The 54598-nt window shown below is 58.1% G+C and carries 48 protein-coding genes; 21 read left to right on the top strand and 27 right to left on the bottom strand.

Annotated features, from left to right (window positions below):
- Together EGI20_RS02665 and EGI20_RS02660 are read right to left on the bottom strand one after the other, a co-directional pair.
- On the bottom strand, window positions 1-1825 hold a 1825-nt coding region (locus EGI20_RS02665; protein ID WP_498629407.1), incomplete at its 3' end, for an AMP-dependent synthetase/ligase.
- A gap of 77 nt (window positions 1826-1902) precedes the next feature.
- Window positions 1903-2751: a 3-hydroxybutyryl-CoA dehydrogenase gene (locus EGI20_RS02660; RefSeq protein ID WP_498629405.1), complete on the bottom strand. Its 849-nt coding sequence runs from the start codon at window positions 2749-2751 to the stop codon at window positions 1903-1905.
- A gap of 142 nt (window positions 2752-2893) precedes the next feature.
- Between EGI20_RS02660 and EGI20_RS02655 the strand changes: the two genes are divergently transcribed.
- Together EGI20_RS02655 and EGI20_RS02650 are read left to right on the top strand one after the other, a co-directional pair.
- Window positions 2894-3301, top strand: a complete 408-nt coding sequence (locus EGI20_RS02655) for a MerR family transcriptional regulator (protein WP_498629404.1) — start codon at window positions 2894-2896, stop codon at window positions 3299-3301.
- Window positions 3302-3391: 90 nt separating this feature from the next.
- Complete coding sequence (locus tag EGI20_RS02650) at window positions 3392-4576, top strand: acetyl-CoA C-acyltransferase (RefSeq protein WP_498629402.1); 1185 nt, start codon at window positions 3392-3394, stop codon at window positions 4574-4576.
- Window positions 4577-4963: 387 nt separating this feature from the next.
- On the opposite strand, the gene EGI20_RS02645 is transcribed toward EGI20_RS02650, so the two are convergent.
- From EGI20_RS02645 to siaA, 6 genes are all read right to left on the bottom strand, one after another.
- Window positions 4964-6013: an AI-2E family transporter gene (locus EGI20_RS02645; RefSeq protein WP_498629401.1), complete on the bottom strand. Its 1050-nt coding sequence runs from the start codon at window positions 6011-6013 to the stop codon at window positions 4964-4966.
- A gap of 98 nt (window positions 6014-6111) precedes the next feature.
- Window positions 6112-7881, bottom strand: coding sequence for a protein-disulfide reductase DsbD (gene dsbD, locus EGI20_RS02640; protein WP_498629399.1), 1770 nt, complete (start codon window positions 7879-7881; stop codon window positions 6112-6114).
- 40 nt (window positions 7882-7921) lie between these two features.
- Window positions 7922-8713, bottom strand: a complete 792-nt coding sequence (gene siaD / locus EGI20_RS02635; RefSeq protein ID WP_498629397.1) for a biofilm regulation diguanylate cyclase SiaD — start codon at window positions 8711-8713, stop codon at window positions 7922-7924.
- 5 nt (window positions 8714-8718) lie between these two features.
- On the bottom strand, window positions 8719-9099 hold the full coding sequence (gene siaC, locus EGI20_RS02630) for a biofilm regulation phosphoprotein SiaC (protein WP_160796960.1): 381 nt from the start codon (window positions 9097-9099) through the stop codon (window positions 8719-8721).
- An 18-nt stretch (window positions 9100-9117) separates the two neighbouring features.
- Window positions 9118-9660 carry a biofilm regulation protein kinase SiaB gene (siaB, locus tag EGI20_RS02625; protein ID WP_498629395.1) on the bottom strand — a complete coding sequence of 181 codons (543 nt, stop codon included), beginning with the start codon at window positions 9658-9660 and terminating at the stop codon, window positions 9118-9120.
- A 2-nt stretch (window positions 9661-9662) separates the two neighbouring features.
- Window positions 9663-11711, bottom strand: a complete 2049-nt coding sequence (gene siaA / locus EGI20_RS02620; protein WP_498629393.1) for a biofilm regulation protein phosphatase SiaA — start codon at window positions 11709-11711, stop codon at window positions 9663-9665.
- 79 nt (window positions 11712-11790) lie between these two features.
- Between siaA and EGI20_RS02615 the strand changes: the two genes are divergently transcribed.
- A complete protein-coding gene (locus EGI20_RS02615) occupies window positions 11791-12636 on the top strand; it encodes an alpha/beta fold hydrolase (protein ID WP_498629392.1) in 846 nt (281 codons plus the stop codon).
- A 54-nt stretch (window positions 12637-12690) separates the two neighbouring features.
- Here the strand turns inward: EGI20_RS02615 and EGI20_RS02610 are convergent, their stop codons facing one another.
- The 6 genes from EGI20_RS02610 to EGI20_RS02585 form a co-directional block, all read right to left on the bottom strand.
- A complete protein-coding gene (locus EGI20_RS02610; RefSeq protein ID WP_498629391.1) occupies window positions 12691-13887 on the bottom strand; it encodes a branched-chain amino acid ABC transporter substrate-binding protein in 1197 nt (398 codons plus the stop codon).
- A gap of 324 nt (window positions 13888-14211) precedes the next feature.
- Entirely contained in the window at window positions 14212-15432 is a 1221-nt protein-coding gene (locus tag EGI20_RS02605; RefSeq protein WP_160796966.1) for a branched-chain amino acid ABC transporter substrate-binding protein, read from the bottom strand.
- A gap of 143 nt (window positions 15433-15575) precedes the next feature.
- Window positions 15576-16703 (bottom strand): ferrochelatase, encoded by a 1128-nt coding sequence (hemH, locus tag EGI20_RS02600; protein WP_498629390.1) that lies wholly within the window; start codon window positions 16701-16703, stop codon window positions 15576-15578.
- Window positions 16704-16748: 45 nt separating this feature from the next.
- A complete protein-coding gene (locus EGI20_RS02595) occupies window positions 16749-19148 on the bottom strand; it encodes a DNA translocase FtsK (RefSeq protein WP_498629388.1) in 2400 nt (799 codons plus the stop codon).
- A 53-nt stretch (window positions 19149-19201) separates the two neighbouring features.
- Window positions 19202-20299 (bottom strand): anhydro-N-acetylmuramic acid kinase, encoded by a 1098-nt coding sequence (locus tag EGI20_RS02590; protein WP_498629386.1) that lies wholly within the window; start codon window positions 20297-20299, stop codon window positions 19202-19204.
- Between the two features lie 26 nt (window positions 20300-20325).
- On the bottom strand, window positions 20326-21663 hold the full coding sequence (locus EGI20_RS02585) for a M23 family metallopeptidase (RefSeq protein ID WP_498629384.1): 1338 nt from the start codon (window positions 21661-21663) through the stop codon (window positions 20326-20328).
- Window positions 21664-21895: 232 nt separating this feature from the next.
- Here EGI20_RS02585 and EGI20_RS02580 point away from each other — a divergent pair, with 232 nt between their 5' ends.
- Window positions 21896-22915, top strand: coding sequence for a hypothetical protein (locus EGI20_RS02580; protein ID WP_498629382.1), 1020 nt, complete (start codon window positions 21896-21898; stop codon window positions 22913-22915).
- 19 nt (window positions 22916-22934) lie between these two features.
- Window positions 22935-24617, top strand: coding sequence for a single-stranded-DNA-specific exonuclease RecJ (gene recJ / locus EGI20_RS02575; RefSeq protein ID WP_498629380.1), 1683 nt, complete (start codon window positions 22935-22937; stop codon window positions 24615-24617).
- 3 nt (window positions 24618-24620) lie between these two features.
- Here recJ and EGI20_RS02570 read toward each other — a convergent pair whose 3' ends face one another.
- Entirely contained in the window at window positions 24621-25313 is a 693-nt protein-coding gene (locus tag EGI20_RS02570; protein WP_498629378.1) for a Clp protease ClpP, read from the bottom strand.
- A 263-nt stretch (window positions 25314-25576) separates the two neighbouring features.
- On the opposite strand from EGI20_RS02570, the gene EGI20_RS02565 reads away from it, so the two are divergent.
- The 4 genes from EGI20_RS02565 (at window position 25577) to EGI20_RS02550 (ending at window position 27813) form a co-directional block, all read left to right on the top strand.
- Window positions 25577-25780: a cold-shock protein gene (locus tag EGI20_RS02565; protein ID WP_124733979.1), complete on the top strand. Its 204-nt coding sequence runs from the start codon at window positions 25577-25579 to the stop codon at window positions 25778-25780.
- Window positions 25781-26021: 241 nt separating this feature from the next.
- Complete coding sequence (locus EGI20_RS02560; protein ID WP_498629376.1) at window positions 26022-26531, top strand: metal-dependent hydrolase; 510 nt, start codon at window positions 26022-26024, stop codon at window positions 26529-26531.
- A gap of 9 nt (window positions 26532-26540) precedes the next feature.
- Window positions 26541-27455: a pseudouridine synthase gene (locus EGI20_RS02555; protein WP_498629374.1), complete on the top strand. Its 915-nt coding sequence runs from the start codon at window positions 26541-26543 to the stop codon at window positions 27453-27455.
- Between the two features lie 19 nt (window positions 27456-27474).
- Complete coding sequence (locus EGI20_RS02550; RefSeq protein ID WP_498629373.1) at window positions 27475-27813, top strand: 2Fe-2S iron-sulfur cluster-binding protein; 339 nt, start codon at window positions 27475-27477, stop codon at window positions 27811-27813.
- Window positions 27814-28181: 368 nt separating this feature from the next.
- On the opposite strand, the gene hdeA is transcribed toward EGI20_RS02550, so the two are convergent.
- A complete protein-coding gene (hdeA, locus tag EGI20_RS02545; protein WP_498629371.1) occupies window positions 28182-28493 on the bottom strand; it encodes an acid-activated periplasmic chaperone HdeA in 312 nt (103 codons plus the stop codon).
- Window positions 28494-28788: 295 nt separating this feature from the next.
- On the opposite strand from hdeA, the gene EGI20_RS02540 reads away from it, so the two are divergent.
- The 6 genes from EGI20_RS02540 (at window position 28789) to EGI20_RS02515 (ending at window position 34051) form a co-directional block, all read left to right on the top strand.
- Window positions 28789-30132 carry a ClC family H(+)/Cl(-) exchange transporter gene (locus EGI20_RS02540; RefSeq protein WP_498629369.1) on the top strand — a complete coding sequence of 448 codons (1344 nt, stop codon included), beginning with the start codon at window positions 28789-28791 and terminating at the stop codon, window positions 30130-30132.
- A gap of 32 nt (window positions 30133-30164) precedes the next feature.
- Complete coding sequence (locus EGI20_RS02535; RefSeq protein ID WP_498629367.1) at window positions 30165-30557, top strand: fluoride efflux transporter FluC; 393 nt, start codon at window positions 30165-30167, stop codon at window positions 30555-30557.
- Window positions 30558-30565: 8 nt separating this feature from the next.
- The gene (crcB, locus tag EGI20_RS02530) at window positions 30566-30946 is read left to right on the top strand and encodes a fluoride efflux transporter CrcB (protein ID WP_498629366.1); all 381 of its coding nucleotides are present in this window, start codon (window positions 30566-30568) and stop codon (window positions 30944-30946) included.
- 140 nt (window positions 30947-31086) lie between these two features.
- On the top strand, window positions 31087-31641 hold the full coding sequence (locus tag EGI20_RS02525) for a thymidine kinase (RefSeq protein ID WP_498629364.1): 555 nt from the start codon (window positions 31087-31089) through the stop codon (window positions 31639-31641).
- 124 nt (window positions 31642-31765) lie between these two features.
- Window positions 31766-32929 (top strand): methyltransferase, encoded by a 1164-nt coding sequence (locus EGI20_RS02520; protein ID WP_498629362.1) that lies wholly within the window; start codon window positions 31766-31768, stop codon window positions 32927-32929.
- A gap of 87 nt (window positions 32930-33016) precedes the next feature.
- Window positions 33017-34051 (top strand): aminopeptidase, encoded by a 1035-nt coding sequence (locus EGI20_RS02515; protein WP_498629360.1) that lies wholly within the window; start codon window positions 33017-33019, stop codon window positions 34049-34051.
- A 126-nt stretch (window positions 34052-34177) separates the two neighbouring features.
- Here the strand turns inward: EGI20_RS02515 and EGI20_RS02510 are convergent, their stop codons facing one another.
- On the bottom strand, window positions 34178-34828 hold the full coding sequence (locus tag EGI20_RS02510) for a GntR family transcriptional regulator (protein WP_498629359.1): 651 nt from the start codon (window positions 34826-34828) through the stop codon (window positions 34178-34180).
- A 171-nt stretch (window positions 34829-34999) separates the two neighbouring features.
- Here EGI20_RS02510 and EGI20_RS02505 point away from each other — a divergent pair, with 171 nt between their 5' ends.
- Window positions 35000-36337, top strand: a complete 1338-nt coding sequence (locus tag EGI20_RS02505; RefSeq protein ID WP_498629358.1) for a glutamine synthetase family protein — start codon at window positions 35000-35002, stop codon at window positions 36335-36337.
- Window positions 36338-36366: 29 nt separating this feature from the next.
- Window positions 36367-37731, top strand: coding sequence for an aspartate aminotransferase family protein (locus tag EGI20_RS02500; protein WP_498629357.1), 1365 nt, complete (start codon window positions 36367-36369; stop codon window positions 37729-37731).
- A 1-nt stretch (window position 37732) separates the two neighbouring features.
- On the opposite strand, the gene EGI20_RS02495 is transcribed toward EGI20_RS02500, so the two are convergent.
- The 4 genes from EGI20_RS02495 to glnE form a co-directional block, all read right to left on the bottom strand.
- Window positions 37733-38302, bottom strand: a complete 570-nt coding sequence (locus EGI20_RS02495) for a TetR/AcrR family transcriptional regulator (RefSeq protein ID WP_160797000.1) — start codon at window positions 38300-38302, stop codon at window positions 37733-37735.
- The gene (gene waaF, locus EGI20_RS02490) at window positions 38292-39332 is read right to left on the bottom strand and encodes a lipopolysaccharide heptosyltransferase II (protein WP_498629356.1); all 1041 of its coding nucleotides are present in this window, start codon (window positions 39330-39332) and stop codon (window positions 38292-38294) included. The genes EGI20_RS02495 and waaF overlap by 11 nt, the downstream gene beginning before the upstream one ends.
- A 60-nt stretch (window positions 39333-39392) precedes the next feature.
- Window positions 39393-39593: a zinc-finger domain-containing protein gene (locus tag EGI20_RS02485; RefSeq protein WP_124733964.1), complete on the bottom strand. Its 201-nt coding sequence runs from the start codon at window positions 39591-39593 to the stop codon at window positions 39393-39395.
- A 99-nt stretch (window positions 39594-39692) separates the two neighbouring features.
- Entirely contained in the window at window positions 39693-42365 is a 2673-nt protein-coding gene (glnE, locus tag EGI20_RS02480; RefSeq protein WP_498629355.1) for a bifunctional [glutamate--ammonia ligase]-adenylyl-L-tyrosine phosphorylase/[glutamate--ammonia-ligase] adenylyltransferase, read from the bottom strand.
- Between the two features lie 28 nt (window positions 42366-42393).
- On the opposite strand from glnE, the gene EGI20_RS02475 reads away from it, so the two are divergent.
- From EGI20_RS02475 to tldD, 3 genes are read left to right on the top strand one after another with little or no spacing between them, the layout of a single operon-like run.
- Complete coding sequence (locus tag EGI20_RS02475; RefSeq protein ID WP_498629354.1) at window positions 42394-46287, top strand: YhdP family protein; 3894 nt, start codon at window positions 42394-42396, stop codon at window positions 46285-46287.
- Between the two features lie 14 nt (window positions 46288-46301).
- Window positions 46302-47108, top strand: a complete 807-nt coding sequence (locus tag EGI20_RS02470; protein WP_498629353.1) for a carbon-nitrogen hydrolase family protein — start codon at window positions 46302-46304, stop codon at window positions 47106-47108.
- Window positions 47109-47119: 11 nt separating this feature from the next.
- Window positions 47120-48571, top strand: a complete 1452-nt coding sequence (gene tldD, locus EGI20_RS02465) for a metalloprotease TldD (RefSeq protein ID WP_498629351.1) — start codon at window positions 47120-47122, stop codon at window positions 48569-48571.
- Window positions 48572-48638: 67 nt separating this feature from the next.
- Here the strand turns inward: tldD and blaOXA are convergent, their stop codons facing one another.
- The 3 genes from blaOXA to EGI20_RS02450 form a co-directional block, all read right to left on the bottom strand.
- Complete coding sequence (blaOXA, locus tag EGI20_RS02460; protein ID WP_498629350.1) at window positions 48639-49427, bottom strand: class D beta-lactamase; 789 nt, start codon at window positions 49425-49427, stop codon at window positions 48639-48641.
- Window positions 49428-49559: 132 nt separating this feature from the next.
- Entirely contained in the window at window positions 49560-49949 is a 390-nt protein-coding gene (locus EGI20_RS02455) for a glutaredoxin family protein (RefSeq protein ID WP_498629349.1), read from the bottom strand.
- Between the two features lie 50 nt (window positions 49950-49999).
- Window positions 50000-51496 (bottom strand): carboxypeptidase M32, encoded by a 1497-nt coding sequence (locus EGI20_RS02450; RefSeq protein WP_498629348.1) that lies wholly within the window; start codon window positions 51494-51496, stop codon window positions 50000-50002.
- 254 nt (window positions 51497-51750) lie between these two features.
- Between EGI20_RS02450 and EGI20_RS02445 the strand changes: the two genes are divergently transcribed.
- On the top strand, window positions 51751-52806 hold the full coding sequence (locus EGI20_RS02445) for a DNA-binding protein (protein WP_498629347.1): 1056 nt from the start codon (window positions 51751-51753) through the stop codon (window positions 52804-52806).
- Between the two features lie 7 nt (window positions 52807-52813).
- Here EGI20_RS02445 and EGI20_RS02440 read toward each other — a convergent pair whose 3' ends face one another.
- The 3 genes from EGI20_RS02440 to EGI20_RS02430 form a co-directional block, all read right to left on the bottom strand.
- Window positions 52814-53299, bottom strand: a complete 486-nt coding sequence (locus EGI20_RS02440) for a GAF domain-containing protein (protein ID WP_498629346.1) — start codon at window positions 53297-53299, stop codon at window positions 52814-52816.
- Window positions 53300-53404: 105 nt separating this feature from the next.
- The gene (phbB, locus tag EGI20_RS02435) at window positions 53405-54142 is read right to left on the bottom strand and encodes an acetoacetyl-CoA reductase (RefSeq protein WP_124733954.1); all 738 of its coding nucleotides are present in this window, start codon (window positions 54140-54142) and stop codon (window positions 53405-53407) included.
- 212 nt (window positions 54143-54354) lie between these two features.
- Window positions 54355-54598 (bottom strand): hypothetical protein (locus EGI20_RS02430; RefSeq protein ID WP_498629344.1); only part of this gene is annotated, 244 nt, incomplete at its 5' end.

Genomic DNA, 54598 nt, shown 5'->3' with positions numbered 1-54598 from the left:
TCAGGCTGCTGTAACGCTCGGCAATAAACTTGCGCTTGACCTTTCGGGTGCGCGTCAGCTCGCCATCGTCGGCATCCAGTTCTTTATGCAGTACCAAAAAGCGCTTGATCTGCGAGCCGGCCAGGCGCGGATCGTTTGCCAAAGAGCGGTTCATCTTTTCTATGCACTCGCGCAGCAGCGCATAAACCGGCGCTTGCGCCGCCAGATCGGTGTAGCCGGTGTAGGCCATGCCGCGCTTTTCGGCCCAGCTTCCCACCGCGCTCAGGTCGATATTGATAAAGGCGGTGGCAAAATCACGGCCATCGCCAAAAGCCACCACTTCCTTGATGTGCTGGAAGAATTTGAGCTTGTTTTCCAGCAGCTTGGGCACGAACAGGCTGCCATCGGACAGGCGGCCGACATCCTTGGCGCGGTCTATGATTTTGAGCTGGCCGTCGTCGTCGAAATAGCCGGCATCCCCGGTATGTACCCAGCCGTCAGCCGTGCGCGTGTCTGCCGTGGCATCATCACGTTTCCAGTAGCTGTGAAAGGTGCCGGGGCCACGAAACAGGACTTCGCCGCTGTCGGAAATTTTGACTTCGACGCCGGGCGCAGGGACGCCGACCGTATCCGGCCTGACCTTGTCGTTGGCCTGCACGCAGACCATGACATAAGCCTCGGTCTGGCCGTACAGCTGCTTGATATTGATGCCGATGGCGCGAAAGAAGTCGAACAGCTCGGGGCCGATAGCTTCACCGGCGGTATAGGCAAGCTTCAGGCGGGAAAAGCCCAGCACATTTTTGACCGGGCCGTAGATGAGCGCCTCGCCCAGGCGGTAGCCGACGCGGTCCCAGAAACCCACCGGCCGGCCCTCCAGAATATCGGTGCCGACGCGGCGTGCATGCTCCATAAAATAGTGGAACAGGCTGTGCTTGATGGGGCTGGCGTCCTCCATGCGTATCATAATCTGGGTCAGCAGATTCTCGAACACGCGCGGCGGCGCAAAATAATAGGTCGGGCCGATTTCTCTCAGATCGGTCATGACCGTGTCGGACGACTCGGGACAGGCGACACAAAAGCCGGTAACCAGCGACTGGGCGTAGGAAAACAGGTTGTCGCCCACCCAGGCCATGGGCAGATAGGCCAGCACCTCTTCGTCTTCGGTCAGCCCCTCAAGTTCTGCCGCATTGCGTGCGGTGGTCACCATGCTGCCATGGGTGTGCACCACGCCCTTGGGGGTGCCTGTGGTGCCCGAGGTGTACAACATGATGGCCATATCCGCGGCCTGGCTTTGCGCGACAAGCTCGGTAAACAGTTGCGGCTTGCTATCGTTCAATACCCGGCCACTGCCCAGCACTTCGGCGATGTCGTGCAGCTTGTCGTTCAGGTAGTGGCGCAGGCCTCGGGCATCGTCATAGACGATGTTTTCCAGTTGCGGGCACTGTGCTTCGACTTCCAGCAGCTTATCCACCTGTTCCTGATCTTCCACCACGGCAATTTTTGCGCCGGCATCGGCCAGCACAAAGGCCATTTCACTGGCAATGGCATCCTGATACAGGGGAACGGGAATGGCGCCAAGGCACTGGGCTGCCAGCATGCTCATATACAGGCGCGGGCGGTTATCCCCGATGATGGCGAGGCGGTCGCCACGGCCAAGGCCCAGCGATTGCAAGCCCAGCGCCAGCGCGCGCACCTCCTGCTCGACATCATGCCAGCTCAGCGTTTGCCAGATGCCCAGATCCTTTTCCCTTAAGGCCGGACGCGTCGGGCGGACCCGGGCGTGATGCAACAGATACTTGGGGAAGGTGTCCGGCAGCGCCTGCTGCGGGGTGGACGCGATTTCCATGTCTTTGTCTCCTCATGCCCACTCGCATGCGTGGCGGCGCGGGTCTGGGTGGTGGAAGGTTGCGGGAAAAACAGCGCTTAATAAGGATAAAAGCCGTGTCCGCTCTTGCGCCCCAGCTGGCCGGCGGCGACCAGTTGCACAAGCAAGGGGCAGGCGCGGTATTTACTGTCGCGAAACTCGGTGTGCAGGATGTCCATGATGGCAAGGCAGGTGTCCAGCCCGATCAGGTCGGCCAGCGCCAGGGGGCCGATCGGGTGGTTCATGCCCAGCTTCATCACCGTATCCACATCAGCTGCACTGGCAATGCCTTCATACACGGTGAACGCCGCCTCATTAATCATCGGCATCAGGATGCGGTTGGAGACAAAGCCCACGCCGTCCTTCACTTCGACCGGCGTTTTGCCCAGCGTCCTTGATAGCGCCATCACGGCGGCGCAACTGGCGTCGCTGCTTTGCCGTGCACGGATGACTTCAACCAGCTGCATCAGCGGCACCGGGTTCATGAAATGCATGCCGATGACCCGTCCGGGCTGGGTGACCCAGGATGCGATGCGGGTCAGCGAAATGGACGAGGTGTTGGAGGCCAGCAAGGTCTGAGGCGACACGATGGCATCAAGCTGGCGAAAGATCTGCTCTTTTACAGCCAGGTCTTCGCTGGCCGCTTCGATCACGATCTGGACCGAACGCAGGCTGTCCAGATCGGTGCTGCCATGGATGCGGGCCAGGATCGCATCGATGGCTGATTCGGCCAGCAGCCCTTTTTGCGCCATGCGCGACAGGCTGTGGCGTATCGTTGTCAGGGCGCGGGTGAGGGCGTCTTCGCTGATATCGCAAAGCCTGACTTCAATGCCGTGCATGGCCAGCGTCTGGGCGATGCCGTTACCCATGGTGCCGGCGCCGATTACGCCTGCCGTGCTGATGTTCATAAGGAGTCCTCTGGTCGCTTGCCTTTTTGCCATTTCAAATTAATTGCCGCTTACGTTAACGTCAACATGCTTTTGTGTTATCTTGACGTTAACGTAAAGCACTGTTGTTTTAGATACACACTTGGGTAAAAGGAAAGCACCTATGAAACAAGTGGCACGCAAGACCACATTCAGCATCAGCGAGCTGGCCGAAGAATTTGATATCACCACCCGTGCGCTGCGTTTTTACGAGGATCAGGGCCTGCTCAGCCCCGAGCGCGACGGGCAGCGGCGCATCTATACCCGGCGCGACCGCGTGCGCCTGTTGCTGACGCTGCGCGGCAAGCGCATTGGCTTGTCGCTACAGGAAATCCACGAATTGTTCAGCCTGTATGACGCGGCCAGCGACGACGAGCCGCAACTGATGGAATTCGTGAAAAAGCTGGAAAAACGCGAGCAACAACTGCGCACGCAAATGGATGATATCCGCCTGGTGCTGGGTGAAATCGGCCAGCTCAAGGCGCAGTGCGAACACTTTATGGCGCGGCGTACCGGCGATGTGCCGGCCTGATGCCCCGCAAACAGACGATGAGCGCCAGCATTACTTATGGTTTATGACCATCACGCGCGGCATGGGCCGCAAGACAACAAGGAGAAAGCAATGCAGCAAGACCCTATCGTAATTGTCGGCATGGCGCGCACCGCCATGGGCGGTTTTCAGGGCATGTTTGCTGGCCTTAGTGCCAGCGAACTGGGGGCGGTGGCCATTCGTGCGGCTGTTGCGCGCGCCGGCCTTGCGCCGGAGTCTGTCGAGGAAGTCATCATGGGCAATGTGCTGGGCGCAGGGCAGGGCCAGGCACCGGCACGTCAGGCCTCGCGTGGCGCCGGCTTACCGGATGCGGTCAATTGCACCACGCTGAACAAGATGTGCGGCTCGGGCATGAAGGCGGTGATGCTGGCGCACGATATGCTCAAGGCCGGTTCGGCGGATGTGATGGTCGCCGGCGGCATGGAGAGCATGAGCAATGCACCCTATGTGGTGCCCAAGGCGCGCACCGGCTTCAGGCTTGGCCATGGCGAAATCAAGGATCATATGTTTCTTGACGGGCTGGAGGATGCTTACGACAAGGGTACGCTGATGGGCGTATTTGCCGAATTGTGTGCCGAAAAATACGGCTTTAGCCGGCAGGCACAGGACGCCTATGCCATAGCATCGCTGATGCGCGCCCAGGCCGCAGTCGAAGCCGGCGTCTTTGGCGCTGAAATCGCGCCGGTCACCGTAGCCAGCCGCAAGGGCGAGCAGGTGCAAAGTGTGGACGAGCAACCGCTCAAAGCCAGTGCCGACAAAATCGCCACGCTTAAGCCAGCATTCAAAAAAGACGGTACCGTGACTGCAGCGAACGCCAGCTCCATCTCGGACGGGGCGGCAGCCGTGGTGCTGATGCGCCAAAGCGAAGCCATGGCGCGCGGCCTAACCCCGCTGGCACGCATCGTGGCGCATGCCACGCATGCGCAGGAGCCGGCCTGGTTTACCACGGCACCGGTCGGTGCAATACAAAAACTGCTGGCCAAGACCGGCTGGAGCGTGGCAGACGTGGACCTGTTTGAAGTGAATGAAGCTTTTGCCGTGGTCGCCATGGCGGCCATGCTGGAACTTGATCTGCCGCACGACAAGGTCAATATCCGTGGCGGCGCTTGCGCGCTGGGCCATCCGATCGGTGCCTCCGGCGCACGCATTCTGGTGACGCTGGTGTCGGCGCTGCAACAAACGGGAGGCAAACGCGGCGTGGCCAGCCTGTGCATAGGCGGGGGTGAGGCCACTGCACTTGCATTGGAGCTTGTTTGATGGGCATGTCCAATGGCTAGAAATGCCAGATTTCTCCGGGATGCGGCCGCAGGGCCCAGCAGAGATGGTGAAGACCGGGCCTGATGAACTGTGTCCGGATAATACCGTCGTAAGAAGAGCAATGGCTGGGGCATGGCCGGCTTCTGCCCAGCCGCCAGCTGAGCTTTATAGCAGTGGCGTATAGTCATAAAACAGCCCGGAGAACTCCGGGCTGTTCTGCATCAGGCAAGAGGAACTTAGAGGCTGTCTTGAAAAGCCAACGGCAAGAGAATCAAGCCCCTGAGCATGGCATGTGATTTAGATTGACTTGCCTGACGGATCTGAGTGAACAACAATGGCGTCGCATTTAAAGGATGCAGGAACAGGATGCAGCTGCCACGAGGGACATCAGTCGCTCTCACCCAACCAGTGGCGGTAGATAGTTAGCGCAACGGCCAGCAAGGTCGGCCCGATAAAGAGCCCGATCACGCCCCAGGCCAGAAGGCCGCCCATCACCCCCATAAAAATCACGAACAGGGGCATTTGTGCGCCCTGGCTTATCAGTAAAGGGCGCAAGACATTGTCGACGGTGTTGACCAGCAAGAAGCCCCACAGCAACAGGAAGATGCCGTAATTGTTGTCGCCCACGTAAAACAGCCAGCCGGCTGCCGGCAGCCATACCAGAAGCGTTGGCAACTGGGCAACGGCAAACACAAAGCACAAAAAACCCAACGCCAGTGCACCGGGTATCCCGGCGATCAACAGGCCGATGACGCACAAGATGGTTTGCGCCAATGCCGTACCCACCACGCCGTTGGACACGCCACGCACGGTGCGTGCAATCACTTCAGCCAGACCGTCGGCCGGTGCGCCGCCCAGTTTGCGCAAGGTAAGATTGGCGCCGTCCCATAGCTTGTCACCATTAATCAGCAAAAGACCGGAAATCAGGATGGCAAGAATGATTTCCAGCAGGCTAAAGCCGATGCTGGCCCCTTGCTCCAGTATCCACAAAGCGGCCTTATTGGCGGTTGGTCGCAGCTTTTCAATAAAACCGGGCACATCGGCTTGCACCGAGAGCCAGAACGCATTGAGCTTGTGGCCGATCAACGGAATGGTTTCCAGCCAGGCTGGAGCATGCGGCATCGGGGTGTGCCCCAAGGTTTCCAGTGTCTGGGTGTCTGGCAGACTGTGCGCCAGTTTGACGGCCATCACGCTGATAGGCGCGGCAATGGCAATCATCAGTATCAGCACAATGGCGATGGCGGCCAGTTTGTCACGGTTGCCCATATGCTTGGCCAGCCAGCGGTAGTAGGGCCAGGTCGCAATGGAAATGATCGATGCCCAGATCAGTGCGCCAAGAAAAGGCTGGATCACCTTAAGGCAGGCGGCCAGCAGTAGCAGTACGGCGGCAATACGGATGGCCGCCATCACATTGAAGCTTTGTTTGTCGGTGTTCATGGCAGTCAAGTTCAGATCAGGAATGAATTTATCATGGCATGCGGGCAAGAAAAAAACCGGACACTTGAAGTCCGGTTCTCGCTATGCAGGTATGCCGCTCAGGGCAGGCGTTGCAACAGGGCGGGGCCATCCACAAAACCGACGATAACCGGCTGTTGCTGGCCCTTGGTATCAAACACGATCAGCCCGGGCGGGCCGAACAAGCCAAAGCGCTTAAGCAGTGCCTGATGGTCGGCATTATTGGCCGTGACATCGGCGCGCAGGCGCATAAAACCAGCTAGCTTTGCCACGACGGCAGGGTCTTTAAAAGTGACTTCTTCCAGCTCTTTGCAACTGACACACCAGTCGGCGTAAAAGTCGACAATCACAGGTTTGCCGGCAAGCCTGGCTTCTGCCAGCGCCTGATCCAGCGCGTCCACGCTGGCAATGTCTTGCCAGGGCTGGGCGGCTGTTGCGGCATCTGCTTTTTGTCCGGCCAGAAAGCCCAGTGGCTGGCGCGGATTGCTGGCGCCGGCCAGCATGCCGACAAGCTGGGCTGCACCTAAGAGAAACAGCACGATACCGAGCGCCTTGCCCAGCTTGTTACGGTAGCCGGCATTGGGCGGCAAACTCTCGAAAGTCTTGAGAAAGACCGCGCAAGCTATGGCCAGCGCACCCCAGAGACCCAGCACCAGAAATGCCGGCAAAAAAGGCGTCGCCAGATAAAGCGCCAAGGCAAGCATCAGCACGCCAAAACCAGCCTTGACGACTTTCATCCACGCGCCGGCGCGCGGCAGAATATGGCCGCCAAAAGTACCGATCAGCACCAAGGGCAGGCCCAGCCCCAGCGCCATCATATAGAGTGCGGCTCCACCCAGTACCGCATCCCCGCTTGCTCCGATATAACCCAGCGCCAGTGCCAGTGGCGGTGCGACACAAGGTCCGATCAACAAGGCCGACAACATTCCCATCAGCGTGACGGTGGCCAGCTGGCCGCCGCTAAGCTGGTTGGAGGTGCTGGCTAGCCGGCTTTGCCAGGCGGCAGGTAGCTGGATGGAGTAAAGATCGAACATGGACAAGGCAAAAGCCACCAGCAACAAGCTGGCGCTCAAAATCACCGCCGGTTGTTGCAGCCAGACCGTCAACAGCGAACCGGTCAGCCCCGCAATCACCCCGATAACGGTGTAGGTCAGGGCCAGACCCTGGACATAAGCGAATGACAGGACAAAGCCGCGCTGTCGGGTAAGCGTGTGCCCTTGGCCGGCAATCAGCGACGAGATAATCGGTAGCAGGGGATACATGCAGGCGGTCAGCGCCATTCCCAGCCCCGCGATAAAAAACATGGACAGCGTCGCCAGCCAGCCTTGTGCAGACAGATCATTATCCGTCATGCCTGCCGGGGGTGGAGTCTGGGGCTTGGCGAGCCAGTCGGGCAGCCAAGATTGCCCCAGCTTGATGGTGCGGGTGTCCGGCGGGTAACACACACCGACATCGGCGCAACCTTGCAGTTTGACTTTGAGTGTCAGTGCCTCGGGTGCATGAGCCAAAACAGGCACGGTGACCGCAACTTTGCCGGTATAGATGCGCTGCAAGCCAAAATAAGGATCATCCTTAAGCTTGCCATCGGGAAATACGGCCGCGCCTATCATGCCGGGCGGTTCGCTGGTGACAGAAATGCGCTCGCGGTATAGGTAGTAGCCGGGTGCCACATTGAAATTAAGCGTCACCACGCCGCCCTGACGTTCAGCCTTAAGCGCAAAGGCCTTTTCCTGGCTGAGCAGATCATCCTGGCTTAGCGCATGAGCGGGCAGGCTGAACAGGCTGCCAAGCAAGACAATCAGGGCAAAGAAAAATGTTTGCCAACGGCTGAAAAAAAGAGAGATATGCATGCGCGCATTGTCCCGTCGAGGGGACTAACTTGCAAGCGCATTAATCGGCATGGGATAACTGGTTGCGTCCTGCATGCTTAGCGGCATACATGGCAGCATCAGCTTGGGCAATCAATGCCTCAATACTTACAAGGGCCGGCAAGCCGGACTGGGCAATGCCGAAGCTCATCGATAAAACTGTGCCGTCCGGCATGCCTGTAATGTGCATCCCCGCCATTTTTTGCATGACATCGCGCACCAGCATCTCTGCTTCCACCGCCTCGGTCATAGGCAATAGCAACAGAAACTCCTCGCCGCCCCAGCGGGCGCAGTAGTCGGTTTGACGCAGGCGTGACAGCAATAAATCGGCAACCCGCTGCAGTACAAAATCGCCCGTTTCATGGCCTGCAGCATCATTGATGCGCTTGAAATGGTCGACATCCCCCAGTACCACGCAAAATGGCCGGCCACCACGCTGCTGGCGAGCCAGTTCTTCGCGTAGCCGGGCCTGCATATAGCGACGATTATAAAGCCCCGTCAGCTCGTCTTGTTCTGATTGCTGGCGTAACTCTTCATTCAGTTGCTGTAGCGATTGCTGGTAGCGGTCCGAAATGCGCAGCAAACGTTCCAGTCGCTTCATTTGCTGCTCATGGCGCCCGGCGTAGCTCATGCCCCGGTCGTGCTCGGCTTTCTGGTAGCGGTCGGAAATGCGTGTCATCCGCTCTAGCTGTTCGGTATGAGCGCAATAAAGGCTATACAAGCCATCCAGCGCCTGATAGAGCGGATGCCCCTGCCATTGCGGGTCTGCAAGCAAAGCGCGGATGGTGTCATCCAGATCGGCAGGCTTGGCCATGATGGTTATCCTGTGTACGCCATGATTTCAAAAGGGAAGCTGCAATCTTCGCTAAACTCCTCCGCCAGTTCGGCCACCCGCTCGTTCTCTGGCTGGTAATGCCAGACCAGGCGGATATCGCGCCCCGCAACAAATGCCTCTTCGGCACTATCGAAAATATCCATCATGATGCGAATGCTGCTGGTATTGAGGTAGAGCAAGCCGATATCCAGTTGCAAAGGCAGGCTGCTATCGCCGAGATAGGCTTGGACCCAGTCAAGAACTGGCTGAAAAAATTCGAATGCATTTTCCGGGTAAGAGTCCCCCGACATATGCAGCACGCCGCGGGCGGTGTCTGTACGGATGCACGGCGTCGATGTCGTTGCAGGGATATTAAGGTCGAGCATATGAATCACCGTCCTGTTTCAAATAACGATCTGCAGGCTGAAAAAACCGTATTGCTCATCCAGTACTTGCAAGGCCGCTGCCGGCGGCTGGCTGGATTTGCGCGCCATATCGATCAGGCCTAGCCCTGCGCCAGTCGTCGCACCAGCTTCGCGTGGTGCACGCAGTTGCAGCTTGTAGGCGGCTTTCAGTTCTGCTTTATCCATCCCGGCCAGTTGCTCGACATGGCGGCACAGCGCTTCACCATCGGCAAGATGGAGCACATTGCCGGCACAGACTTCATAATGGCCGTCGCTGCGATGCGAAATCACAACCGTGCCGCTGGCCATGGCATCGGGCAAACCTTTTTGCCGCGAATAATGGCGTATATTCTGCGTCAGCTCAATGTAAATGCTGAATACATCGGCAATGGAAGAGGATGAGGCCTCCAGCGCCTCAAGATGGCGGCGCAACGCCTGACCGATTTCTTCGATCAATGTGGCAGAAAACAGCCCGTTAAAACTGAGCAAGATAGCGTTGCTATCGAATGTCTCGCGTAGCGCAAGCAGGTCTTGTGGTTTCATTTTTAGTCCTCACAGGGCAGGGGCAGGCTCGCATCAACGCCAAAAACGGCAATATCATCCATTTGTGGCAAGGCTTGTTGATAATCAGTCAATACCTTTTGCAAATAAGCACTTCGCTCAGTCCAGGGCAGGGCCTGCAACTGGGCCAGCACAGCCTCGAAGCGACGGCGGCCAAAACCATAGCCTGCTTCGCCGCCATTCTGGTCAAGCAGGCCGTCGCTGCTCAGATAAAGAGAGAGCTCAGTGCTAAGCGGCAGGGTATGGTTGATCGCCTCTACCACGCGCTTTTCACCCAGCGCCCGGCGAGCGCCGCGTACGACATGAACGCCTGAGGCATCGACGCAATAAAGATCCATATGGGCACCGGCAAAGGTCAAGCTGCCGGCCTGCCGGTCTATATGGCAAAAAGCAGCATCCATAGTGCTGCTGATGCGCGTGGCAACCGCATCGCTACTGAAGCGCGTACGCGCTAAGGCATCCATGCGCATCAGCAGGCCGGCCGGATCGTCGGCCGAACCGTCGACCAGCGCATTCTGAAAAGCGGCATGCGCCAGCATGGTCATTAAGGCGGCGGAGACGCCATGACCGGCACAATCGATCAGGCCGAACAGATAACCGCTTCGGGTCGGCACAAAGATATATAAATCGCCGCTGACGACATCGCGCGGCAACCATAGCAGGGCATGCTGCTGTGCCAGCGTCTGTTGCAGCGCGCGATCCGGCAAGATGCCATGCTGAATCAGGCTGGCGTAACGGATATTGTCGCTAATTTTTTTATGTGCCTCGGCCATTTCGCTATTGGCACGACTGAGCAACAAGGTGCGCTCGCTGACTTTGTCCTCCAACTCCAGCGTATGGGTGCGGACTTGCTGGGCCATCTCGTCAAAAACATGCGCCAGCTCGCCAATCTCGTCATTGCGCGCCATGGCAGATTTGACATCATAATTGCCGGCAGCCAATTGCCTGACATTGCCCGTCAACCGGGCTATCGGCTTGAGTACCAGATGATCCACGCCCAGCATCAATAGCAGCAATGTCAGCAAAACCAGCAGCAGGATGGCAGTAGCCATACCCCATAGCAGCTTGCTATCGATCAGGTGGCCAGCCATCGGGTCGATCGCGGACACAGTGAACCATTCCAGCTCCGGCAACATGGCCAATGCCAGAATTTGCGGCTTGCCATCCAGTGTGACCGGCAGGGATTCCAGACTGGAGCTGCCAGCCTGCAAGCGTCGCAATGCCTCGCTCAGCGCCGCCGCATCGCCATCCCCCGTGAGGTAATACGCAAGCATCTGCCTGTCCAGTGCCTTTTTGCCTGCCAGATTGTAGGCAATGCGTGCGGGGTTGGCGTGAGCCAGAATCGCGCCCTGACGGTCGATTATCAAGCTACTGACGCCAGGCAAGCTATTGCGGACATAGTCATGCAAGAACCGGGTCAGATCGAGTCCGGTACCTACTATACCCAGATGGCGCCCGCCCTCGGTGACCATGACATTGATCCAGACCTTGGTCACCTTCATATGCTCATCATGATTCACATTCAGATTGAGCGCATCAGCCCGTTTGAGGCTGGAAAAAAACCATGAGTCGGCAGGTGTCGTCGATGACAGCTTATAGCGTGGCTGCGCGCTAAAAGGCTTGATGTCATCATTGAAAAAGAAGTGCTTGGATTGTGCGCTGCTGACAAAGTAAGAGTGGTCGGTAAACAGCTTGCGAAAGGATTCCGCATCGGCAAAAAAAGGCTTCTGAAGCGAGGGGTTGGCATCATCGCGCATAAATGCACGGGTGGCTGGCGAGTCAGCCATTTTTTGAGCCAGAACAAGCTCGCGCTGGACGGGAATGAACAGGTTTAGCCGCTTCAACTCAACGTGGCTGCTGATATAGGACGTGGCAAAATGTACGCGCACCCGCTCCATCAACATCGCGCCAGCACCTAGCATCAGCGCCATAATGCCCAGCGCAAGCAAAATGGCAACGGCAAGCATCTTGCCGCGTACGCCATGAAATCTTGACCGGGTAGTCGGAGGCGTTTTGGCTGAGGCTTGAAGCATGAGTTTTCCGAGTTTGGGTGGCTAGCTATGCATTGTAAATTTAATTATATTGCTATGCATCATCTGTGCATAGATTAATATGCACGCCAATAGCATCATCAAAACAAAGGACACGATTCTGCCCGCCATACACTTTGCTCATGCCAACAGTTTCCCGGCCAGTATTTACCGCAAAATGCTGGCCGTACTCGAGCAACACCATACCGTCGGCTACCTGGATACGATAGGCCATAACCCGCTGTTTCCGGTTAGTGACTGCTGGCCGCATCTGGTACGTGAAACCGTTGCCTATATAGAGGAGCACTATCCGGCGGCAGTCTATGGCGTGGGGCATTCATTGGGTGGATTTTTGCTGTTTTATGCCGCCATTGCCCGGCCGGATTTATTCAAGGGCATTGTGATTCTGGATTCTCCGCTGATGGGGCCTTTGCGCTCGCGCGGCATTTGGCTAGCCAAGAAGCTGGGCTTTATCCATAAGCTGACGCCGGGAAAAAACACCTTGCAGCGGCGTGATAACTGGGCCGAGACCGACATGATGCACGACTACTTCGCGCGCAAGGCCTTGTTTGCCCGCTGGGATTCGGAATGTTTGGCCGATTATGCGCGCCACGGCAGTGAAAGCAATGAAAAGGGCGGGGTGAGGCTGAAGTTTCGCCCCGCCATAGAACACGCTATTTATACCACCTTGCCACATGATCACCCTCGCTATCGCGGTCAGCTTAAAGTGCCAGGCGTGTTTGTGGCCGGCACCCAGTCCGGGGTATTAAAGCGCGGCGACTTGCGCTGGATGCAACGCCACTTCGGTCTGAGTGTTGAGCACCAGGCCGGTTCACACCTGTTTCCACTGGAGCATCCGCTGGAAACAGGACGCCATATTCTGGAGATTGTTGCCGCTATGGAAAGCCGGCAGCTGAGAGAAAAATGAAAAAAGCCCTGCCTTGAAACAGGCAGGGCCGGCTTGCGCGTTAGTGCATCGTCCTTACTGGGCGGCAGAGGCTGCGGGCTTGGCGGGTGCGCCCACCGTCTGCCACTTGCCATCTTTCAACTGGTACAGGGTCACCAAGCCTTGCTTGATATCACCCTTGGCATCAAAGGCGATCGTGCCGGTGACACCGTCAAGCTGGGTTTTAGGCAGTTCTGGCAAATACTTGGCAGGCTCGGCCGAGTCCGCACGCTTCATCGCGCTGATCAGCACACGGGTTGCATCGTAGGTGTACGGTGCATAGGCTTGAACATCGCCTTTGAAACGGGTGTTAAAGCGTTCATTAAAGCTGGCATAGCCTGGCATCACATCTTTGGATGCTCCGGCACTGGAAGAATAAACCCCCTCGGCGGCAGTACCGGCCAGCTTGATAAACTCGGCGGTATTCACGCCGTCAGCCCCCATAAATGCGGCCTTGATGCCGATTTTCTGCATCTGTTTGACCATGGGGCCGGCTTGCGCATCCATGCCGCCATAGAACACCAGATCAGGATTGGCACCTTTGATAGCGGTCAGAATTGCCATGAAATCGCTGGCGCTATTGGTGGTGTATTCGCGCTTAACCACCTTGCCACCTGCAGCTTGCACGGCCTTGGCAAAGTCGTCGGCCAGACCTTGGCCATAAGTCGTACGGTCGTCGATGATGGCAATATTCTTGGCTTTAAGGTCGGCGACAGCGAATTTGGCCAGCGCATCACCTTGCTGGGTATCGTTGGCGATAATGCGGAAGGTGTTGCTATAACCTTGCTGGGTGAACTTGGGGCTGGTTACCGAGGCTGCCACCATGGGCAAGCCGGCATCCGAATAAATGCGCGATGCCGGGATGGTCGCACCGGAAGTCAGGTGACCAACAATGCCGTTTACGCCTGCATCAAGAAAACGCTGGGCAACTTGGGTGGCGGTTTTCGGGTCAGCCTGGTCATCTTCTGACATAACTTCGAAGCGGACTTTTTTTCCGCCTAAAGTCACGCCTTCGGCATTGGCTTCTTCAACGGCCAGAATCACGCCATTGTCGCTATCGCGTCCCCAGTGTGCAAATGGGCCAGTCAGCGGGTTGGCCGAACCAATCTTGACGATCAGTTCGCTTTCAGCAGCAGGCGCCGAGGCGTCCGCACTTTGGGTTTCGCCCCCCTTGCCACAAGCGGCGAGGGTCATGATGGAGGCTGCGATCAGGCTAAGACGGAAGAACTGCATGGGATGCCCTTTATTATGATTTAAAAATACTTTTCCAGGGTCATGCACCAAAAATGCCTTTTGGTCATTCAGGTCGGCAACATACGGATGAGTGTGCTGCCTGTGTACGGTCGACTGGATACAATCGAGATACAGACAATGTCATATTATCGCAGTCAAGCATCCCGTCAAGACCCTATTGGCATTTTATTGTGGGCGTTTTATTTTTTTGCAATGAAAACATCTTGTTGCCGGCTGATACGGGATGCTTTTTGCTCTCGCAAATCCGCGCGGCAATAAAAAAGCGACCCGTGCGGGTCGCTTCTGTTGGATATTTAGCCTTGCTTACTGGGCCGCGCTGGCAGTTGGTGCAGCAGCAGGGGCACCGCCTACCGTGGTCAGTACATCCCATTTGCCGTTCTTGACCTGATACACGGTGACCGAACCGTTGTTAACATCGCCTTGCGGGTCGAACGATACATCGCCGGTCACGCCCTTATGCTGGGTTTTGCCCACTTCCGGCAGGTAGACTTTAGGATCTGTCGAACCGGCGCGTTTCATCGCATCCACCAGCACCATTACAGCATCGTATTCATACGGTGCGTAAATCTGGATTTCCTGACCATTGAAGCGCTTCTTGAACTTTTCGTTGAAAGAAGCAAAACCTGGCAGCTTCTCCTTAGGCTGGCCCGGGCTTGCGGCATACTGGCCTTCCGCCGATTCGCCAGCCAGTTTGACAAACTCTGGGGTCTGCCAGCCGTCACCACCCATCAGCTTGGCTTTGATGCCCAGACGCTGCATCTGCTTGGCCAGCGGGCCGGCTTGTGCATCCATGCCGCCATAGAAGATCACATCAGGCTGCGCGCCCTTGATCGAAGTCAGAATAGCGTTGAAGTCGGTCGCGGTGTTGGTGGTGAATTCGCGCTTGACCACCTGGCCGCCTTTGGCCTTGACCGCGCCTTCGAACTGGTCAGCCAGACCCTGACCGTAAGCGGTACGGTCGTCGATGATCGCGACTTTCTTCGCCTTCAGGCCATCCACGGCAAACTCGCCCAAGGCCTTGCCTTGCTGTACGTCATTGGCAATGACGCGGAAGGTGGTTTTGAAACCCTGTTTGGTGTAGTCGGGGTTGGTCGCAGACGGGGAAATCTGCGGAATACCGGCGTCGGAATAGATCTTGGACGCAGGAATCGTCGTACCCGAGTTCAGGTGACCGACAACACCAACCACACCGGCGTCAACCAGACGCTGGGCAACCTGGGTGCCGATTTTCGGGTCGGCCTGGTCATCTTCGGAGACCAGTTCGAATTTAACCTTCTGACCGCCAATTTCGGTGCCCTGTGCATTCAGGTCTTCGATCGCCAGAATGGCGCCGGCTTCATTATCCTTGCCCAAGTGGGCAATCGGACCGGTCATCGGTGAAACCTGGCCGATCTTGACGACAACTTCACCACTGGCAACCGCTGGAGCCGAAGCATCGGCCGGCGCTTTTTCTTCTTGTTTGCCACATGCAGCCAAGGACATTACGGCTGCTGCAATCAGGCTAAGGCGAGCTACATGGTTCATATTGGTGTTTCCCCTGAGTTAGACTTTTGATCACTGCCGCCACACATGTATGCGCCTGCAGATACCAAATGATTATGATAACGACCTATGGTGCTGTCAATGCCGTTTATCTTTGCTTTTCAAGGGGATAGCACATAAATATATTATTGCGTAGCACCTAATTTTTTTGCCATATTAATGCGCGTTTTTCCTGCTAAATCGTCGTTTCTTTCCCATCCAGGCAGGTTGTGGCAAATAATGTCTGCCAGTGCATCTATCCAGACCGGACTTTCGTTCAGGCATTCGATATAGCGGTACTCGCCACCGCCGGCCATCAGGAAGTCTTCCTTGCCTTCCATGGCGATTTCTTCCAGCGTTTCCAGACAGTCACCGACAAAACCCGGGCATACCACATCGACGCGGCGGGTTGCGGCCTTGCCCAGAGCCTTAAGGGTAGGGGCGGTATAGGGCTGCAGCCATTCGGCACGGCCGAAACGGCTCTGGAAGGTGACGATATAGTCGTCTGCGCCAAGTTCGAGCGCTTCGGCTAGCAGGCGGCCGGTTTTCAGACATTCACAATGATAAGGATCGCCCTTGATCAGCGTAGACTTGGGCACGCCATGAAAACTCATGACCAGCTTGTCCGGCCGGCCATTCTGGCGCCAGTATGAAGATACGCGTTGCGCCAGTGCGGCGATATAGCCGGGGTGGTCATGAAAATGACGCACCGTGCGCACTTCCAGCATATTCCTTTGCTTGAGCAGGGTCGTGAATACGGCATCCAGCGCTGTACCGCTGGATGAGGCCGCATACTGCGGATACAGCGGCACCACCAGCAGGCGGTCGACACCACGCTCGCGCATCTGGCAGATCACGCTTTCAACCGAAGGATTGCCATAGCGCATGGCGTAGTCGACCACCAGATTCTGCTGTCCGCGCTCTCCCAGCAAACCCTTGACCAGCTTGCATTGCTTTTGCGTATGCACCAGTAACGGAGAACCTTCCTGAGTCCAGATGGAGGCGTATTTTTCTGCCGACTTTTTTGGCCGGGTGTTGAGGATGATGCCGTTCAGAATCGGCCACCACAGCAGGCGCGGAATCTCGACCACGCGCGGATCGGACAAAAACTGCTTGAGGTAGGGGCGAACGGCCTTGGTGGTCGGCGCATCAGGCGTGCCCAGATTGATCAGCAGCACACCGGTTTTGGCGCTCTGGTCGTGACGATATGCAGGTTCTGACAGGGAGTGGGTAATCATGGCGATGGCAGTATCAGATGTGAAAAAAGAGGGCATGCCGTGCCTGCCCTTTTGCCGGACAGCGCCACGCCCCGCCGGCCTTTAGTCTTCGCGTGCCGGTACCAGTACCGAACGGTTGCCGTTGGTTTCCATGGCTGATACCAGGCCTGCGGCTTCCATCTGCTCGATCAGGCGCGCCGCGCGGTTGTAACCTATGCGCAAATGGCGCTGCACCGAAGAAATGGAGGCTTTACGGGTCTTGAGCACAATGGCGACGGCGTCGTCGTACAAGGCATCCTGTTCACTGTCGCCGCTGCCGGTGCTGCCGAACTCGCCTCCGTCAGCCCCGGCCTCGCTTTCGCCGGTCAACATGCCTTCAACGTAATCAGGCTCGCCGGTGGTCTTGAGGAATTCGACGACATGATGCACCTCATCATCGGCGACAAAAGCGCCATGCACGCGATTGGGGTAGCCGGTGCCTGGCGGCAAAAACAGCATATCGCCCATACCCAGCAGGCTTTCTGCCCCCATCTGGTCGAGAATGGTGCGGCTATCTATCTTGCTGGAAACCTGAAAAGCCACCCGGGTCGGAATGTTGGCCTTGATTAGGCCGGTAATCACATCCACCGACGGGCGCTGTGTGGCCAGAATCAGGTGGATGCCGGCGGCCCGCGCTTTTTGTGCCAGACGGGCAATCAACTCTTCAATTTTTTTGCCGGCCACCATCATCAGGTCTGCCAGTTCGTCTATCACCACCACGATATGCGGCAGATGTTCCAGCTGCTCGGGGGTTTCCGGCGTCAGCGAAAAGGGGTTGCTTAACTTGGTGCCAGATTTTTCCGCATCCTTTATCTTCTGGTTGTAACCGGCAAGGTTACGCACACCCAGCTTGGACATCAGGCGGTAACGTTTCTCCATCTCGCCCACGCACCAGTTCAAGGCATTGGCCGCATGTTTCATATCGGTGACCACGGGTGCCAGCAGATGTGGGATGTCTTCGTAGATGGACAATTCCAGCATTTTGGGGTCGACCATGATCAGGCGGACTTCCTGCGGTGTCGCCTTATAGAGCAGCGACAAAATCATCGCGTTAATCGCCACCGACTTGCCCGAGCCGGTCGTGCCGGCTACCAGCATATGCGGCATTTTGGCCAGATCCGCCACCACTGGCTGGCCGGAAATATCCTTGCCCATGGCCATGATCAGCTTGGAGGAGGTGTTCTGGTAGACATCGGCTCCGATAATCTCGGACAGGCGCACAATCTGGCGTTTAGGGTTGGGCAGTTCCAGCCCCATATAGGTCTTGCCCGGAATGGTTTCGACCACGCGTATCGACACCAGCGACAAGGCACGTGCCAGATCCTTCATCAGATTGACGATTTGCGCGCCTTTTACACCAACGGCCGGTTCGATCTCGTAACGGGTAATGACCGGCCCCGGATAGGCAGCAATGACTTTGACTTCGACACCAAAGTCAGCCAGTTTGCGCTCGATCAGGCGCGAGTTGAACTCCACCGTCTCGGCCGAAACCGGTTCCTGCCGACTCTTGGGTGCTTCCAGCAAGGCAAGCCCGGGCAACTCCCCGTGTGCACCCGCTGAAAACAGCGAAGGCTGTAGCGGCCGGGCTTGAGGGGGGGCGGGGACGGGGGGCGGTGTTTCGCTCTGCGCCATCTCCAGCACGGGTGGCTCGGTGACCAACGTAGGGACGGCGGGTGCACGTGGCGCAGGCGAGGGTGAAGCAGCACTGACCGGCGATGGCGCACGGGCAGGTTGAGGCGCACTGTGATCCACGCCAGTCAACTGGGTGGCCAATTGGGGCTCGGCTTTGCGGGAGGCTTGACGGCGACTTAAGCTTGCTTGTTGCGCCAATAGCCATTGCCATAGCCGTAAAGCCGCTTTTTCCAAGCCAGTGCCGACCTTTTCGGATAGTTCCAGCCAGGACAAACCAGTCGAGAGGGAAACGCCCGCGGCAAACAACACCACCAGCAGCAAACCGCCGCCGGTCAGGCCCAGTGCATGACTGAGCCCACCGCCTATCAGCTTGCCGAACAGGCCGCCACCGGCCAGCGGCAATGCAAGCTCCTTGCCTTCCAATAGCATGGCCTCAAGGCCGGCACTACCCAGCATCAGCAGGCTAAAGCCGCCGATAGCCGCGCCCGCAACCGGTGTCGCCACCGCCTTGCTGGCGGAGAGCTTACGATAGCCCCAGACGATGCCGCATAAACAAAACGGTACCAGCCACCACGCGCTATAGCCCCAGAGGTAGAGCAGAATATCGGATAGCCAGGCACCAAAGGCACCGCCATAGTTTTGCAGTGTGTTTGATTCGGTGCTGTGCGACCAGGAAGGGTCCGCCGGCGAGTAGCTCGCCAGCGCTATCACCAGATACACGGCGGCGGCGGCCATCAGCAGCCACCACGCTTCGCGTAGCAAGCCGGTCAGATGGGGAGGTAAGGGGGTATTCTGGTTTTTAACAGCTGCTTTACGCTTGAGGAGACGCATCTTCCAATAATCATGTTTCGTTTATGGAAGCAATTATAACGGCAAGTTGCATCTCAGCGAGGATAGAGTGCACCTAGCACCCGTGCACCGCTTGCGCCGGTCACTTCGGGCAGGCTGCCGTTTTGCCGGCATATCAGCTGCCTGGCTAGCCAGGCAAAGGCTGCAGCCTCCACCTGATGCACAGGCAAGCCTAGAGTAGCGGTGTCGCTAACTGACACAGCAGGCAACAAAGCAACCAGTCGCTGACGTAAAACCCGGTTGAACGCACCGCCACCACACAGATAAAGTTCGCGGCTGGCCGGCGCATGCTTTAAACAGGCCTCTGCAATCGTAACAGCAGTCAGTTCCAGCAAGGTCGCTTGCACATCAACCGCAAGGGTGGGGTGTTTGGCCAGCAGCGCATCCAGCCAGTCAAGATCAAACAGATCACGTCCGGTGCTTTTCGGAATAGGCGCCGCGAAATAGGGTTCTGCCAGCATCGCCGCCAGCAAGGCAGGACTCACCTTGCCCTGCGCCGCCCAAGCGCCATCCTGATCGTAAGTAAGATCCTGATGGCGGCGTATCCAGGCATCCATCAGCATATTGCCGGGGCCGCAGTCAAAACCGACGACCGCTTCGCCCGGCGTCAGGCGTGTCAAGTTGCTGATGCCGCCAATATTGACAATGGCGCGTGCCTTATCTGGGTCGGCAAACAGTTGCTGGTGAAAAGCGGGAACCAGAGGCGCCCCCTGGCCACCAGCCGCAATATCGCGGCTGCGAAAATCACCGGCCACATCAATCCCGGTGAGCTCGGCCAGAAGGGCCAGATTGCCGATTTGCAGGGTATAGCCGGCTTGCGGGGCATGACGTATGGTCTGGCCATGGCAACCAATGGCACAAATAGCATCCGGCGTCAGTTGCAGGGCCTTTAGCAAGCCATTCACAGCCTCGGCATAGTAGCCAGCCAATACGCAACCCAGCCGCGCAGCGCGATCCAGCTCGTTTGCACCAGCAGGCTGCAAAGACAGGACTTGCGCCCTCACTTCAAGCGGATAAGGCAGGAAAAAATCCGCCTGTACCGCAAGCCCGCCTTGGGCATCGAAGGCCACCAGCACCGCATCGACGCCATCCAGGCTGGTACCCGACATCAGACCGATAAAGCGTTCATTCATATACAGGCTTGTCCTTGACCCGGGGCTTAATCAAGCTGGGCGACATTGACCGGCAAGCTGCGCAGCAGCTTGAGGTTCGCCGCCAGTTGGCTGCTGTCGCGCTTAAATGTCTGGCGCTGGGCCGCATTCAGGCCGCGGGCAGGCAAGGTGGTGGTGGACGGATTGACGGTCTGCCCGGCGATCATTACTTCCATATGCAGGTGCGGGCCAGTCGAACGGCCGGTGCTGCCCACATAGCCGATTACATCGCCCGCCTTGATCTGCTGGCCTGCGCGCAAGCCTTGGGCAAAGCGGCTCATATGGGCATATAGCGTGGTAATTTTCTGGCTGTGAGACAGTTTGACTACATTGCCGTAGCCACTTTGCCGCTCGACGCTCAGTACACGTGCATCGGAAGGCGCATAGATAGGCGTGCCGCTGCCGGCTGCGTAATCGATTCCCTTATGCATGCGCATGCGCTTGAGTATGGGGTGAAAGCGGAAGCCGTAGCCCGAGCTGATGCGGGCATTCTTGACTGCCTGTACCGAAAAGCCTTTTTTCAGGGGCAAGCCCTGCGCATCAAAATAGGCACCGGATTCATTATCGAAAGCAAAGTAGAAGGCCTGATGGCTGACGCCGCCCTTGATGATCTCGACTGCCTCGATGTTGCCGGTGGAGATGGGCATGCCGTTAAACAGCAAAGTCTGGTACACCAGATTAATCTTGTCATCGCGGCTCAAGGCATCAAGGTCGAACTGGTCGGCAAAAATGTCGGCCAGTTGTGCCCGAACCTCGACCGGCACGCCAGCCTGAGCCAGTGCGCCGGTCGCGCTGGTCCTGACCGAGGCTGAGCGTATGGTCTGTATCGTCTCGGTTGGCAGCGGGTCAGCGCTGGCCTGCCACACACCATTGATCTGCTCCAATAGCACCAGCACCTGTTCGCCGTTTTCATCGTCATTCAAAAAGCGCAGGGTATAAAGATCGCCATTGTCGTTAGTCTGCACCGACAAGGTGGCGCCGGCTTTCAGCTTGAGCAAATCCTTGGACAGGGGGCTGGAGTAGAGGAACTTGCGCGCTTCGCCATCCTGAATGCCCAGGCGGCTCAGCACATGACCCAAGGTGTCACCGCGTTGCATCTGGGCTTCACGCCAGTAGGGCGTCTTATCTACGCTGGCGCGCTTGAACTCAGGCAGGCTTAAACGCTCGCTAACCTGCTCAACGGTAATACTCTGTTCGGTGCTATTGCCTGGGCCCGCCGCAACGGCAACGGTGGTAACGATGCCAAATAGCGGTAATGCAGCCGCAGCGCCCATCCATGCCAATTTGTGGCTGATGAAAAAACGGGTCAATTTTTGCGGTAAAGCGCGCAGTTTGTGATAATCCATGTTTTGCATTTCCGTGCGCCAAGCGCTGTCATCTCTGGCTGGCAGCCTGTCTTGCGGCAGCCTGCACGTATCAAAGCGGGTCATGCTATCAAAAAAATAATTTATTCGAAAGCCTAATACCTATTTAAAACAATGGGATGGCGATTTTTCCTGTCCGAAGCAGGTTTTATTTAGGTTCGAAACCCCCGCGTTTGTTAACTTATCAATCTCCGCCTGAATAGCTGATGACCTCATGAAACTGACCCTGTTGATCCCTTCGCTATTTTGGCCAGACCGTCATGATGCGCTCGAAGTCCTGAGCGGCCTGAGCCTGTCTGCGCTCTCTTCATTGCTTGGCGCATCCAGGCGCACAGCAGCAAGTAAGGCTCTCTCCAGCATTCAGGCCACGCGTGCCGGCCTGTCTTCGCTCGCCCCTGCGCGCTGGCTAGCCGGTGCTTATGGACTGGACTCGGCATCGGGGCACTGGCTGCTGGCTGACCCGGCGCATCTCAGGGTGAATCGCGACCGCGCCCATCTGGCTGATTCCGGCATCATGAATTTGACGCAAAACGAAGCCGATGCTTTATTGATTAGCTTGAATGCGCTACTGCAGGAAGACGGAATGCGCCTCTACGCGCCCCATCCGGCGCGCTGGTTCCTGCAAATGCCGGTGCCTGCCGCTGCCTCATTTACCCCTTTGGCAGATGCCATCGGTGAAGATATCAATCGCCTGCTGCCTAGCGGCGAAAAAGGGCTGATCTGGTGCCGTTTATTGAATGAGTTGCAGATGTTGCTGCATGCCCACCCGGTGAATGACGCACGCGAAGCGCGGGGGGAGCCTGCGCTGAACAGCCTGTGGCTATGGGGCGAGGGCGATGATCAGGAGCCGGTGTTTAATGATCTTGACCAGTTGTTTAGCGATGACGTGTTGATGCAGGCCATGGCCAGCCATGCAGCCATGCCTTGCGATGCAGTGCCTTACAGCTGGTCTGCCTTGCTGGATGTGTGCACCAAGGATAGGGTTGAAGTCCATCTGGAGCGCCTGCTAGCCCCCGCCCGTTATCGCGACGCATGGGGTTGGCGCGAAGCCATACAGCAACTTGAAGCCGACTGGTTTGCGCCGCTATGGGCCGCACTGCGCTCGGGGCAACTGTCTGAACTGAAGCTGATAACGGATGGCCCCAGTGGCTTCGAGGCGCATTTAAGCCGGGCCGACATCTGGAAATTCTGGCGCCGGCCATGTGCGTTAGAAAAACTTCTGAACGATAACTAAAGAGCAAACCAAGGCAAGCATGTCGATCATTCTGACCCGTACGCCATCGCCGGAGGCGAGCAACACGCTAAGCGCCTCAGGCATCCACCCCGTATTGTCACGCCTGTATGCCGCCCGTGGCATCAGCCAGCGCACGGAGCTGGATTACAGCCTGAAAGCCTTGTTGCCTTATCGTTTGCTTAAGAATATTGACGCGATGGCTGAACGCCTGGCCGATGCCATTTTGCGTAAAGAAAAGCTGCTGATTGTGGCCGATTACGATGCAGACGGCGCAACCGCCTGTGCCGTCGCGGTTAAGGGCTTGGCCGCGCTGGGTGCGGTGGTTGATTTTATCGTTCCCAACCGCTTTGAATACGGCTACGGGCTCTCGCCCGAGATTGTCGCGCTGGCCGCCCAGCTTAGCCCGGACATTATCATCACCGTCGATAACGGCATTGCCAGCGTGGACGGGGTAGAGGAAGCGAAAAAGTGCGGCATCGAGGTTTTGGTGACCGATCACCACTTGCCCGGCGATGCGCTGCCGGATGCGTTGATTGTTAACCCCAATCAACCGGGCTGCGAATTTCCATCCAAAAACCTGGCCGGCGTCGGGGTGATGTTTTATGTACTGATGGCGTTGCGTGCGCGCATGCGCGAGCGTGGCGATTTTACCGCGGGCAATGAACCTAATTTGGCCGAACTGCTCGACTATGTCGCCTTGGGCACGGTGTCCGACGTGGTCCGGCTGGATCAGAATAATCGCATTCTGGTCGAAAATGGCCTCAAGCGTATGCGGGCCGGGCGCATGGCGCCCGGCATTTCTGCCCTGTTTCGCGTGGCGGGGCGGGCGTCACACAAGGCGACAACTTTCGATCTGGGCTTTACGCTGGGGCCACGGCTGAATGCCGCCGGCCGTCTGGATGATATGAGTGTCGGCATAGCCTGCCTCTTGTCTCCTGACGACGAGCAGGCTGCGCGCCTGGCTGGTGAGCTGGATCATTTGAACCGAGAACGGCGCACGATAGAAGCTGGCATGCAGGAAGAGGCACTGGCCGGCCTGTCGGCCATCGACCCGGCAGATCGCTACACCTTGGCCTTATATCGTGATGACTGGCATCAGGGTGTAGTCGGCATTGTAGCGTCGCGACTGAAAGAGCGTTTTCATCGGCCTACCATTGTATTTGCCCCCGGTGACGCGGGCCAGATCAAGGGTTCGGGGCGCTCCATTGCCGGCTTTCACTTGCGCGATGCGTTGGATCTGGTATTCAAACGCCCCCCGGGTTTGATCCTCAAGTTTGGCGGCCACGCCATGGCGGCAGGACTGACCCTGGACGAGGCGAGGCTGGATGAGTTTACTCAGGCCTTCGAAACTGTGGCGCATGAATTGCTGGAAGCCTCCCAGCTGACGCGCCAGATAGAAACCGACGGCAGCTTGCCGCTGGACTGTCTGGATCTGGATTTTGCCGAGCAACTGGGTGCGCTGGTGTGGGGGCAGGGCTTTCCTGCGCCGGCGTTTTGCGACCGGTTTCGGGTGCTGAGCCAGCGTGTACTGGGTGGAAAGCACCTGAAACTCAGGCTATGGAAAGAGGGCGCCGAATTCGACGCCATGTATTTCAACCATGCCGACTGGCTGGCTGATGAGATCGAGGCCGTGTACCAGATTGTGGCGAATGAGTGGCAAGGGCGCAAAGAGCTGCAGATTTACCTGCAGCATATCGCCTGAAGGTCAATCACTGGGCAAGGCTTTACGCGCCTTGCCCTTGGGGCTGGCCTGCTTGTCATTCTGGTTCATCCGGTTCAGGCGGCGCCTGATTTCATCCGACTCCATCCAGATATCCTCACCGCGCAAAATGCGCGACAACTCGCTCACCGTCAAAAAAGGCTTGCAGATATTCTGCATGACCTTCTCGAACCATTTACCGATGGCAAACACCTGAGCTTGCTGCTCGTTGCCTTTGCCGATTAGGGCCGAGGTGTAGTTGTGAAACATCAGCTGGCAGTTGTCGTGCACGATCAATTCGTCTCCGACCAGAAACAGAAGTGCGCCCATTGAATAGGCACGCGCCTCCAGGATGGTGACCACACGCGCACGCGTCGCCAGCAGATTGTTGATGATCTGCAAACCGGTATCAAAGTCTCCACCCGGCGTGTTCAGATGCAAGAAGATCACATCGTTCTCGGTGGCGGTTCTCAGCGCGTAAAACATCTCGCTGTAATGGCAAGGCTCTACGATTTCGCCTGACAGGTAGTAGGATATTTGCCGCAGCGTAATCTGGCTTTCGAAGCGCTGGTAGGCGACCACCGCGGATGCCTCCGGCTCGTCTTCCGTGTTTTCAGGCAGGGGGGGGCTGTGTTTTTTCGGCATAACACTCTCCGGCAAAGTCGGACGCCAGTCCATAAAGCGCAACGACGGGTTCATCTTTACGCCCGCTTGCAGCTACGCCAGAGCCATCTTTAAACGACACGCTGGCAAGTGAGCTGTTTTTAGCATGCTATGTGAACGACTGCACAATCCGCCTGATAAAAAACTTGACCAGACAGAGTGTGTGCCGTATAAACGCCGTTGCAGGATTTTCAAGCAGCAGAACCATAGCGACATCGTAATGTTCCATGCTCTATTCCTTGATCGTCATGCATAGGGGCAATCGCCCGCTTTTTTAAAAAATCTTAAAGGAATTCATTATGGAAACCGGTACCGTTAAGTGGTTCAACGACGCTAAAGGCTTTGGCTTCATCACTCCTGATGCAGGCGGCAACGATCTGTTCGCCCACTTCTCCGAAATTCGTGCCAGCGGCTTCAAGTCCCTGCAAGAAGGCCAGAAAGTAAGCTACGAGTCCGGCATGGGCCAAAAAGGCCCACAGGCAACCAACATCCAGCCGCTGTAATTCAGCCCTGCTTGTTGCCTAAAAAGCCCCGCCTGGCGGGGCTTTTTTACGTCTGTTCTTTGTTTTTTGGTCGAATTATTTATTACAAACCCACACAAAATATCCATTTGTTTTTACAATCGGAGCTTAACTGCGGACGTGGGCAACAGACCCGCATATGAATAGCTGAAAGACGTCGCGTGAGCATCAAGCAAAGCCAGAGCCCTGTCCGTTTAACATTTCCGGCAGGGTACGCATTCTTATGAAGGTCGGAACACATATTGCCGCTGGCGCCTGTAGCGGCGTAGGTGCGGCCTTGTTATTGAAGTCACCACTGACTGCCACCATGCTGTTGCTGGTGGGCGGCATGCTAGGCTCTTTGCTGCCGGATATTGATCACCCGCAAAGCTGGTTGGGACGGCGTTTACGCCTGATTTCCACCCCCGTTTCCATGGTCTTCGGACACCGGGGCATCACCCATAGTCTGCTGGCGCTGGCAGGTGTTTTCTATCTCAGTGTAATGTGCCTGAATGCCGATGGCCCTTACCATGACTTATGGATGCCTTTGGCCTTAGGCTTATGCGTGGGCTATGCCTCGCATATTATCGGTGACTGGTTGACGCCCTATGGCGTACCCTTGCTCTGGCCAATCAAACACCGCTTCCGAGCGCCGGTAACTTTTTTCAACGGCAAATTCATTGAGACAGTCATGATGACCGGGCTATGGTTTGGCGCGGGCTTTCTTATGGCAAAATCAACCGGTTCGTTCTGAGAGTTAATGATGAGCCAGCGCACGGCCCCCATTCCTGCACGCCATGGCGTCACCCCCAGTTTTCTGCAACTGCCCGCAGGCGACTGGCCCGATTTATTCAGCTTTCTGCTTGCACGCTTTGCACATATTCCCGCCAAAACATGGCGTTCACGCCTGGAGAAGGGTGAGGTATTTGACCATCTGGGCCGGCCGCATTCCCTTGCCAGCCCTTATCCGGCCAATCGCCGCATCTGGTATTACCGCGAAGCCGAACAGGAAGTGGTCGTGCCATTCGAGGCCGACATCCTCTACCGCGATACGCGCCTGGTCGTGGCGGACAAACCGCACTTCTTAGCCTGCATTCCGGGTGGACGCCATGTCCAGCAAACCCTGCTGACCCGCCTGCGTAGCCAGCTGGATCTGCCTGCGCTCACGCCCATCCACCGTCTGGACAGGGAAACCGCCGGCGTCATGCTGTTTTGTGCCGATCCGGCCTGCCGCGCCGGTTACCAGATGCTATTCCAGAGCCGGCAGGTGCAGAAGGAATACGAAGCCATTGCCCGTTTTGATCAAAGCCTCGTTTTGCCGCGTACCCATCAAAGCCTGTTGCGTGAAGAGCCCGGCGGATTTGTCATGCGTGAGATAGCGGGCACACCCAATAGTGAAACCCGTATTGAACTTCTGGCGCAGCATGGCCGCTGGGGACGCTACCGCTTGCTGCCACACACCGGGCGCAAGCACCAGTTGCGCGCGCACTTAGCCGCACTGGGCATCCCCATACGCAATGACCCGTGGTATCCCTGCTTGCTGGACGACAAGGCAGCAGACGACTTTTCTGCCCCCTTGCAGCTTTTGGCTCGAGCCATCAGTTTTACTGACCCCTATAGCGGCAAGACTCAACGCTTCACCAGTGCACGCCGGCTTGACTGGCCGGATGCCGACTAAGCGGTCAAAGGGGAGATATATGGTTCGCGTACGCTTTTTCCGCCCCCCGCAAAATGAGGCATTTGCCTGCGTGGAGGCAGTGCAGGGAACCTTGCTACTGGATGTGGCTCGTACCCACGGCTTGCCTCTACACTGGCGCTGCGGTCAGGGCACTTGCGGCACCTGCCGCATTTTGCTGGCGCACACAAAGCAACCGGCGCTTTTCACGCCCAGCGCCCGCGAGCGCAATGTGCTTAAACGCTTTGGCTTTGCGGCGAGCACCGAGCTTGCCTGGCCGGACAGGCCCGACACCTGGCGACTGGCTTGCCATGTGTCGGTTGGCAGCGAAGATCTGGATATACACCTGCCCGAAACCTGACCTGCACGCTTTCAGGCAAGCACCTCGTCACATCCGAATCAAGCCCTCTGCCGCTGGCGCACAAGATACGCCAGCATTACCAGCGAAAACCATACGGCAAAATTCGGAATAAGCCGCCTAAGCGGCATGCGCCCAGCCCTGCCATGGCAGTTAACGCAGGCGTAGTCGCCAAAGGCGTGGCGCACAGAAAGATAGATAAGGGGCCGAATTTCGCGGCAGACGCAGCCGGCACGCTCATCGGATGGGCCGACACAAAATAAAAAACATAAAAGGCTAGCGCAGCATGGCTGCGTATCAGAATGGCAAGGCTGCGAATTTCATCGCACCCTAAAGTTTAAAGAGCCGGACACAGCCGGCTCTTTAAATACTTACATACTGGCCTTGACCTTGGCCCAGCTGGACTTGATCTTGCTCCAGAAAGTCGCCTTGGGTGCCTGCTGGCACTCCTGAATCACCAAAGGCACAATTTTTTCGATACCCGCAGTATCCATCACCGCATCTACCGGTTTGTCCTTCTTATTAAAACCCTCAGCAAAGTAGATGGCCTTGGGCTGAAAGCTTTCATCCAGCGCGAGGAAATCTTCGCAGGTCCACTTGCTGACCGGCTTTTTGGTGGCATCTGCAGCCATGGCCATGCTGCTGCAAAGGGCCAGTGCGCCCAGAAAGATGACTTTTTTCATCGACTACTCCTGATTCGGGTTAATGCCGCTTATTGCGGTTTGCTACAACTGCTGCCTTGTGCCTGCACGGGCAGCGCCTGAGATTTGGCAAGACAAAAACAGTATGGCAAACAATCGGAAAATTGCCGTTATTGGCAATAAGTCTTGGCATTAGCTAAACCATAAGGATGCTCTCATTCACTTTGGTAGTACCCGTGGCACCTTTCTGTCCTCCCATCGCACAGTTTGGCGCGAGCCAGAATAGGCTAGGCATAAGTTCCGGCCTGCTTAGCTTATCGCACTGCGGGGTGCGCACATGATGCCTTCTGCTCATGAAGCACCACCTGTCAACGGCGACGATACGCTGGGCGGCATTGTGCCGCTGGCACTATTGGCCATTGCGTCAGGCATTCTGATCGGCCTTGTCGGCGGCAGCTTCAGGCTGGGCGTCATGCATGTTTCGCAATGGATGAGCGCGGCTTACGCCGCCTTGCATGCCTTGCCCGGCTGGACCGGGTTTGCCGGTGTGGCATTTTTGTCGTTATTACTCACTGCCTTGCCCTTGTATCTGGTATTGCGCTTTGCGCCGGAGGCTGCCGGTAGCGGCATCCAGCGCGTCGAGGCGGTGTGGCAAGGCGAGGTTGAGCCGGACAGCAATAAAGCCTTTTTGCCGGTCAAGTTTTTTGGCGGCATGCTGGCGCTGGCTTCTGGTCACGCGCTGGGACGGGAAGGGCCGGTGGTACAGATGGGTTCAGCCATCGGATCCTATATCGGGCGCTATCTGAAATTGCCATCCAGCGATCAGCGCAGCCTGATCGCTGCCAGCGCCGGTGCAGGTCTGGCGGTCGCATTTAGCGCCCCCCTGGGTGGCTTGCTGTTTACGCTGGAGGAGCTGACCCGTAGCGCCAACGCGCGCCTGGTCATCGCCGGCATGATTACCTGCGCAGTGGGCGTACCGGTGGCGCAATTTTTGGTCGGGATGGAGCCGGTATTCAAGATGGCGCAGCCGGTCGAGCCGCGCCTGCTGTCCTTGCCGCTCTATCTGCTGTTCGGCATCGCCATCGGTCTGCTGGGTTTTGTCTACAACCGGCTTATTCTTCTGACGCTCACGCAGATGGCGCGCCTTGCCCCCTGGTTGCGGGTATTGCTGTCGGCCTTGGTGCTGGCACTGGTGGTGTGGTATCTGCCTTTTATCGCCGGTAATGGCGAGGCACTTAACCAGGTGGTCCTGGATGGCACGCTCGGTGGCAGCGCCTTGCTGCTTTTGCTGATCAGCCGCTTTTTGTTCGGCCCGTTCAGTTACGGCATCGGCCTGCCCGGCGGTTTATTTGCCCCCATGCTGGCGCTGGGGGCGGTAGCCGGTGCCTTGTTCGGTCTGGCCGGCAATGCCATGTTGCCGACACTGGGGCTGAATGTGCCGTCCTGCGCCGTCGTCGGCATGGCGGCGCTGTTTTCCGCCTCGGTACGCGCACCACTCACCGGCATCGTATTGATTATCGAAATGACCGGCGCCAGCTCGCTGACCCTGCCTTTGCTATTGGCCTGCCTGCCTGCCGCCATTGTGCCGTTCTGGCTGGGCGACCTGCCCATCTACGAGGCTTTGCGCCTGCGTATGTTGCAAAGCGCAACTGATACTAGCGGCCAGCGTTCACTGAACTAACCACGCTTTTCAGAAAAACAAGGGGAAGAGCAGTGATAACGGCACTGGACGTCATGTGGGTGGGCTTGGGCGGTGGCTTAGGGTCCTTGCTACGCTGGCGTGTCGGCACACTGGTAGGTGAGCGCTATCATGGCGATTTTCCGCTGGCCACTTTTTTGATCAACACCAGCGGGGCTTTTGTCATCGCCTATCTGTCGGTGCTGTTTGCGGTTGACTGGCGCGACCGCTTAGGCACAACGATCAACGCAGGTGTTCTGACCGGTGCACTAGGCGGATTTACCACGTTTAGCAGCATGCAACTGGATGCGGTCAAGCTATCGGATGGTGGCAAGGGGAAGCTTGCCGCTGCGTATCTGCTGGGTTCGACCTTTGCCGGTCTGGCCGCCGCCATATTCGGTGCCTGGCTTGCCTTGCTACAGCGTTAGGGAAGGTCATGGCCAATCTGATTATTCTGATCTTTGTCGGTGGCGCTTTTGGTGCGATGTGCCGTGAATTCATCATGCTGCTGGTGCCTGCGCTCGCAAACGGCTTCCCCTTGGATATTTTCATCGCCAATATGTTGGCATGCTTCTTAATGGGGCTATCGAGCAGCTTGTACCAGAGAGTAAGGATTCATCACCATGTCCACACCATGATAGGCACCGGCATTATGGGCGGCATGTCGACCTTCTCCAGCTTTGTCTACGGCACAGCCGAAGCCATGAAAACACCCGGCGAGTTTGCGATGGCGCTGGGCTATGTCGCAGCAAGTTTGCTCGTCGGTTTTTGCTTGTTACAAGCTGGGGTGTGGCTGGTAAAAAAGACTGTTGATTGACGCTGAAAACGGCAGGCGGGAAGGGCGCAATCGGAAGTACTTTGCACCTGCAAAAAAGTGAGCCGCTACGTGCCGCCCGCGTTAACAGCCATCCTGCCCGCTGTCTTTCTGCTAAACTTCGCGCCTTTTTCCCGCTTCCTATGGCCAAACTGTTTTTCCGCCATGCCGCGATGAATAGCGGCAAAAGCACACAGCTATTGCAAATCGCGCACAATTACGAATATCAGGGGCGGCGGGTGAGCCTGTTTACCGCAGCCATTGACGGGCGTTTCGGTGTCGGGCAGATCTCTTCCCGCTTGGGCGTGTCGCGTAGCGCGGCGGTATTTGACACCACCACCCATTTTGATGCGCAGATGGTTGGGGCTGTCGATTGCGTGCTGATAGACGAAGCCCAGTTTTTAGCGCCGGATCAGGTGCGCCAGTTGCACCGTCTGGCCCATGTCCATGATATTCCGGTGATCGCCTTCGGCCTGCGTTCGGATTTTCGCGGCGAACCGTTTCCCGGTGCGGCCTGGCTATTGGCGCTGGCCGAAGACATCGAAGAAATCAAGACCATCTGTCTGTGCGGACGCAAGGCCACCATGCATCTGCGGGTCGACGCCAGCGGCCAGCGCCTGAATCAAGGCCCGCAAGTGGAAATAGGCGATGCTGATCGTTACCGCTCGGTGTGTGCGCGCTGTTTTTATGCAGGCTAAGGCCTGACGGCTGGCGCAGGCCTTAGCCTGCGCTTAGAATCCACGCAATTTGGCGCCGGCCGCTTGTCCTTTGCCCTGTACCGCACAAAGCTTTCCTTTTGAATTTATTGCCTTAACGAGACCCATGACCGACTCCATCACCCCTGGCACTGTTGCCGACTATCCGACTGTCTACTGGAACGAGGCAGGTGAAGAGCGCTCGGCGCGCTGGCGTTCGGAAGCCGGCCTGCCGCCACCCAAGCGCGTCATGGTCGTCGATGACACCTTGAACGCCGATGCAGCCTACAAGCTGGCCTGTGAAGGCACCACGCTCTTGTGGCGCGGCGACTACCAAAATGCGCGCCAGCTCTTGCAAGCACTGGTGCGCCGGGTGGACCGCAAGCCGGCCAAGCGCGGGGCTACACCCAGCGAGGCGTTTCATTTGCATCGCCAGGCCCAGGGGCGCCGGGCGCGGGTGTTGTCCATGCTGCTATTGCCACTGGATGCGGCTTACGGTATTCCCTTGCGCCGTGCGCCGGATGTGGTCGCGGCCTGCACCGAAGCGTATGGCGAGGCCGATGGTGCATCGCTGGTTTCGCTGCGCGAACTGTTGGGGCTGATCGGCGCGCATGAATGGCGCAAGAAGGGGGTGGAGGTCAAAGCGCTGGGGGCACGCATTCATCCGCATTACGGCGTATTTGCCCCGATACGCGGCGAGTATGTCGATCTGGTGGCCAGGGCACCATTGCCGGATACGACGCGGGCTTTCGATATTGGCACCGGCAGCGGCGTATTGGCTGCCGTATTGGCCAGGCGCGGTGTGGCACAAGTTGTCGCCACCGACCAGGACGCCCGGGCGCTTGCCTGTGCTGCTGAAAACCTGCAACGCCTGGGTCTGGATGCACAAGTCACGCTGCAGCAGGCCGACCTGTTTCCCGAAGGACAAGCTTCCCTGATCGTCTGCAACCCGCCATGGCTGCCGGCCAAGCCCACCTCGCCGGTTGAATACGCGGTGTATGACCCGGACAGCCGCATGTTGCGCGGTTTTCTGGACGCACTGGCGGCACATTTGACGCCCAAGGGCGAGGGCTGGCTGATTATGTCGGATCTGGCCGAACACTTGGGCCTGCGTAGCCGCGAAGCATTGCTGGGCTGGATAGCCGAAGCGGGTTTAGTGGTGCTGGGCCGGCTGGATGTCAGGCCGACTCACAAAAAATCACTGGAAGTCGTGGATGCGCTGCACGAGGCGCGCATGGCCGAGGTCACCAGCTTATGGCGCTTGGGTCGCGCCGGACAAACGGGAGTTTGACGCAAGTCACAAGCGATCCATCCATGCTCCATTAGCATGTGGCCATATTTTCTTGCTATAACATGCCCACTTGCCAAGGAGTTTGCCATGCATCGTCCGCTATTCCGTCTTTCCGTTCTGGCCCTCGCGCTAGCTGTCTGCGGTTCTGCCATGGCAGCAACGCATGGTGAAGTCGCCGCACGCGAGATGCGACATGTTGCCACCGCATTCAAAGGGCGCATGGCCGGCACGGAAACCGAGCAGGCCACTGCGGCCTATCTGGCCAAAGCATTCAAGAAGATGGGCTATCAGGTCAGCGAGCAACCGTTTACGGCTTCGTTCGAGTATGAAAAAGCCGACAAGAGCAAGGTCAAGCGCGAGGTCAAGTCGGTCAACGTGATTGCGACCAAGCCGGGTATGGATGGCAAGGTGGTGATTGTCGGTGCGCACTTTGATTCGCGCACGCCGAAAAAAGACAGTGATATCGGCAAGATCGGCGGGCCCAAGCTGGAAGGGCTGGACGACAATGCGTCCGGCGTTGGCATGCTGCTCGAAATCGCCGACCAGCTCAAAAAAACCAAGACACAGCACACGATCAAGTTTGTCGCCTTTGGTGCCGAAGAGCTGGGGCTGCTGGGCTCCAAGGACTATGTGGCGCGCATGAGTGACAGCGACAAGCAAAATGTGATCGCGATGGTGAATATGGATAGCCTGATTACCGGCGACAAGATGTATTTCCATGCCGGCAAGGAAACAGTCGCCAAGGATGCCAAGGCCGGCTTCGTGCGTGACCGCGCACTGGCCATTGCCAAGAAACTCGGTATCGCGGCCGACACCAACCCGGGGCTGGACAAGGAGTATCCGAAAGGGACAGGCTGCTGCTCCGATCAGGAGAGCTTCGATGAAGCAGGTATGCCGGTACTGGCGGTGGAGGCTACCAACTGGGAAATCGGCGACAAGGACGGTTACGAGCAGACCACCAATAAGGCCATCAAGGATGGCATGAGCTGGCATCGCCCTGATGTGGACAATGTGAAGAATCTGGAAACCATTTTCCCGCAGCGGGTCGAGCAACGCTCGCGCGACTTCAGCCGCATCCTGACACCGCTGGTGATCGAGCTTGCCGGTGGCAAAGCCAAATAAAGGCGAAAAAGCGGAGAGGGTGCAAGTCCAAACCAGACCAACTGAAAATCCCCCGAAGAGCTCGGGGGATTTTTTTGGCTATGTCCCAATGACGAGTGAACGCTTGTGGCATGCTGCGCAGGCACACTAATCCTTGCATAAGGTCCGCAGATAAGCGCCGGCCTGCCTGAGATCCTCCGCGATGGCGTGTCCCACGCCATCCGCATCGTTTTGCAGCAGCGCCGCCAGCAAGGCGCTGTGTGCGTCATTCATCGTCGCCCATACTGCCGCATTCTGATGCAAGCGGTTGGAGATAGGGCCGACATACAGCCAGACCGTTTCGATCAGTGTCATCAGCATGGGCGAGCCCGCCGCCAGATAGAGCATCAGATGAAACGCCTCGTTGGCATCCAGGTACGCCTTGATATCCCCTTGCGCGATGGCTTCGTCCATCTGTCGCACCAAAGACGCCAGCGTGCTTCTTGCCGCCTTATCCAGCTTTAGCGCACCTTGGCGCGCCGCTTCGCCCTCCAGTAGGATGCGGGTCGCGAGGATGTCGTCAAATTCGGCCTTGCTCAGTTGCGGCACGCTGACCCCGCAATTGGGCACATTGACCAGCGCCTTTTCCGCCACCAGACGCTGCAAGGCGGTGCGAACCGCCATGCTGCCCATGTCCATTTCACGGGCCAAGGTATGGATTTTCAGGCGTTCGCCGGGGAGCCAGCGCCCCAGCATCAGTCCCTGGCGCAAGGTTTGGTAAGCCTGATCCTGCAAAGTGAAAGCAGCGTCGGTTTTCATGGAGAAGATTGGGGGAGAGGTGGCGGCAAGGATAGCAGAGCACGATAGGACTGCCAATATTTGATCAAATATTGACGGATAGATTTGATCAAATCTATGATGCAGGCAAACAAGACCCGCCGTGATCGTCGCTGTATCTGCCTGTACCGGGTCAACAAACGGGAGCAAACCATGAATGAAGTGTTGAATGCTTTTATCCGCGAGCATGCGATCCACGAGATCGAGTGTGTCATTCCCGACATGACCGGCATGGCGCGCGGCAAGATCGTCCCCAAGAACCTGTTTCTGGCCGAAGACAGCATGAAAATGTCCAAGGCCGTTCTCACCATCACCGTGAATGGCGAGTTTGCCGACTTCGAGCGCCTGACCGGCCCGCATGACCCGGATATGGTGTGCGTACCCGATGTTTCCACCATCCGCATGGTGCCGTGGGCGATGGAGCAGGTGGCAGTAGTAATTCATGACTGTGAAGACTTCGACGGCAAACCGGTCGGCCTGTCGCCACGGGCAGTGCTGCGCAAGGTGCTGGCGTGCTATGCCGAGCGCGGCTGGCGCGCCGTGGTGGCGCCGGAGATGGAGTTTTACCTGATCGCGCAGAATAACAATTCGGACGAGCCCTTACGCCCGCCCACCGGTCGCGCCGGACGCTCGGAAATTGGCCGCCAGAGTTTTTCCATCGATGCGGTCAATGACTTTGATCCGTTTTTTCAGGAGCTGTCCACGTTTTGCGCGGCGGCCAGGCTGAATGTAGAAACGCTGGTGCATGAAGTCGGCGCCTGTCAGATGGAAATCAACTTCACCCATGGCGATGCGCTGGAGCTGGCCGATCAGGTTTTCCTGTTCAAGCGTGCGGTGCGCGAAACTGCCTATCGCCATAATATTTTTGCGACATTCATGGCCAAACCCATGCAGGACGAGCCGGGCAGTGCGATGCATATCCATCAAAGCGTGGTCGACGCCGAAACCGGGCTGAATGTCTTCAGCCGGCTCGATGGGCGTGCCAGCGAACTGTTTTACCACCACATCGGCGGCATGCAGCGCTATTTGCCAGCGGTGATGCCGATGCTGGCGCCTTACGTCAACTCCTACCGCCGCCTGACCCGCCATGCGGCGGCGCCTATCAATGTGCGCTGGGGTTACGACAACCGGACTTGCGGCATCCGCGTGCCGCCTTCCGGCCCCGAGGCGCGGCGAGTGGAAAATCGCGTACCCGGCGTAGATGTCAATCCCTACCTTGCCATGGCGGCTACGCTGGCCTGCGGCTATCTGGGCATGGTCAATGCACTAGAGGCCTCGCCACCGATGGAAGGCAGCGCCTATACGCTGGATTACGAGTTGCCGCGCAGCCTGGAAGACGCCATCGAGCTGATGCAAGGTTGCAAAGAGCTGGGTGAGCTGCTTGGCCACGACTTTGTTTCGGCCTTTTGTGCGGTCAAGGGCAAGGAATTCGAGACCTTTAATCGCGGCATTACCGCATGGGAGCGCGAGCACCTGCAATTGCACGTGTAAGCCGTCTGGTCTTTTCAAGGGGAAGCGCAATGCAAGCTATCCGTTACGGCGTGAACTGGGCACGGGCGCAGGCTTTATATCAGCGTGAACGCACCGACTTTGCCGCCCGCCGCCCGCGCTCGCGCGCGCTGTCACAGCAATCGGCCGAACATCTCCTGTTCGGCGTGCCACTGCACTGGATGGATGACTGGTCGACACCGTTCGCGCTTTATGTCGAATCGGCCAAGGGCGCGTCTATCCGCGATGTGGACGGCTTTAGCTATACCGACTTCTGTCTGGGCGACACAGGTGCCATGTTCGGCCACGCCCCGCAGGCGGTCGCCGACGCGGTGGCCGCGCAGTGCGTCAAGGGCTTTACCACCATGCTGCCCTCGGCCGATGCCACCTGGGTGGCAAGCGAACTGAGCCGGCGCTTTGGTATGGACAAATGGCAGTTCGCGCTAAGCGCCAGCGATGCCAACCGCTACGCCATCCGCTGGGCGCGCGCCATCACCGGCCGCGACAAGATTCTGGTATTCAATGGTTGCTACCACGGTACGGTCGATGATGTATTTGTCGACCTGAAAGATGGCCTTCCTGTGCAGCGGGCCAGCCTCTTGGGCCAGGTCTACGATCTGACCTGCCACACCCGCGTGGTCGAATTCAATGATCTGGCCGCGCTGGAGTCGGCGCTTGCGTATGGCGATGTCGCCTGTGTGCTGGCCGAGCCGGCAATGACCAATATCGGCATGGTGCTGCCCAAGCCCGGCTTCTGGAAAGCGGCCAGCGACATTATCCGTCGCCATGGCGCTTTATTGCTGATGGACGAGACCCACACCATCAGCTCCGGCCCCGGCGGCTATGCCGTAGCCGAAGGCGTGCCGGCCGATATGCTGGTGGTCGGCAAGCCGGTGGCCGGGGGCGTACCTTGCGCGGTATACGGCTTTTCTGCCGATACGGCAGCTAAAGCCGAAGCCGCCAAACGCGCAGCCCCGCCCGGGCACTCGGGCATAGGCACCACGCTGACGGCCAATATGCTGGCGCTCGCGGCCATGCGTGCCAACCTTGAGCAGGTGATGACAGATGCAGCTTACGCGCATATGTTCCGTCTGGCCCAGGCGCTGGAGGGGGGCTTGCGTGCGGCGATTGCCCGCCATGATTTGCCATGGTGCGTGACGCGCATCGGCGCGCGCACCGAGTTTCAGTTCTGTCCGCGCCCGCCACAAAACGGCAGCGAGGCCGAGACGATTCTGGATGGCGAACTGGAGCACATTGTCCATCTTTACTTGCTGAATCGCGGCCTGCTGATTACGCCTTTTCACAACATGATGCTGGTGTGCCCGGAGACGACAGAGGCCAATATCGCGCGTTTTGTCGATGTGTTTGACAGCTTGCTGGCACAACTGAAAGGCTGACTCAATCGCGCAGCGCCAGCGCCATGATCTCGTCCGCCAGTTCGGCAACCGACAAGCTGCCTTCTTTGCGGTACCACTGCACGCTCCAGTGCAGGCTGCCCAGCAAGGTTCGGCGCAGCAAGCGGGTATTGGCTTTGACCAGTCCGGCCGCAGCCGCCTCATCCAGCACTTGCTGCCACAGGGCTTCGTAGCGGTCGCGCAAGACCACCAGACCCGGGCGGGCCGCTTCGGATACGCTGCGCCACTCGTACAACATCACTTCCAGCGCCGCCTGGTTTTCACCGAGCAAGGAATGCAGGTGGACATGAAACAGCGCTGCAAGGCGTTGTTCGACATTGCCGGCTTGCGCCAGCGCCTCGCCCAGTTGCTCGGTGGTACTGCTGATGCCCAGCGCCATCACCGCCACCAGAATCTCTTCTTTATTGCGAAAGTGATAAAACAGGCTGCCGGACTGCATGCCGGCGGCGGTGGCAATGTCGCGCACCGTGCTACGCTCGTAACCATGGTCGCGAAACAGGCGCGCGGCAATGCGCACCAGTTCCATGCGCCGGCTATTGGGTTCAAGACTCATGCCTGTGCTCCGGCGTAAAGCGTTGCAACAGGGTTTGTGCCGCCTGCCAGACCCGCTCCGGCTGCATTTTTTCCAGACAGTCGGTGTGCCGCAAGGGGCAGACGCGTTCGAAGCAGGGGCTGCAATCCAGATTGAGCGAGACAATCGCCGACTTGTCGGACAAGGGCGGGGTGAAGCCGGGGCTGGACGAGCCATACAGCGCCACCAGCGGCAACTCCAGCGCGGCAGCAATATGCATCAGCCCCGAGTCGTTGCACACGGCAAGCGAAGCGAAGCCCATCAAGTCGATGGCTTCTTCCAGATTGGTCGCCCCGCACAGATTGATGGCGCTGCCGCCGGCTTGCTCGCTGATGGCCTGGCCGATTTCGGCATCCTTGTTCGAGCCGAACAGCCAGACATTCCAGCCAGCATCGGCAAAGGCGCGCGACAGGGCGGCAAAATGGCGGGCCGGCCAGCGTTTGGCCGGGCCGTATTCGGCGCCGGGGCACATCACCACTACCGGACGTGACAAGTCCAGCCCCAGTCGCGTTGCCGTCGCTTGCCCTGCATCCCGGTTGACGCAAAGCTTGGGGTGGGCAATTGGCAAGGCTGGGGCGACACCGGGCGCTTCAGCGAGCGCGCAAAAGCGCTCTATCATCATCGGCAGGGCTTTTTCGTCCAGTTCGCGCCTGTCGTTGACCAGACCATAGCGCATTTCACCGGTAAAGCCGGTGCGCAGGGGAATGCCGGCCATAAAGGGGATCAGGGCAGACTTGAGCGAGCCGGGCAGAATCACCGCCTGGTCGAATTTTTCCCGCGCCAAAGCCCGCGCCGTGCGCCAGCGCTCACCCAGTTGCAACTGTCCGTGACCGAAGGGGTTCAGGTGAGCGCGGCTGACCTCGGGCATACGCGCCAGTAGCGGCAGTGTCCAGGCCGGGGCGAAAACATGCACCTCGGCACCAGGGTTGCGTTCAAGCAGACGGCGATAAAGTGGCTGGGCCATCACACCGTCGCCAACCCACGAGGGGCCGATGACCAGAATTTTTTTCATGTTCGGGTAAGCAAAAAAGGTGCGCCGGACGCACCTTGAGGATCAGGCCGGTAAACAGGCTTAGTGATGGGCGCTGACCGGGCCTGTCAGTTGGTAATGGGTGCCGCAGTAAGGGCACAAGGCTTCACCGCCGTTTTTGACGATGGGCAAAAAGACGCGCGGATGTGAATTCCACTTCACCATATCGGGCATGGGGCATGCCAGCGGCAGGTCGGTCGCAGTCACTTCAATCACGCGGCGGGTATTTTCTGTCAGTTCCATAGCAGGGCTTCTTCTTCAGTGTTGTTTGTCTTGTTGCGGCGAGTATACCGTGCAATGCACGTGCAAGCCAAAAGGCGGCGTTTCAGGCCGCTTGCTGTTTCAGATGGTCTGGCCGAATACGGCTTGCCACAGGGTGCGCACAGCCTGATAGTCGCTTAGCAATTCGGCACTCAAGGGTACGCCGCCCTTGTCGTTGAGCCGTGCGGCGTGTTGCAGGCGGCGGTAATGGCGGTAGGCATCCTGCGCCTTGCGTGCCAGCGTCGGATCAATCAACCCGGCTTCGGCCGCCACGGCCAATAGCGCAATGGTGCCGGTATTGGCTGTGAGCGCGGGCAAGGCGTGGGCATGGCCCAGAATCAGCGCCTGGATAATGAATTCGGCGTCGATGATGCCGCCGCGCGCATGCTTGATATCTTCTTCGCGCGCAGGGTGGGTCTCCAGCATGCGCTGACGCATGTCCACCACTTCCTGCTTCAGCACGGCAAGATCGCGTTTTTGCATCAATACATCGCGCCGTATGGTGTCGAATGCTTCGCCAATCGTGGCATCGCCGGCCACAAAGCGCGCCCGGGTCAGCGCCTGATGCTCCCATACCCAGGCTTGCTGAGTCTGGTAGCTGGCAAAGGCCGACACGGTACTCACCAGGAGGCCACTCTGGCCATTGGGACGCAGCCGCAAATCAATGTCGTACAGCACGCCGGCGCTGGTGGTACTGGTCAGCCAGGTCGACATCTTGCGCGCCAGGCGCGCATACAGTTCGGGCGCGTCCGGGTGTTCGTCCTCGTAGAGGAAAATAATGTCGAGATCGGAGACATAGCCCAGTTCTTTTCCGCCCAGCTTGCCGTAGCCGATGATGGCAAAGCGCGGAGTCTCGGTGTGGCGTTTGGCGATATCCAGCCAGGCATGACGCAAGGTGGCCGCCAAGACCAGGTCGGCCAGACGTGACAGCTCATCCGACAAGGCTTCCAGTGTCCACATGCCGGCAATGTCCTGCGCCACCAGACGGAATACCTGTGCATGCTGGAAATGGCGCAAGGCATCCATCTTGCCTTCGGCGTCGCCCTCGCATGCTGCAAGCTGGCTTTCCAGCTGCACCGCCAGTTGCGGCCAGTCGGGGGTGGCATACAGCACGCGCGCGTCCAGCAACTCATCCAGCAAAATAGGGTGGCGCGTCAGATAGGCCGACACCCATGCGCTGGCCGAACACAGCGTAGCCAATCGTTGCAGCGTCTGCGGGTATTCGCTTAATAGCGCAAGGTAGGATGCGCGCCGGCTGATGGCTTCAAGTAGCGCCAGAATGCGGCTCAGGGTCGCGTCTGGCCCAGTTTGATGGCTGGCCACTTCGATCAAAGGCGGTATCAGCGCATTGAACTTGCGCTGGCTGCGCTCGGGCATCTGCAAATAACGCTGACTGGAGGCAATGGCAGCCAGTTGGCGCGCCACCGCATCCGCTTCGGTATAACCCAGCGCGGCCAGCCGTTCGGCGCTATGGCTGGACGGTTCCAGAATGTCGCGCCACAAATCGGCCAGCGGATGGATTTGCGTATCCTCGGCCGGCAGGAAAAATACTTGCTCGAAATGGCGGGTGACATGGCGGCGCTCGAGATTGAGCGCATTCATAAAGGCAGGCCAGTCTTTAAAGCCCATGCTGTGGGCGAGGCTGGCACACGCTTCGTCACTGGTAGGCAGGGTTTGTGTCTGCTGATCGTCTGTGTATTGCAAGTGGTGTTCAAGCTTGCGCAAAAAGGCATAAGCCTGTTGCAGCTCGTCAATGGCGCCATCCTCCATCAGATGCAGCGCTTTGAGCTGCCCCAGCGTCGCACGGGTGCCGCGCAGTTGCAGGCTCTTTTCCCGCCCGCCCCGTATCAGCTGAAAGACCTGGGCAATGAACTCGACTTCGCGGATGCCGCCGGGGCCCAGCTTGATATTTGCCGCCATATCGCGCCGTGCCACTTCGCGCCGTATCTGGGCATGCAGCTCGCGCATGGCGCCATAGGCGCCGTAATCGAGATATTTGCGGTAAACAAAAGGGCGCACCAGATCCCAAAGGGCAGCGGCATCGCCACTGAGGGCCCGCGCCTTGATCCAGGCATAGCGTTCCCATTCGCGCCCCTGGGTCAGCAGGTAGTTTTCCAGCGCGGCAAAGCTCATGACCAGAGGACCGGAGTCGCCGTAAGGACGCAGGCGCATATCGACGCGAAACACCAGGCCATCGGCGCCAGGCTCGCTGATGATGCGGATCAGCTGCTTACCCAGGCGGGTAAAGTACTCATGATTGGACAGGCTGCGCGCGCCATTGGTGTCGCCGTCTTCCGGATAGACAAAGATCAGGTCGATATCGGACGAGACATTCAGCTCCTTGCCGCCGAGCTTGCCCATGGCGATCACGATCAACTCCTGCACCTCGCCACTTTCCTCGCCAATGGCCTCACCGAAAGGCGCGAGAGAGTGACGCGCAGCGATCAGACCGCGCTGCACGGCAAACTCGGCCAGTGTGCTGATGGTGGAGACGACTTCTTCCAATGGCGCGTGTCCTGCCAGGTCGCGGCAGATCAGCCGCGCCATCACCGCCTGGCGTAAATGGCGCAGCGCAGGCATCAGAGCGTCCGGCTCGATCAGAGTGTCCCAATCGGCAAAGGCCTGCATCTGGGCCAAATCAAAGGGCAGATGCTGGTGTAAGGCAAGCTCTTCCAGCCTTTGCGGTCTAGCCTGAAACAGGCGCTCCAGATAAAAGCTAAAAGAGCGTGCATAGGCAATGTCAGTAACTGGCATAATACGGGTTCCAAACGATGACAAGATCGTGAAAGATAATTCTACCCCTCCCCAGCCCGAAACGGGCAAACACTGGCTTCTGCGTCTAGGGGGCATTCCGGTTCGGCGCACGCTGGTGTGGGCGGGCCGCATTCTTGCGGCTGTTTTTGCCCTATGGCTGCTGATACTCGTTGCTTTGGTGCTGGCCTGGCAGTTCTGGCTTAAACCCAACTTGCCCACGGTACGCGATGATTTGGCGCGTGAAGCCTCGCGCCTGATCGGGCGTCAAGTCTCAATCAAAGGCCTGGCGACCCAATGGCAGGCTCTGACCCCGACCGTCACACTCAGTGGCTTTACCATTGCCAACCCCGTTGGGCATGCGCTGAGCCTTGAGCAGGTCACGCTGACGCCATCCTGGTCCTCGCTATGGCAAGGCTCACTGCGTTTCTCCCAGATTCGTGTCAGCGGCGTCAAGCTTAGCCTGTTGCGCCAGAGCAACGGCCACATCCTGTTAAACGGCTTTGATTTGTCGCAAGGGGATAGCAGCCATAGTGACGGGGAACTTGCCAACTGGCTGCTGACCCAGCCTGAAATTGCCATCAACCGTACCGAACTCAGATGGCGCGATGAGCTGGTCGATGTGGCACCGCTCACGATCAAAGATGCCAATCTGGCTCTTAGCCGTGGCCTGTTCGGCCATCGCCTGGTACTGGACGGCCGGCCGGACAGCCGCTTTCTCGGTAGTTTCCGTGTAAGCGCCGACTGGAGCGGCGACGATATCAAAGCCTGGCGCTCATGGCAGGGCAAGGCCACGATGATGGCGCGTGATGGCGCTTTTGCCTGGTGGGAGCGCTACGCACCCAAGACGGCCTTGCTGCCCAAGGGCAAGGCCAACTTCAATGCCGCACTGACTTTCTCCGGCGGGCATATCGATACGCTGGAAGCCGAAGGCCTGGTCGAACAGGCAGAACTCGCCGAGCGTGCCGCCACACCGCTGGCCTTACCGCGTATCGCCGGGCGGGTGAAATATCAGCGCGAGGGCGATGGCAATAACCGGCTTTTTGCCGACAAGCTGTTTTTGCAGACGCAAAAAGGCGCGCTGTTTAGCGATAGCCGTATCGAGGCGAGCTGGTCGGATCAGGGTGGCGGCAAGGTCAGCGTCAGCCGCACCGACCTTGCGCCCTTGCTGCCCATTTTGATTGCCGCCGGCCTGATGCCGGAAAAGCCATGGCGCGAGGCGGCGCTGCATGGGGTGTTGAATGATGTGTCGGCCAGCTGGCAAGGCCGCGTAGAAAAACCTTCGGGCTTCCATGCCAGCGGACAGTTCGACAATCTGGGCTGGCATACTTTCGGTGCTTTTCCCGGTGTCGCCGGCGGCTTTGCCGGGAAAGTGGCCTTGAGTGAGGCCGGAGGTGAGCTCACGCTCAATGGCAAAGGGGTCAAGATTGACGCACCCGAGCTGTTTGCCTATCCATGGCAACTGAAACAGGCCAAGGGCACGCTGACATGGGCACGTACGGCCAAGGGATTCTGGCAAGTCACCCTGCCGGCGTTTGATCTGGCCACGGAAGACTTTAGTGGTCAAGTGGATGGCACGCTGCAGATTCACCCCGATGGTGCACTGCTTGCCGACTTGAAAGCGGCCGTGCCTGAAGTGCCGCTGGTGCGCGTAGTGCGCTATTTGCCGGACAGCTTGGGCAAAGAAACGCTGTCGTGGCTACAGACCTCTTTAAGTGCAGGCACAGGGCGCGAAGTCAAAGCCATGCTAAAAGGTGATCTGCGTGCTTTTCCCTTCCCCTATGGCAAGGGCGGCAGTTTTGACCTGGACGCCAGCCTGAAGCAGGCCGCCTTGCGCTTTGCACCGGACTGGCCGGAAATTTCGGCCATCAATGGCAAGCTGGTGTTGAGTAACGACGGGGTTCGCGTCACGGCAGATGATGCCGTGACCCAAGGCGCGCGCCTGTCGCAGGTCAAAGTCGAGTTGAAGGATTTGTATAGCGTGCCTGCCGCCGTCGATATAGACGGGCAGGTCAGTGCGCCGCTGCAGACCATGCTCGACTACAGCAAGGCCAGCCCGGTTAATGGCTATCTGGATGGTTTTCTTAGCGACATCAAGGCTGGCGGACCGGCCAGCCTGGGGCTTAAAATCCGTGTGCCGCTGGATACCCCGGAAAAAACAACGGTTGCGGGGAAACTGGCTTTCAATGGCAATCCTTTGCGCTTTACCAGTTTGCCCATACCTGCACTGGATACGGTCAACGGCACCTTGCTGTTTAGCGAGTACGGTGCGTCTACATCGGGCCTGGCGCTGTCGGTTCTGGGGCAGCGCATGCGCCTGCAAGGCGATACCAGCAAGCAGGGTTTGTCGCGCTTTAACTTGCAAGGCGATGCCGACATCCGCCGGGTGCTGGACTTTTATCTGCCGGTGCTGGCACCCTTTGCCCGTGGTGTCACCCCGCTGGACATCGCTTTCAGTCTGCAAAATGGTGATTTCCTGGGGCTGCAGGTTAATAGCTCGCTGACAGGCTCCGAAATACAGGCTCCGGCACCGGCGCATAAAACAACGCTGGAGCGTTGGCCGCTCAGCCTTGCGCTGAAGCCAGGCATGCAAGGCAAAGGCGCGCAAATAGACTGGACGCTGACTGGCCATGCCTCGGGTCGGGTTCTACTGACCCGCGATGGAAACTTGCAAACGGCCAGTGTCGGCGTCGGCACTAAAGCGCCGGCCTTGCCGGCGCAGGGTCTGGCTCTGGCGCTATCTGCTGCACAACTGGATGCGGATCAATGGCTGGCAGCACTGGCAGGGCCACAGGCCAGCCCCGGCGCCGCATCCGCCCACATGCCGCCCTGGCCCCTGTTTTTTAGCCTGAGTACACCGCAGCTGATGCTGGCCGGACGGCCATGGGGAGAGGTGGCCCTTAACGGGCAGGCCAACGGAAAAATGGCCCGGGCGAGTGTGCAAAACCGTTATCTTGCCGGTTCGGCCAGCTATTTGCCGGATGCGCGCACCGTAAATGCACAGCTGGAATATCTCAAATTGCCGCTGCCCGAAGTCGTGCCAGCGCCGTCTTCAACGCTGGCTACTCCCCAGGCGAACAGCGCGCCCCGTGGCATGCATATCAACCTGGATGCCGCAAGTTTGCAGTACCGCGCACGGGACCTGGGGCGTCTGACGGCAGAAATCAATAGCGGCAAGGGATTTTGGCAACTAGACAAAGTTGCGCTCACCTCGGTTGATGGCAGCTTGCAGATCAGCGGGGTGGATGCGCTGGGCGGTTCGCGCACCGCCATCAGGCTGGCGTTTAATTCCGGCAATCTGGGTGCATTCCTTGGCCGTTTCGGTTTTCCCGGCGCGATCCTGGGCGGATCTGGCTCTTTAAGCGGGGCGCTGTCTTGGCCGGGCATGCTGACTCAGTTTAACGAAGAAAAAATATCCGGCTCGCTTAGCCTCGACGTGAAAGACGGCCGTTTTGCCAGTGTCGACTCGCAAGCGGCGCGACTGCTAAGCGTTTTGTCGCTGCAATCTGTCGGGCGCTTATTGCAGCTGGATTTTGCATCGGTATTCGGCAAAGGCTTCGCCTTTGACCGCATCCATGGCAATGTGGCCGTGATCAACGGTATTTTCGAGAGCAGCGCCATCAATCTGGACAGTACGGCAGCCAAGATCTTGCTATCGGGGCAGGTGGATCTGCCGCGGGATAGCCAGTCGCTGGAGGTCACGGTCACGCCCAAGCTGTCGCAAGGCGTGGCACTGGCTGCCGGTGCCGTCATGCTTAACCCGGTGGTCGGCCTGGCGACGCTGGCCGCCGAAACGGCGCTTGGCAACCCGATAGGCCGCTTGTTTTCATTCAGCTATAGCGTCAAAGGTTCGCTGAATGACCCGGTAGTCAAACGGATGCAGACGCCGCTGCGTAAGCCGAACGCTCCTAACCCTAACCCGTGACAAGGATCCGCGCTTTGCAAACATTCCGTGCAGCCGCCGTACAAATGGTGTCCGGCACCTCGGTTGCCGCCAACCTTGACCGTGCCCGCCACTGGGTACAGGAGGCAGCTGCCGCTGGCGCGGCTTTGGTGGTGTTGCCCGAATACTTCTGTCTGATGGGGCAAAACGAGCGCGACAAGCTTGCGCTGGCCGAACAAGCCGGTAACGGCCCCCTGCAGGATGTCTTGGCGCGCATGGCGCGCGACAATAGCGTGTGGCTATGTGCCGGCACGCTGCCCTTGCAATGTCCGGATCCTGACAAGGTGTACAACAGTTGCCTGCTGTTCAACCCCGATGGAGTGCAGGTGGCGCGTTACGACAAGATTCATCTGTTCGGCTTTTCCGGCCTTGGCGAGCGCTATGCCGAGGCCGATACCATCGCGCCGGGCAGCCAGCCGCTTAAAGTGGCCACGCCTCTGGCCGACGTCGCTTTCGGTATCTGTTACGATCTGCGTTTTCCCGAGCAGTTTCGCATGCTGGCGCCATTTGATCTCTTGCTGCTGCCTGCTGCATTTACCGCCATCACCGGCGAAGCGCATTGGGAAACCCTGCTGCGTGCGCGTGCCATCGAGAACCAGTGTTATCTGCTTGCATCCGCCCAGGGCGGGCTGCATGAAAATGGCCGGCGCACCCATGGCCACAGCATGATTATCGACCCGTGGGGGCGCATTCTGGCCGAGCTGCCCGAAGGCGAGGGCCTGGTACTGGCCGATCTCGACCCCAAACTGATCCAGTCGGTGCGCAGCCGTTTGCCGGCGCTGGCGCACCGCACATTAGCCTGAGAGTGAACACAATGAACCAAACAACCCATCAGGCAGCCGATACGCTGCTGCTATCCCCGGGCGGGATCAGCGAATCTGTGCTGGACGCCACTTTCGGCCGCATGCAAGGCCATGGCGTCGACTATGCCGACCTGTATTTTCAGTACACCCGCAACGAGGCGTGGAGTCTGGAAGAAGGCATCGTCAAGGCCGGCAGTTTCAGCATCGACCAAGGGGTCGGAGTACGTGCCGTCTCCGGCGAAAAGACCGCCTTCGCTTATGCCGACGAAATCAGCGCGGCGTCCCTTGCGCGCGCCGCCGACACCGTACGCGCCATCGGTGCGGGCGGCGGGGAAGGGCAAATCAAGGTTGAAACGCCGCGCATCACGACAGGCGCGGCGCTTTATCCCGCTATCGACCCTTGCCACAGTCTGGAAGCGGCGGCCAAGGTCGAGTTGCTGCACCGCATCGAGCGCATCGCCCGCGCCCGCGACCCGCGCATTATCCAGGTGATGGCCAGCGTCGCCTCCGAATACGATGTGATCTATCTTGCCCGTGCCGATGGCGTGCGTGCCGCCGATGTGCGCCCCTTGTGCCGCGTATCGGTGATGGTGATTGTCGAAGAAAACGGCCGGCGCGAGCAGGCCGGCGCCGGTGGCGGCGGGCGCTTCGATCTGACCTACTTTACCGACGAGATCGTGACCGGCTATGTCGAACGCGCGGTCAAAGAAGCCACCACCAATCTGAAAGCGCAGGCGGCACCGGCAGGCCAGATGACTGTGGTGCTGGGCGCAGGCTGGCCCGGTGTCTTGCTGCATGAAGCCATCGGTCACGGCCTTGAGGGCGACTTTAACCGCAAGGGCACGTCGGCTTTCTCCGGGCGCATAGGCGAGCGGGTCGCCGCCAAAGGCGTGACCATTGTCGACGATGGCACGCTTGCCGGACGTCGCGGTTCGCTATCGGTCGATGATGAGGGAGAGCTGACACAATGCACCACCCTGATCAAAGACGGCATACTCAAGGGCTATATGCAGGACGCGATGAATGCGCGCCTGATGGGGATGGCGGCCACCGGCAACGGCCGGCGCGAATCCTACGCCCATATCCCGATGCCGCGCATGACCAACACTTACATGCTGGCCGGCCAGCATGATCCGGAAGAGATCATCGCCTCGGTCAAGGATGGTCTGTATGCGGTAAATTTCGGTGGTGGCCAGGTCGACATCACCAGCGGCAAATTCGTGTTTTCCGCGTCCGAAGCATGGAAAATCGAAAACGGAAAACTCGCTTACCCGGTCAAGGGCGCAACGCTGATCGGCAATGGCCCCGATGTACTGACCCAGGTCAGCATGATAGGCCATGACCTGGCGCTGGATACCGGCGTTGGCGTCTGCGGCAAAGAAGGGCAGAGCGTGCCGGTAGGCGTAGGCCAGCCAACACTGCGTATAGATGGCGGGCTGACCATAGGCGGTACTGGCAGCTAACCGCCAGGTGGAACAGCCAAAGAGCCCGGACGCATGTGGACGTCCGGGCTCTTTTCTTTATCTGTGCTTAGTGTGTTGCTTGTTGCAATAGCGCAGGCAGTTTTTCCAGCAAGATGGCCTTGGCGCGTTGCGAAGCGAATGTGGTGCTGGGCGCTTCGTCATGGAGGTTGGACACAAAGACCAGCGTGCGCCCGCCCTTGCTGGCCCAGCCGACAAACCAGCCGGTCTGCAGTTTTTCGCCACGCGCCGAGAGCCGGCTGGCATTGCCTGTCTTGCCATAAATCTGCCAGCCATCCATATCGGGCAAGCGGAGAATGTCACGCGTGTAGCGGTAAGCTTCATCCGACACCGGCAGTTCGTGCTTGACCAGTCTGGTGAGGAAGGCCGCCTGCTCGTCGGGGCTGATGGCCAGCGAAGAACCCAGCCATGACTGGGTCAGGCCATCATGCTTGCCTAGATTGCCGCCAAGATCGCGGTTGCCGTATGCAAAAGCATCGACATAGCGCTGGAATTTATCCATCCCCAGACTTTGCGTCAGCCGTTGCGAATACCACACCACCGAATAGCGCATCCAGTGGGCGGGCGTGGTCGTTTGCGCCCACTCTGGCAAAAAGGCTCTGTCCTTGCCGTTGTAAGGCAATGCAGGCAGCGTCGCAGTTCGCAAAAATCCGCTGTCGTAGCCCATCAGGCTTAACGGAATCTTGAAAGTGGAGGCGGGCGACATGCGGGTGCTGCATTCGCCCTGACGGCTGACGGTTTTACCCCGGCTATCCTGAACCAGAAAACAGCTGGCAGCCTGGGCCGGTAGCGCTGACAAGCTGATGCAAAACAGGGCAAGGGGCAGGGATCGGGACATCAATATAAACCGGAACGTTACAAGTAGCAGAGGATGCTAAAACAAAACCGGTATGCTATGAGGCTTAAGCGGGGGGGGCAGTGCTGTAGTGTAACAAGCGCCTGCCCGCAAGTATGGGCAGGCGCGCTGCGATCAGGCCGTTTGTTTGGCGAGAGCCGGATCAAAACGCTGTTCCAGATAGGCGATGATGGCTTTGGATTCATACAGCCAGCGCGTCTTTCCGCCTTCTTCTATACGTAAACACGGCACCTGCACCTTGCCGCCTTCACTTTGCAGGCGCGAGCGCGCAGTTGCATCGTTTTTTGCATCGAGCAGCTCGACATTCAGGTTCAGCCGGTGCAAGGTGCGCCGCGTCTTGACGCAGAACGGGCAGGCGTGGAACTGGTAAAGTGCGAGCGACGCCGTAGCGGCGTCAACATCGGCCTGCTCGGCCGCGCTGCGTTTGAGTTTGCGTGGGCGGGTCAGAAAGTCGATGCCGACAATCAGCTGCCCCAGCCCTACACGTAAAGCCTTGATGAACATGATGCGTTTCTCTTTTATGTATGCTTTGGCCGGCAGTTTACCCGAATGGTTTACTGGCTGTCTGCCAGATAACGTTGTTCCAGATGTGCGCGCAGATACGCCGGGTTCAGCGCCTCGCCGCTAGCTTGCAGAATTAGCGCCGGCGTTTCCAGTAAGCTGCCCTGTTGCCAGATGTGGCGATCCAGCCAGTCCGTGACCGGAGCCAGATTGCCGGTGCGGATGTGCGTTTCCAGCTCGGGGGTGTCCCGGCGCAGGGTGGCAAAATACTGTGCGGCGTACATCGCGCCCAGCGTATAGCTGGGGAAGTAACCGAAACTGCCGTCGGTCCAGTGAATATCCTGCAAGCAGCCGTCGCGATAGTTGCCGCGCGTGTCCAGGTCAAGCGCAGCCAGCATTTTTTCATCCCATAGTGCCGGAATGTCCTCTGCCTCGATTTCGCCGGCAATCAGCGCCGCCTCGATCTCGAAACGCAGGATGATGTGCGCGGGGTAGGTCAACTCGTCGGCATCGACGCGGATCAGCCCGGGTTTGACCCGGCTATAGAGCCGGGCAAGGTTGGCGTTATCCAGCGCCGCCTGATCGCCCAGGTGCTTTTTCACCAGCGGCGTGATCAGCTCGAGAAATGCCGGACTGCGCCCCAGTTGCATTTCAAAGGCCAGACTCTGGCTTTCGTGTATCCCCATCGAGCGCGCCTGCCCGACCGGAAGGTGGACCAAGTCTCGGGGCAGGTGCTGCTCGTAACAGGCGTGACCGGTTTCGTGCACGATGCCCATCATGCTCTGCATAAAATCGTCTTCACGATAGCGCGTGGTAATGCGCACATCCTCGGCCACCCCGCCACAAAACGGATGCAGGGAAATGTCCAGCCGGCCGGCGTCAAAATCGAAACCCAGCAAATCCATGATTTCCAGCCCCAGCGCGCGCTGGGCAGCGACGGGAAAAGGACCGTCAGGGCTTAGCGTGACTTCACCGGACTGCTTGTCCATCACCTGACGAATCAGGCCCGGTAGCCAGCTTTTGACCTCGCCGAAGATGTGTGTGAGTTGCGCGCTATGCATGCCAGGCTCGAACTGCTCAAGTAGCGCGTCGTAAGGCGTCAGCCCACTGGAATCAGCCAGACGCTGCGCTTTTTCCCGTGCGCATTCGACGACGGGACGGAAGTTTTGCAAAAAACCTGCCCAGTCGTTCGCGGAACGCTGTGTACGCCAGCCGTGCTCACAACGCGAGCCGGCGAGACTGGACGCCTCCACCAGACGCTCGGGCAGCAAGTTGGCCTGCTGCCATACCCGCTTCATTTCACGCAGCGATGCGCGGGTCGCGTTATCGGCAGCTTCCGTCTCGGCCCCTTTTAATAGCGTTTTGAGAGTAGGGTCAGTCAGCGTGCGGTGCATCAAGACCTGCAACTCGGCCATGGCTGCACCACGTGCCTCGTTGCCCTTGGCCGGCATCATGGCCGCCTGATCCCAGCCGACCATCGCCGCCAGATGCTGGTAACGGTAAAGCCGGGTAAAGCTGGCCACTAGCGCGGCATAAGACGAGTTGGACATGAGAACTCCGTTAAAGGTGTGTGCACGTGATGCGTATGGGCGATTTTATCTGGGTCTTGACCTATATCGGCCAGGACTTAGGTTAAAAATTACCTTGCCCTGTGTATGGGTCCAAATTTTCATCTGTGGCCAGTAAAAAATTCCGATAAGTATAATTATCGGAAAAATAATAGTCTTACGATTTTGTATTTCATGTATTACGTAATAATTTTACATGGTAAAATACCGCCATAAACACCAACCGAAAGCAAACCATGGCTGAAGATATTTACGCCCGTATACGCACGGCAGCATTCGAACTACTGGCAGAAGGCATTTGGCCAACCGTGGTCGAGGTCAGGGCTCGATTAGGCAGCGGCTCCAACACCACCATCAACAACACCCTCAAACTGTGGCGGCAAGAGTTCCTCGCGAAAATGGCCACTTCGGCACGGCGGCCGGACTTGCCTTTGGCACTATCAGAAGCGTTTGAAGTCGTCTGGCAACAAGCTTGCGAGCACGCTGAAAATGCACTGGACGCCATGCGTGCCGAAATCGTGACCGAGCGTGTACAGTTGCAGACACAATTGCAAACCGCACAGCAACTAGCAGAAAACAGGCTTACCTTACTCACCGAGCAAGCACAGGCACTTGAACTCGGAGAAAAGCGGCTGGCAGAAACTGCTTCTGCCTTGCAGACCGAAACACAGGCCAGGCAGCAGCAGCAAGAACTGTATAAACAGCTTGCCGAAAAACTAAGCCACGCCGAGGCGAAAATTATTGCGACCGAGACGCAGATGACCGCCAAGCTGCTCGAAGCAGAAGAAGAAACCAAGCGACAGTTACAAGAAGTCAGAGCCGAAGCCGAAAAACGCGAGGCGCTAGCTTATGAGCGCCTTGAGGGCTTGCGCATCAGGCTGTATGAGCAGATAGAAGAAGAGCGCAAACAAATGCAGCAGGAGAGGCAACGACAGGAAAACGAAACACAACAGGCACGACAGGAAACAGCAAGAATAGAAGCCCTATGGCAAGAACGCCTGGCTGGGCGCGAACGTGAGATAGGCCATATAAAGGCCAAACTCGAAGGGCTGACCGAGCGCCGCGACGAACTTGAAGCGGCTTTGCAGGCGGAAAAAGAGCAGGGCAGGGCCGTATCCGAAAAGGTGCTGCAACTATCCGGCGATTTGGCCCAGGCCCATGGCGCGGTCGCCGCACAAGAAGAGCGCATCGTCGCGCGCCTGACCATGCTCGTCACTACACAAGGAGAGACACTGAGTCTATTGACCGAAGCTGAACGCTACGACTATTTACACAAGGCGCTGATCGGCTAATTACGCCTTAGTCGAATAGTGGTGTCAGCCAGGCGGCCAATTGCTCAAGTGCGGCGCGATCAACCTCGTCATATTCGCCCAACCGGCTTGAGTCGATATCCAGAACGGCCTTCACCACGCCTTGGCTATCAAAGACCGGCACTACGACTTCGGATCTGGCCAACGAAGAGCATGCAATATGGCCAGGAAAAGAATCTACATCCTGAACCAGCAGGGTGCGGCCTTGCTGCCAGGCTGCACCACATACCCCTTTGCCAAAACCAATGCGGGTACACGCTACTGGTCCCTGAAATGGCCCAAGCACCAACTGCGGCCCCTTAACCAGATAAAAACCGACCCAAAGCCAATCGAAACAGGCATTTAAAGCTGCAGATACATTAGCAAGCGTGGCAATCTGATCCTGTTCGGAGGCAATCAAAGCCTGCAACTGTGGCAATAACTCCGCATAACGTTGAGCTTTATCACCACCAGACACGGCAACTTGATATGACATTTTTTCACCCGGCACATTTACGAAACGGTCAGCCTAACCGGAACATGCAAAAAAGAACACCCGCCACATGGGCGGGCATTCACTTGGCAGCGGGACTGTCCGGCATTACATCATGTGCTGTCCGCCATTGATGGCAAAATCAGCGCCGGTAATGAAGGCGGCCGCGTCGGAAGCGAGATAGGCGACCAGACTGGCAATTTCCTCAGGCTTACCCAGACGGCCCACAGGTATTTGTGCAATGATCTTGCTACGCACCTCCTCAGGCACCGCCATCACCATATCGGTACCGATATAACCCGGAGAAATCGTATTAACCGTGACACCTTTACGCGCAACCTCTTGCGCTAGCGCCATGGTAAAACCATGCATGCCTGCCTTGGCCGAACAATAGTTGGTTTGACCAAACTGGCCTTTCTGACCGTTAATGGACGAAATACTGATAATACGACCCCAGCCACGCTCCATCATGCCATCAACCGTCGGCTTGGCCGTATTGAAAACCGAGTCCAGATTGGTACGCAGCACCGCATCCCAATCCTGCTTGCTCATTTTGCGGAACGAAGCATCACGGGTAATCCCGGCATTATTGACCACCACATCAATGGCACCAATTTCAGCGGTAATGGCTGCCACCAAATCCTGGCAAGCATCAAAATCGGTTACATCACACTGGAAGGCGTGAAAGTCGTAACCGCCATTTTTCATGTCGGCAAGCCAGGCGCTTTCCTTGCCGGGCTTGCTATAGGTAGTCACAACGGTATGTCCCGCATCGGCCAGGGCACGGCAAATAGCCGAACCGATGCCTCCCATACCGCCAGTGACCAGTGCAATACGCTTGTTCATGATTGTCTCCTTTATTTTGTTTTATCAAAGTACATGCATTGCATTACTGCAGCATGCTGAAAACAGACAAGCAAAACAAGGACGCCGAGCATTCACTCGAAAAAGTGTTGCACAAGCGCACATCATGCTGACTACCAGGGTGGGATATGGCGTGTTTGTACTTTAGCTGCGTGGTGTATGTTATTTTACATAATGTACATTATACGAACCCATCAAGGCGCAGAAAAAACAGGGGCAAAATGCGTGACCGACTCCTGACTGCGTGGGAGCAACTGCGCCCCCGGCTGCGCGTGACCGAAAACGTCAGCAGCCGGTACATAGTCAAAACCCGATAGCGATGCATGATGTGCGTCATCGGCATCAAAATCCGTTGCCGGCATCCACGCATCGGCTGAATCAGACACCCCGCTGTACATCGTCACATCCAGACCACGGGCACGCGCTTCTGTGACCATG

The sequence above is a fragment of the Aquitalea sp. S1-19 genome (genome assembly GCF_024343515.1).
This window is presented reverse-complemented; position numbering and strand designations above follow the sequence as displayed.

Excerpts from the sequence above, each read along its gene's own strand:
- EGI20_RS02660 (WP_498629405.1), bottom strand. The coding sequence starts at position 2,751 with ATGAACATCAGCACGGCAGGCGTAATCGGCGCCGGCACCATGGGTAAC.
- EGI20_RS02655 (WP_498629404.1), top strand. The coding sequence starts at position 2,894 with ATGAAACAAGTGGCACGCAAGACCACATTCAGCATCAGCGAGCTGGCC.
- EGI20_RS02650 (WP_498629402.1), top strand. The coding sequence starts at position 3,392 with ATGCAGCAAGACCCTATCGTAATTGTCGGCATGGCGCGCACCGCCATG.
- EGI20_RS02645 (WP_498629401.1), bottom strand. The coding sequence starts at position 6,013 with ATGAACACCGACAAACAAAGCTTCAATGTGATGGCGGCCATCCGTATT.
- dsbD (WP_498629399.1), bottom strand. The coding sequence starts at position 7,881 with ATGCATATCTCTCTTTTTTTCAGCCGTTGGCAAACATTTTTCTTTGCC.
- siaD (WP_498629397.1), bottom strand. The coding sequence starts at position 8,713 with ATGGCCAAGCCTGCCGATCTGGATGACACCATCCGCGCTTTGCTTGCA.
- siaC (WP_160796960.1), bottom strand. The coding sequence starts at position 9,099 with ATGCTCGACCTTAATATCCCTGCAACGACATCGACGCCGTGCATCCGT.
- siaB (WP_498629395.1), bottom strand. The coding sequence starts at position 9,660 with ATGAAACCACAAGACCTGCTTGCGCTACGCGAGACATTCGATAGCAAC.
- siaA (WP_498629393.1), bottom strand. The coding sequence starts at position 11,711 with ATGCTTCAAGCCTCAGCCAAAACGCCTCCGACTACCCGGTCAAGATTT.
- EGI20_RS02615 (WP_498629392.1), top strand. The coding sequence starts at position 11,791 with ATGCACGCCAATAGCATCATCAAAACAAAGGACACGATTCTGCCCGCC.
- EGI20_RS02610 (WP_498629391.1), bottom strand. The coding sequence starts at position 13,887 with ATGCAGTTCTTCCGTCTTAGCCTGATCGCAGCCTCCATCATGACCCTC.
- EGI20_RS02605 (WP_160796966.1), bottom strand. The coding sequence starts at position 15,432 with ATGAACCATGTAGCTCGCCTTAGCCTGATTGCAGCAGCCGTAATGTCC.
- hemH (WP_498629390.1), bottom strand. The coding sequence starts at position 16,703 with ATGCCCTCTTTTTTCACATCTGATACTGCCATCGCCATGATTACCCAC.
- EGI20_RS02595 (WP_498629388.1), bottom strand. The coding sequence starts at position 19,148 with ATGCGTCTCCTCAAGCGTAAAGCAGCTGTTAAAAACCAGAATACCCCC.
- EGI20_RS02590 (WP_498629386.1), bottom strand. The coding sequence starts at position 20,299 with ATGAATGAACGCTTTATCGGTCTGATGTCGGGTACCAGCCTGGATGGC.
- EGI20_RS02585 (WP_498629384.1), bottom strand. The coding sequence starts at position 21,663 with ATGGATTATCACAAACTGCGCGCTTTACCGCAAAAATTGACCCGTTTT.
- EGI20_RS02580 (WP_498629382.1), top strand. The coding sequence starts at position 21,896 with ATGAAACTGACCCTGTTGATCCCTTCGCTATTTTGGCCAGACCGTCAT.
- recJ (WP_498629380.1), top strand. The coding sequence starts at position 22,935 with ATGTCGATCATTCTGACCCGTACGCCATCGCCGGAGGCGAGCAACACG.
- EGI20_RS02570 (WP_498629378.1), bottom strand. The coding sequence starts at position 25,313 with ATGAACCCGTCGTTGCGCTTTATGGACTGGCGTCCGACTTTGCCGGAG.
- EGI20_RS02565 (WP_124733979.1), top strand. The coding sequence starts at position 25,577 with ATGGAAACCGGTACCGTTAAGTGGTTCAACGACGCTAAAGGCTTTGGC.
- EGI20_RS02560 (WP_498629376.1), top strand. The coding sequence starts at position 26,022 with ATGAAGGTCGGAACACATATTGCCGCTGGCGCCTGTAGCGGCGTAGGT.
- EGI20_RS02555 (WP_498629374.1), top strand. The coding sequence starts at position 26,541 with ATGAGCCAGCGCACGGCCCCCATTCCTGCACGCCATGGCGTCACCCCC.
- EGI20_RS02550 (WP_498629373.1), top strand. The coding sequence starts at position 27,475 with ATGGTTCGCGTACGCTTTTTCCGCCCCCCGCAAAATGAGGCATTTGCC.
- hdeA (WP_498629371.1), bottom strand. The coding sequence starts at position 28,493 with ATGAAAAAAGTCATCTTTCTGGGCGCACTGGCCCTTTGCAGCAGCATG.
- EGI20_RS02540 (WP_498629369.1), top strand. The coding sequence starts at position 28,789 with ATGATGCCTTCTGCTCATGAAGCACCACCTGTCAACGGCGACGATACG.
- crcB (WP_498629366.1), top strand. The coding sequence starts at position 30,566 with ATGGCCAATCTGATTATTCTGATCTTTGTCGGTGGCGCTTTTGGTGCG.
- EGI20_RS02525 (WP_498629364.1), top strand. The coding sequence starts at position 31,087 with ATGGCCAAACTGTTTTTCCGCCATGCCGCGATGAATAGCGGCAAAAGC.
- EGI20_RS02520 (WP_498629362.1), top strand. The coding sequence starts at position 31,766 with ATGACCGACTCCATCACCCCTGGCACTGTTGCCGACTATCCGACTGTC.
- EGI20_RS02515 (WP_498629360.1), top strand. The coding sequence starts at position 33,017 with ATGCATCGTCCGCTATTCCGTCTTTCCGTTCTGGCCCTCGCGCTAGCT.
- EGI20_RS02510 (WP_498629359.1), bottom strand. The coding sequence starts at position 34,828 with ATGAAAACCGACGCTGCTTTCACTTTGCAGGATCAGGCTTACCAAACC.
- EGI20_RS02505 (WP_498629358.1), top strand. The coding sequence starts at position 35,000 with ATGAATGAAGTGTTGAATGCTTTTATCCGCGAGCATGCGATCCACGAG.
- EGI20_RS02500 (WP_498629357.1), top strand. The coding sequence starts at position 36,367 with ATGCAAGCTATCCGTTACGGCGTGAACTGGGCACGGGCGCAGGCTTTA.
- EGI20_RS02495 (WP_160797000.1), bottom strand. The coding sequence starts at position 38,302 with ATGAGTCTTGAACCCAATAGCCGGCGCATGGAACTGGTGCGCATTGCC.
- waaF (WP_498629356.1), bottom strand. The coding sequence starts at position 39,332 with ATGAAAAAAATTCTGGTCATCGGCCCCTCGTGGGTTGGCGACGGTGTG.
- EGI20_RS02485 (WP_124733964.1), bottom strand. The coding sequence starts at position 39,593 with ATGGAACTGACAGAAAATACCCGCCGCGTGATTGAAGTGACTGCGACC.
- glnE (WP_498629355.1), bottom strand. The coding sequence starts at position 42,365 with ATGCCAGTTACTGACATTGCCTATGCACGCTCTTTTAGCTTTTATCTG.
- tldD (WP_498629351.1), top strand. The coding sequence starts at position 47,120 with ATGAACCAAACAACCCATCAGGCAGCCGATACGCTGCTGCTATCCCCG.
- blaOXA (WP_498629350.1), bottom strand. The coding sequence starts at position 49,427 with ATGTCCCGATCCCTGCCCCTTGCCCTGTTTTGCATCAGCTTGTCAGCG.
- EGI20_RS02455 (WP_498629349.1), bottom strand. The coding sequence starts at position 49,949 with ATGTTCATCAAGGCTTTACGTGTAGGGCTGGGGCAGCTGATTGTCGGC.
- EGI20_RS02450 (WP_498629348.1), bottom strand. The coding sequence starts at position 51,496 with ATGTCCAACTCGTCTTATGCCGCGCTAGTGGCCAGCTTTACCCGGCTT.
- EGI20_RS02445 (WP_498629347.1), top strand. The coding sequence starts at position 51,751 with ATGGCTGAAGATATTTACGCCCGTATACGCACGGCAGCATTCGAACTA.
- EGI20_RS02440 (WP_498629346.1), bottom strand. The coding sequence starts at position 53,299 with ATGTCATATCAAGTTGCCGTGTCTGGTGGTGATAAAGCTCAACGTTAT.
- phbB (WP_124733954.1), bottom strand. The coding sequence starts at position 54,142 with ATGAACAAGCGTATTGCACTGGTCACTGGCGGTATGGGAGGCATCGGT.